The organism is Microbacterium sp. BH-3-3-3 (assembly GCF_001792815.1).
Classification (GTDB): domain Bacteria; phylum Actinomycetota; class Actinomycetes; order Actinomycetales; family Microbacteriaceae; genus Microbacterium.
The window spans coordinates 113,714-171,384 of sequence record NZ_CP017674.1 but is presented as its reverse complement, the minus strand read 5'-3'; the positions used below and the strand labels follow the sequence as shown (position 1 = coordinate 171,384).

The window sequence follows — 57,671 nt, the reverse complement described above, 5'->3', positions numbered from 1 at the left end:
AGAGACGTATCCGCGCGGGCGATCCTGGAACCTCGCGGTGCGGCCGTCGCCCAGCAGCCCGAGCGGAAGGATGCCGTCGGCGTCGAGCAGCTTCGCGTCGCTGGTCGTGCGCAGGTACGCCGTCACGGCATCGGCGAGGCGCGTGCGCCCGCTCTCGCTGAGGTCGGCCTCGATGTCGATGTCGTCGACGCGCAGGCGCAGGGTTCGAGCCTCGTCGTCGTAGGCGAGGTCGACGCGCGCCAACGTGGGGAAGGTCATCAGCGCCAAGCCGCGACTCTTCGGGAACGTCGCGTCTTCGGGCTCGAGCGCGTCGGCGAAGCGGAAGACGAGGGCGCGGTCGCCCTGCACCCGTCCGTCGTCCTGGATGACGAGCTGCGCCCGGCGTTCGGGCGTGAAGCCTTTGACGGGATAGCGGTACAGGGCATCGACGCGGATCACCTTCTCATCCTCGCACCGCCCGCCGACCGTGCACGCGCCCTCGCACTGCCCTCCGGCCCCGCCGTGTCGGCCGGGGCCGGAGAGGCCCTGTCACCCCCGGGCGAGCACCTCGCCGTGCGGCAGCAGGATCCACCCGTCGGGGTGCGCCGCCCACTCGCGCCACGCATCGGAGATGCGCTGCAGCGCGGCGTCGTCGGCGAGTCCGAGCCGGCGGGCGTGCCCCGCGAAGGCCGACGCGACGACGCGGTCAGCCCACATGCCGCCCCACCACGCGCGCTTCTCGGCCGTGTCGAAGACCCACACGCTGGCGCTGGCCTCGACACGGGCGAATCCGGCTTCGCGCGCCCAGGCCTTGAGCCGCCTGCCCGCGTCGGGCTCGCCCGACACCCCGCGGTGCACCCCGTGGTAGATCTCGAGCCACTCGTCGAGGGCGGGGATCCGTGGATGCCAGATCACCCCGCCGTAGTCGACGTCACGCACCGCGACCAGGCCCTCGGGGCCCGCCACGCGGCGGAACTCGCGCAGGGCGTCGACGGGCCGGGCCAGGTGCTGAAGGACCTGATGCGCATGCACGATGTCGAATGACCCATCGGGGGCATCGAGGTCGTACGCGTCATCGGTGCGGAACTCGACGTTCGTGCGCTCCCCCGCGGTGGCGCGGGCGACCTCGACGACGTCGGGCGCGGCATCCACTCCCACGACCCGCCCCGGGAAGACCCGGTCGGCGAGGTCGACGGTGATGGTGCCGGGGCCGGCGCCCACATCGAGGATGCGGGCGCCGGCGAACAGTGAAGACACCAGGTACGCCGCCGAGTCGGCGACGGTGCGTGCGGCGTGGGAACGCAGCACGCTCTCGTGGTGTCCGTGGGTGTAGGCCACGGCCGTGGTCTTCGGCGTCGAGGTCAGACGCCGGCGAGGGCGTCGGCCGACTGACGGGTGCGGATCGCGCGGTTCACGCCCGAGACGATCGCCTTCAGCGACGCCGTCGAGATGTCACCGTCGATGCCGACGCCCCACAGGCGCTGGTCGTCGACCTGCAGTTCGACGTACGCCGCGGCCTGGGCGTCGCCGCCCGAGCTCAGGGCGTGCTCGACGTAGTCGTAGAGCGTGACGTCGAAGCCCTGCGCGCGCACGATCTCGAGGAACGCGGCCACGGGGCCGTTTCCGACGGCCGAGGCGGGGTGGGTCTCGTCGCCGTCGCGCAGGGCGACGTCGAGGTGCACGTCGCCCGACATGTCACTCGACGAGCGCGTCGACAGCAGCTCGAAACGGCCCCAGCGCTGGTCGTGGTCTTCGGCGGGCAGGTACTCGTCGGTGAAGATGTCCCAGATCTGGGCGCTCGATACCTCGCCGCCCTCGGCGTCGGTGCGGGTCTGCACGACGCCCGAGAACTCGATCTGCAGCTTGCGCGGCAGGTCGATCGCGTGGTCGGCCTTCAGCAGGTAGGCGACGCCGCCCTTGCCCGACTGGGAGTTGACGCGGATGACCGCCTCGTACGAGCGGCCCAGGTCTTTCGGGTCGATCGGCAGGTAGGGAACCGCCCACTCGATGTCGTCGATGCTCTTGCCCTCGGATGCCGCGCGGGCCTCCATCGCCTCGAAGCCCTTCTTGATGGCATCCTGATGCGAACCGCTGAAGGCGGTGAAGACCAGGTCGCCGGCCCAGGGGCTGCGCTCGGGCACCGGCAGCTGGTTGCAGTACTCGACCGTGCGCTTGACCTGGTCGATGTCGCTGAAGTCGATCTGCGGGTCGATGCCCTGTGTCAGCAGGTTGACGCCCAGGGCGACGAGGTCGACGTTTCCGGTGCGCTCCCCGTTGCCGAACAGGCAGCCCTCGATGCGGTCGGCGCCGGCCATGTACCCGAGCTCCGCCGCCGCGACGGCCGTGCCGCGGTCGTTGTGCGGGTGCAGCGAGAGGATGACGTTCTCGCGGTGGTTCAGGTGACGCGACATCCACTCGATCGAGTCGGCGTAGACGTTCGGGGTGGCCATCTCGACCGTGGCGGGCAGGTTCAGGATGACCTTGCGCTCGGGCGTCGGCTGGAAGACCTCCAGCACCTCATTGCAGATGCGCAGGGCGAACTCGAGCTCGGTACCGGTGTAGCTCTCGGGCGAGTACTCGTAGTAGACCTCGGTCTGGGGAATGGTCGCCTCGTACTGCTTGCACAGACGGGCGCCCTCGAGCGCGATGTCGACGATCCCCTGCTGGTCGGTGCGGAACACGACCTCGCGCTGCAGCACGCTCGTGGAGTTGTACAGGTGAACGATGGCCTGCTTAGCGCCGGCGATCGACTCGTACGTGCGGGCGATCAGGTGCTCGCGCGCCTGGGTCAGCACCTGGATCGTGACGTCGTCGGGGATCAGGTTCTCTTCGATCAGCTGGCGCACGAAGTCGAAGTCGGTCTGGCTGGCGCTGGGGAAGCCGACCTCGATCTCCTTGTAGCCCATCTTCACGAGCAGGTCGAACATCACGCGCTTGCGCTCGGGGCTCATCGGATCGATGAGGGCCTGGTTTCCGTCGCGCAGATCGACGGCGCACCAGCGCGGGGCGACTTCGATGCGCTTCGACGGCCACGTGCGATCGGGCATGTCGACCCGGATCTGCTCGTGGAACGGACGGTACTTGTGCACCGGAGCGGACGTGGGCTTCTGGGTGTTCTTCATGATGTGTCGCTTCTTTAGATTCGTTCGGTGGGGCCGACGACGATCTCCGCGACGAGGAAGGCCCTTAGAACGAGGACTCGTCGCGGCAACTAAGAAGAAGAAGGCCACCGAAGCGCATGGAGCGATCTTAGCAGCCCCGTGAGCGGGGCCTTTGCGTCTTCGGTGTGGGTGCGGGCGACCGGGCGTGGTCGACTCGATCTGCCGGGTGACGGTGACCTGAGGGGCGATGTGTCGGGTGAACCGCTGCGCGGTGTGGCTCGAATTCACGCTCGCACTGGGGAAGGCGGAAATCGGGCCAGACTCCGGGATGCCATGGTGTCGAGCAGAAGTGGCTGGCGCTGTCGCGCCCTACCTGGAGGTTGTTCATGAAATCTCGTACCGTGACCAAGGAGTCGATGGCTCCTGCGGGTGTGTCGCGTCGCACAGTGGTGGGGGCGGCGGCGTGGGGGGTTCCCGCGATGAGCCTGGTGACCGCGGCTCCCGCGTGGGCGGCGACATCGGATGCCACTCAGGTGTCGCTGTCGGTGCCGAACAACCAGCTGCCGGCCAGTGGTGCGACGCCGGTGGTCGTGACGGTACGCGATCACCTCGGGAGCCCGCTCGCGGGCCAGGTGGTGAGCCTGCTGGGTCCGGATGGGAGCGTGTTCGCCGCTGCGACGGGGACGACGAACGGTGCGGGGCAGTTCTCCACAACGATCGATCTCGCTACTCCCTGGATGACGCCGGGCAAGACGGTCGCCGTCACCGCTGTGTCGGGGGGTACGTCGGCGTCGGCGTCGGCGACGGTGTTGGGGTCGAACCTTCTGGTGGGGTTGTCGCAGACTCCTCGGGTGTTCCCCTCTCCGGTGGTGGATTACTCAGCACTGTGGGGTTTGGCGGTGTTGGCGGACGGGTCGGTGTGGAAGAACGACCCCAATTGGGTGGTCATGCCGGAGATCACGAATGCGACCCGACTGTCTGCCTCCACCTCCGTCTATGTGTTGAAGAAGGACGGCACGGTTGTGGGGTGGGGAGTGAACGGCGATGGGCAGTTGGGGGATGGCACCACGACGGATCGAACGTCGCCGGTGGTGTTCCAAGGACTGAGCAACGTCACCCAGATTCAGGCGGGTAACTTCGGGCTGCACGCGCTGAAGAGTGACGGCACTGTCTGGTATCAGGGCCGAAACCTTGGCGGAATTGGTGGCGTGGGCTTGTGGAATAGTCCGGTTCCGTTGACCAAGGTGCCCTTGTCTGCTCGTGCGGTTCAGGTCGTGAACTGGGTCGGGTGGACGGCGGGTGTCGTGCTCGAGGACGGCACTGTGTGGACTTGGGGTATCAACGATGAAGGTCAGCTGGGCGATGGGACGTCGACGCAGCCAAACGCCCCGGTGAAGGTCCTCGGACTGTCGGGCATCATCGCGTTGGCGGGGTCGACCACCTTCCAGGATTACAGCGGAGCCAACTATCTGGCTTTGAAGAATGACGGAACCGTGTGGTCGTGGGGTCGCAACGAGTCCGGTCAGCTGGGGTACGGCGGCACGACGTTGTCGTCGGTTGCGACTCAGGTTCCCTGGGCCTTCAAGGTCGCTCAGATCGCGATGTCGCCGTCCGGCGCCTACGCACTGACGACCGACGGCGTCTTGCTGGCCTGGGGGCGCACGGGATTCAGCAGCGTCGGGACGGTGTCGAGACCAACCATCGTGTCGGTATCCCGCCCGATCTCGACACTCATCGGTAACCACGGCGAGGCTTACCCGGACGGATGTGCCCTCCTCACCGCGGAGACCACGACGAGCGTGGACGTGGTGGAGACGACCCTCACGGCGGGTGTGGCGGGGACGGTGAACGCGAAGGTCGCCGCGGGCTCTGTGGGGCTCTCGGGAGCTGCCGTCTCGCTCTCGGCAACCGGTAATGCGACCTTAGGTGCAGCATCGGGTGCGACGGGTCAGAACGGGGTGTTCAGCACGAGCATCACCGCACCGCAATGGAGCACACCGGGTACCCAGGTGCGGGTTTCCGCCACCAGTAGCGACGGTTCGGCGTCCGAGACGGTGCCGGTGTTGGGGTCGAACCTCATGTCGGACTTGGCGCAGACTCCGCGGGTGTTCCCCTCTCCGGTGGTGGATTACTCACCGCTGTGGGGACTTGCGGTGTTGGCGGATGGGTCGGTGTGGAAGAACGGCCCCAATTGGGTGCTCATGCCGGAGATCACCAATGCGGCGCGATTGTCGACCTCCAACGGCGGCCCGAACTCCGCGTATGTCCTGAAAAAGGACGGCACGATCGTGGGGTGGGGAGTGAACGGTGATGGGCAGTTGGGTGATGGCACGACCACGGATCGAACGTCGCCGGTGGTGTTCCAGGGCCTGAGCAATGTCACGCAAATTCAGGCGGGTCTCTACGGGCTACATGCGCTGAAGAGTGACGGCACTCTGTGGTTTCAGGGCCAGAACACTGGGGGGATAGCTGGCGTGGGCTTGTCAACGAGCCCCGTTCCATTGACCCAAGTGCCCTTGCCTGCTCGTGCGGTTCAGGTCGTGAACTGGGCCGGATTCACGGGGGGTGCCGTGCTGGAGGACGGCACGGTGTGGACCTGGGGTTACAACGAACAAGGCCAGCTGGGCGATGGGACGACGCATCGGCGGACCTCCCCTTCACAGGTCGTCGGGCTGTCGGGCATCGTCGCATTGGCGGGGTCGAGCACATCCGCCGACTACAGCGGAGCGAACTGGATGGCGTTGAAGAACGACGGCACCGTGTGGTCGTGGGGTCGTAACGGGTCTGGTCAGCTGGGGTACGGCGGAACGACGAACTCGTCGGTCGCGACACAGGTTCCCGGGGTGTCCAACGTCGCGCAGATCGCGATGGCACCGTCCGGGGCGTACGCGCTGAAGAAGGACGGCACCTTCCTCGCCTGGGGACGCACGGGGCTCAGCAGTATCGGGACGGTGTCGACACCGACCGTCGTGCCGGTGTCCCGCCCGATCGCGAAAGTCGTCGGCATCCACGGTCACTCCTATGGCGACGGGTGCCCTCTCATCACCTCGGAGACCACCACAACCGTGGATGTGGTGGAGGCGACCCTCACGGCGGGTGTGGCGGGGACGGTGAATGCGAAGGTCGCCGCGGGATCTGTGGGATTCGCGGGAGCCGCCGTCTCGCTCTCGGCAACCGGTGGTGCGACCTTCGGGGCGGCGTCGGGGACGACGGGTCAGAACGGCGTGTTCAGTACCAGCGTCACCGCATCGCAGTGGAGCACACCGGGGGCTAGGCTGCGGGTCTCCGCCAACGGCGGTGACAGTTCGGCGTCCGAGACGGTGCCGGTGGTCGGTTCGAACCTGCTGGTGGGTCTGGCGCAGACATCGCCGGTGTTCCCGTCGCCGGTCGTGGACTATTCGCCCCAGTGGGGGCTTGCGGTGTTGGCGGATGGGTCGGTGTGGCGCAACGGGGTTGTCATGCCCGAGATCACCAACGCTGCGCGAGTGTCGACGTCCACTCAACTCCCGAACACCGCTTATGTCCTGAAGAAGGACGGCACGATCGTCGGCTGGGGAGAGAACACGGACGGGCAGTTGGGTGATGGCACCACGACGACTCAATCGTTGCCGGTGGTGTTCCAGGGGCTGAGTGGCGTTACGCAGATTCAGGCGGGTCAGTTCGGTCTGCACGCGCTGAAGAGTGACGGCACTCTGTGGTTCCAAGGCAGGAACACGGAGGGTCGAGGTGGCGTGGGGTCGACGACGAGCCCCGTTGCATTGAGTCAGGTGGTGTTGCCGGCTCGTGCGGTTCAGGTGGTGAACTGGGTCGGGTTCTCGGCGGGTGCCGTGCTGGAGGACGGCACGGTATGGACCTGGGGTCGCAACACGGAGGGTCAGCTGGCCGACGGCACGACGACGCAGCGAAACACACCGGTGAAGGTTCTCGGACTGTCCGGCATCACCGCGTTGGCGGGTTCAACCGTGTTCGGAGATTACAACGGAGCGAACTACCTGGCGTTGAAGAATGACGGCACCGTGTGGTCGTGGGGTCGCAACGCGGCCGGTCAACTGGGACGCAACGGCACGACGAATTCCTTTGTCGCGACGCAGATTCCCGGACTGACCAATGTCACGCAGGTCGCCATGACGCCGTCCGGTGCCTATGCGCTGAAGAGCGACGGCACCTTCCTCGCCTGGGGACGCACCGGATTCAGCAGCATCGGGACGGTGTCGACACCGACCGCCGTATCGGTGGCCCGCCCGATCTCGAGGCTCCTCAGCATCCGCAGCAACTCCTACGCCGACGGCTGCGCCCTCCTCGTCTCGACCATCTGAGCGAGAGTCCCTTCCCCGGCCTGATCGTCGTCATTCCGTCCAGCGTGACCGAATGACGGTGGCCAGGCCGGGGAAGATGTCGGGCCCCCGGCCTCCGGCGGGGTTCCCGAGATCTCATGATCGAGTAGGCGCACGTGGCCGTCGCGACCGTGTCGAGACCTCAGCAACCACAGCTATCGGTGCGGCCCGCTCGTTCCTCACCGTCAGGGAGTTCGACGACGGCCATGTGGATACCCCGCCTCCCCCACCGAACCGTAAGCGCTGGTTACGCCAGCAACGCCACCTTGCCGCCCGGGTGGCCGTCCATGACGAAGCCCACGGCTTCGATCGCGTCGGCGAGCGGGTAGGTACGCGCGACCGGCACCTCGAGAGCCCCCGATGCCGCGAGCTCCAGAACGCGGGCACGGGCGATGTCGCGGAACCGGGCGCTCTCGGGCCGCGAACCTGCGATCCACAGGAACCCGTCGGCCTCGGCGCGGTCGGGGCGAACGATCGTGACGATGCGGTCGCGCTCCGACACCAGCCCAAGCGAGACGTCGATCGCCTCGTCGGTGCCCGCCGCATCCCACGCGGCGACGACGGGAGCTCCCTCGGCGGCGGTCGCGACGCGCTCGGCGAGGCCGTCGCCGTAGGCCACCGGGATACCGCCGTAGTGGCGGACGCGTGCCGCCGACTCGTCGGCATCCGGTCCCACCGTGCCGATCACGCGCACACCGAGCTCGCGCGCCTGCTGCAGCAGGCTCACGCCGACGGCGCCCGAGGCGGCGTGGAGCAGCACCGTGTCACCCGCGGTCACCCGCGTGACCTGAACCATCTCGGCCGCCGTCGTTCCCGCCAGAAGCAGATTGGCCGCCTCGGCGTGCGAGAGCCGTGCGGGCTTGGCGAAGACGTCGCGGGCGGGCACCGTGAGCTCGGTCGCGTATGCGCCCTGCACGCGGAACGCCACGACCTCGTCGCCGACGTGCAGCGCGCCGGAGCCGCCGACCGCGTCGGGACCGACGGCCGATACCTCGCCGGAGAGCTCGTAGCCGATGGCGACGGGGAACTCGGCCCCCGGGCGCGCCTGGGCGACGTGCTTGGCATCGGCGGGGTTGATGCCCGCGGCGTGCACGCGCACCGTGACCTCCCCGGCGCCGGGCGGAGCCACCTCGACCTCGTCGAAGACCCACGTCTCGATCGGTCCTGCGGCCGGAGCCGTCCACCTCATCGCCATGGCTGCACCTTTCGTCGTGTCGTTCGTCTCATGTGCGCCCGGAAACGCGGCGCGGGTGCGGCGCGGCCGGGTGGGGGTCAGAAGCCGAGGCGTCCGAGCTGCTTGGGGTCGCGCTGCCATTCCTTGGCCACGCGGACGTGCAGCGAGAGATACACCCGGCTGCCCACGAGGGGCTCGATGCCCGCGCGCGCGCGCGCACCGACGTCGGCCAGGCGAGAGCCCTTGTGGCCGATGATGATCGCCTTCTGGCTGTCGCGTTCGACGACGATGTTGGCCCACACGTCGGTGAGGTCGCTGTTCTCGCGCGCGGCGACGTCATCGACCGTGACCGCGATGGAGTGCGGGAGCTCGTCGCGCACGCCGTGCAGCGCCGCTTCGCGGATGATCTCGGCGATGCGATCTTCGAGCGTCTCGTCGGTGACGATGTCGGCGTCGTACAGCGCGGGCCCCTGGGGCATGAGCGCGAGGAGCTCGTCGCTGAGCACGTCGAGCTGGTCGTGGGTGATGGCCGAGAGCGGGATGACCGCGGCCCAGTCCTCGCGCAGCGCGTCGACCTCGACGAGACGCTGCGTGATCTGATCGCGCGAGGCGGCGTCGGTCTTGGTGACCAGCGCGACCTTCTTGGCGCGGGGGTACCCCGACAGCGACTCGGCGATACGACGGTCGCCCGGGCCGACCTTCTCGGTCGCCGGAACGCAGAAGGCGATGACGTCGACGTCGCCCAGCACCTGTTCGACCAGGTCGTTCAGACGTTGTCCGAGCAGGGTGCGCGGGCGGTGGATGCCGGGGGTGTCGACGAGCACGAGCTGACCGCCGGGGCGGTTCACGATGCCGCGGATGGCGCGACGCGTGGTCTGCGGCTTCTCGCTGGTGATCGCGACCTTCTCGCCCACGAGGGCGTTGGTCAGGGTGGACTTGCCGACGTTCGGCCTGCCCACGAAGGTCACGAAACCGGATCGGGTGTCGGTCATCTGTCGTTCCTCTCACGCGCGGGGCCATCGGCCTCGGCGTTGTCGTCGTTCGGAGTCTCGGCGCGCTCCACGATCACCGTGGCGATGCCGCGGTTACGGCCGCGCGATGCCCCGCCGGTCATGACGAGACCGGAGTGTTCCGCCGTGGCCCCCGGTTGGGGGATGCGGCCGAGGGCCTTGCCCAGCAGTCCGCCGATCGAGTCCACGTCTTCGTCGTCGAGCTCGAGACCGAAGAGGTCGCCGACCTCGTCGAGGCCCAAGCGCGCGTTCACGCGGTACCGGTTGTCGTCGAGCTCGACGATCTCGCTGGTGGGCGCGTCGTACTCGTCGGCGATCTCGCCCACGAGCTCCTCGATCAGGTCTTCGAGGGTCACGAGGCCGGCGACGCCGCCGTACTCGTCGACGACCAGGCACACGTGCACGGCGTCTTTCTTCATCTGCTGCAGCAGGGTCTCGGCCTTCATCGACTCGGGCACGAACACCGCCGGACGGGCGATGCGGCGGATCGGCGCGTCGCGCCACCCCGCCTCGTCGCGGAAGCCGAACTGCACGAGGTCTTTGAGGTACAGCATCCCCACGACGTCGTCGGCCTCGTCGTCGGCGAGGGGAACGCGCGAGACGCCCTTCTCGAGGAAGAGAGCGAGGGCCTCACGCGAGGTGGCGCCGGCCCCGACGGTCACCATGTCGGTGCGCGGGACCATGACCTCGCGGACGTAGCGGTCGGTGAAGTCGAACACCGAGTGGATGAGCTCGCGGTCGTCCTGCTCGATGAGCTCGTTCTCGGCGGCCTCGTCGATGATGCTGAGCAGCTGTTCCTCTGACGCGAACGACGTCGAGTGCGGTACTCCGGGGGTCACGCGGTTTCCGACGGCGACGAGGCCGTGCGCGAGAGGCCCGAGCAGAATGCGCATGCCCCGGATGACGGGTGCCCCGCCGCGCAGCAGACCGCGGGCGTGCTGGCGACCGACCGAGCGGGGGCTCGCCCCGACGGCGACGAACGAGATGCCCGTCATGAGCACGGCGGCGGCCGCGACGGCCAACCAGATGTCGTCGAAGAGCAGCATGAACGCCGCGGTCACGAGCACCGCGGCGGTGGTCTCGGCGAGTACGCGGATGAACACGACCGCGGTCACGTGCGCACTGGTGTCGTCGGCGATGCGACGCAGCGACGTGGCGTTGCGCCCCGAGGCGCCCAGCTCGAGCAGGTCGGTGCGCGAGGTGACCCCGAGCGCGGCCTCGGACGCCGCCATCAGCCCGCCGAAGGCGACGAGCAGCACGGCGGCGACGAGCAGGAGCGCTTCGGTCATGCGCGGCGCTGGCGCTCGACGGCCTGGAAGCCGGCGATGAGCTCGCGCTGAAGACCGAACATCTCGCGCTCCTCATCGGGCTCGGCGTGATCGAAGCCGAGGAGGTGCAGCAGTCCGTGGGTGGTGAGCAGGATCAGTTCGTCTTGCGTGGAGTGCTTCGCCGCGACCGCCTGGGTCTCGGCGACGGCAGGACACAGCACGATGTCGCCGAGCAGACCCGCCGGGGTGGGCGCGTCTTCCGAGCCGGGGCGCAGCTCGTCCATCGGGAAGCTGAGCACGTCGGTCGGGCCGGGTTCGTCCATCCACTGCACGTGCAAGGACTCCATGGCGCCCTCGTCGACGAGCACGATGGCCACGTCGGCGTCGCCGCTGACGTGCAGCTCGGCGAGGTTGTACTCCATCAGGCGCAGCAGCACCTGCTCGTCGATCTGGTGGTCGGATTCGTTGTTGATCTCGATCGTCATGAGCGGTTTCGTCTCGGGAGGTGATCGCGGGGACCGGCGGCACTCGAGCCGCGTCGCTCCGCACGGGTGGCGAACTCGGAGGCCTCGTCACGCTCGCGGCGGGCGACGAGACGCTTCTCGTCGTACTCGCTGTACGCGTCGACGATGCGACCGACGAGGTTGTGACGCACCACGTCTTCGCTGGTGAGGCGCGAGAAGTGGATGTCGTCGATGTCGTCGAGCACGCGGGTGACCAGACGCAGACCCGACGCGCCCTGGGGCAGATCGACCTGGGTGATGTCGCCGGTGACGACCATGCGCGTGCCGAAGCCGAGGCGCGTGAGGAACATCTTCATCTGCTCGGGCGTGGTGTTCTGCGCCTCGTCGAGCACGACGAACGAGTCGTTCAGCGTACGTCCGCGCATGTACGCGAGAGGAGCGACCTCGATCGTGCCCGTCGCCATGAGCTTCGGCACGATGTCGGGGTCCATCATCTCGTTGAGCGCGTCGTACAGCGGCCGCAGGTACGGATCGATCTTGTCGGTGAGCGTGCCGGGCAGGAAGCCCAGACGCTCGCCGGCTTCGACGGCGGGCCGGGTGAGGATGATGCGGGCGACCTCTTTGCGCTGCAGCGCCTGCACGGCCTTGGCCATGGCGAGGTAGGTCTTGCCGGTACCGGCGGGGCCGATGCCGAACACGATGGTGTTCTCGTCGATCGCGTCGACGTAGGCCTTCTGCCCGGCGGTCTTGGGGCGGATGACCTTGCCGCGCGATGACAGGATCGCTTCGCCCATGACCTCGGACGGACGGGGACCGCCGTCGGAGAGCATGCGGTTCGAGCTCTTCACGTCGGAGGGGTCGAGGCCGTGGCCCGAGCGGGTCATCGCGAGCAGCTCGTCGACGAGGCCCCGCGCCGCGGCGACGGCGGAAGCGGTGCCCGACAGCGTGATCTCGTTGCCGCGGACGTGCACGTCGACCTCGGGGTGCTCTTTCTCGACCACGCGCAGCAGGCGATCCTGCGGTCCGAGGAGCTGCACCATGGCCACGCCGTCGACCTCGATGCGGTCGACGACGGATTCTTCGGCGGAGTCAGACACCCACGCTCTTTTCGTTCAGGCCACCCGCGAGGACGTGGGCGTGCACATGGAAGACGGTTTGGCCGGCGCCCTCGCCGGTGTTGAAGATCAGCCGGAAGTCGCCGTCGGCATGCTCGGCGGCGACGCTGTTCGCGAGCCCCACGACCTCGGTGAGCAGGTCGGGGTCGCCCGCCGCCAGCTCGACGACGTTGCGGTACTGCTGCGTCTTGGGGATGACGAGCAGGTGCACCGGCGCTTGCGGGGCGATGTCGCGGATCGCGAAGGCGTTCTCGGTCTCGGCGACGATCTCGGCGGGGATCTCGCCCTGCAGGATGCGCGTGAAGATCGACGGTTCGCTCATGGCATCCAGTCTAGTGAGGGGCTCCGACACGCAGGTCGGGAGGTGCGGGCTCGACGGGCGAGATGGCGCGTCGAGCCGTACGACTCGTGGCCGGGGCGTGAACCGTGCATCGGGGCGGTTGTTGTGCGCCCCGATACACATTCCGCGCCCCGGACGGGCGGATCGGGACGTTTCTCGCCCCGGACGGGCGGATCGGAACGCGGCGGGGGCTCACCAGCGCCCGTGCGCCGCCGACAGCACCGAGATCGCCGCGGCCCCCGCGGTCGAGGTGCGCAGCACCGTGTCGCCGAGGCGCACGAGTCGAGCGCCGCCCGCCACCAGTGCGTCGAGCTCGTCGGAGGCGATCCCGCCCTCGGGCCCGACCACGAGCACCACGTCGCGACCGTCTGAGGCTTCGACGGCGACCGCGGTGAGGCGATCGGATGCCGACGGCTCGAGCACCAGCACCAGGTCGGTGCCGGCGCGGCGCACGAGGTCGGCCGTGCGGGCGACGCCCTCGACGTCGGGGATCCACGCGCGGTGCGCCTGCTTCGCCGCCTCGCGCACGATGGTGCGCCAGCGGGCCAGACCCTTGTCGGCCTTGGCATCCCAGCGCGAGACGCTCCGCGCCGCCTGCCACGGAACGATCGCGTCGACGCCGAGTTCGGTCGCCGCCTGCACCGCGAGTTCGTCACGGTCGCCCTTCGCGAGCGCCTGCACGAGCACGAAGCGCGGCGACGGGGCCGGATGCTCCTCGCGGCCCGTCACCCGCACGTCGACCTGCTTGGGCGTCGCGGCCGTGACGAGGCCCGACAGCCACGCCCCATGACCGTCGCCGAGGGTGACCGCCTCGTCGACCCGCACCCGGCGGACCGCTGCGGCGTGGTGCGCCTCTGCTCCGGTGAGCGTGACGGTGTCCCCCGGCTGAGCGGATGCCGCCTCGTCGGTGACGAAGTGCAGCGCCACGGTCAGTGCCGGAAGCGGTCGCGGAACTTCGAGAACATGCCCTGCTGGTGCTCGGCCAGGCGCGGCTGGGGGGCCTTCGTGCGCTTGGCGAACTCCTCGATGAGGGCGCGTTCCTTGTGGTCGAGGCGCGTGGGCGTCACGACGTGCACGCCGACCTTCAGGTCCCCGCGCTGGCTTCCGCGCAGCGGCGTGATGCCGCGGCCCTTGATGGTGAGCACGTCGCCCGACTGCACGCCCGGGCGCACCTCGAGCTCGACGGCACCATCGAGGGCGTCGATCGTCGTGGTGGTGCCGAGGATGGCATCCGGCATCGACACCTCGAGGGTGGCGAGCAGGTCGTCGCCCTCGCGGCTGAAAGCCTCGTGCGCGTCGACGGTGATCTCGAGGTACAGGTCGCCGTTGGGGCCGCCGGCGGGGCCGACCTCACCCGAACCGGGAAGCTGCAGGCGCAGGCCCGACTCGACGCCGGCGGGGATGTCGACCGACACGGTACGACGGGCGCGCACGCGTCCCTGTCCCTGGCAGGTGCCGCAGGGGTAGGGGATGGTCGTGCCGTGTCCGTGGCACACGTTGCAGGGCTGGCTGGTGACGACGTTGCCGAGCAGGCTGCGCACCGTGCGCTGCACGTGACCCGAGCCGTGGCAGATGTCGCAGGTGACTTCGCTCGTGCCGGGCTGCGTGCACGCTCCCTGGCAGGTCTCGCAGAGCACGGCGGTGTCGACGTCGAGGTCGCGGTGGGTACCGAAGACGACGTCGCCGAGATCGAGCGTGACGCGCACGAGGGCGTCCTGCCCGCGCTCGCGACGCGAACGCGGACGCGGTCCCCGCCCGCCTCCGCCGCCCTGGGCCCCACCGAAGAACGTCTCGAAGATGTCGCTGAACCCGCCGAAGCCGGCCGCTCCCCCGCCCCCGCCGAAGGGGTTCTGGTCGCCGCCCATGTCGTAGCGCCGACGCTGCTCGGGGTCGCTGAGCACGTCGTACGCGTGCGTGACCAGCTTGAAGCGTTCGGACGCGTCGTCACCGGGGTTCACGTCGGGGTGCAACTGACGAGCGAGACGGCGGTACGCCTTCTTGATCTCGTCGGCGCTGGCGTCTCGTTCGACGCCGAGGACCTCGTAGTGGTCAGCCACAATCGCCTTCCTGCCCGCGGGTGCGGGGTCGTTCTCGGTGGGGTGCTCGTCAGCGCGCGCTGTCGTCGTCTTCGAGCATCCGGGTCAGATAGTGCGCGACGGCGCGAACCGCCGCGAGGTTGGAGGAGTAGTCCATGCGGGTGGGGCCGAGCAGGCCCACGCGGGCACCGCCCGTCGAGCCGTCGTACCGGCTCGCGAGCACCGAGGCCTCGATGAGCCCGAAGGGTTCGTTCTCGCGGCCGATGCTGGCCGACAAGCCCTTCTCGTCGGCGACCATCTCGGTCATGAGCCGCAGCAGGGTCACCTGCTCCTCGATGGCTTCGAGGAGCGGGTAGATGCTGCCGCGGAAGTCGGATTCGCGCTTGGCGAGGGTCGCCGCCCCAGCCATGACGAGGCGATCCTGACGGAACTCCTCGAGCTCCTCGCCGACGACGCGGAACACGGCGTCGGCGACGGCGTCGAGGGCGATGCCGGGGCGGGGGCCGTCGGCGACGACCGCGGCGACCTGCTGCGCGCAGTCGGCGACGGAGCGCCCGACCAGCACCGCGCCCACACGCGCGCGCAGCTGCACGATGTCGGCCTCGGCCGGCTCGGCCGGGACGAGCGCGATCCGCTGCGAGACGCGGCCGGTGTCGGTGACGAGGATGACGAGCACGCGGGGACCGCCGAGAGCCACGAGCTCCACGTGCGAGAGGTTGGCGCGCGCGAACGACGGGTACTGCACGATCGCGACCTGGCCGGTCAGCTGCGTCAGGGCACGCACCGTGCGGGCGAGCAGGTCGTCGAGATCGCCCGCCTCGTCGAGGAACGAGGTGATCGCGCTGCGCTGCGCTCCCGAGAGCGGGCGCAGTTCGGCGAGGTGATCGACGAACACGCGGTAGCCCTTGTCGGTGGGCACGCGGCCCGACGAGGTGTGGGGTGCGACGATGAGGTCTTCGTCTTCGAGCAGCGCCATGTCGTTGCGGATGGTCGCCGCCGACACACCGAATGCGTGCCGGTCGACGATCGCTTTGCTGCCGACGGGTTCACGCGTGTCGACGTAGTCCTGCACGATCGCGCGGAGCACTTGGAGGCCGCGTTCCGACACCATGCGCTGCTCCTCCCCGTCTGGCACTCGACTTGACTGAGTGCCAATTCTACGCCGATCGACGACCTGCCCCGTCGGGGGCTCGCGGATGCCGGATCCTCCGCGCCTGCGTGCGGTCCCGCCGCGGGATGCGACGGCGCGGATCAGACCGTGAGGGCTCGCACCACGGCATCCGCCAGCAGGCGTCCGCGGCGGGTCAGCACGATGCGGCCCCGGATGGCATCCGCCCCCTCGATGAGCCCGTCGGCGATGAGCGACGCCACGGCCTTGCGGCCCTCGCCGTGCAGCTCGCCGACGGCGAGACCCTCGCGAATGCGGCTGCGCAGCAGCACCGACTCGAGTCGTCGGGCCGTCTCGTCGGGGCGCTCGCGCGCGGCGGCCGGTGACTCGTTCGCCGCGAGGCGCTGGGCATAGGCGGCCGGGTGTTTGACGTTCCACCAGCGCAGCCCCGCGACGTGGCTGTGGGCGCCCGGTCCGAACCCCCACCAGTCCGTGCCGCGCCAATAGGCGAGGTTGTGCCGCGAACGGTGGGCGACGCCGCGCGACCAGTTCGACACCTCGTACCAGTCGTACCCGGCATCGGCGAGCAGCTCGTCGGCCAGTTCGTACATGTCGGCCTGCAGGTCGTCGGAGGGCTCCGCGACCGCGCCCGAGCGGATCTGGCGGGCGAGCTTCGTGCCGTCTTCGACGATGAGCGCGTAGGCCGAGATGTGATCGGGAGCGAGGGAGACGGCGGTCTCGAGAGACGACCGCCAGTCGTCGAGCGACTCCCCCGGTGCGCCGTAGATGAGGTCGAGCGATACGTCGAGCCCGGCGCGGCGGGCCGCGGCGACGGCGGTCGCGACGTTCGCGGGGTCGTGGGTGCGGTCGAGGGCGGCGAGCACGTGCGGGCGGGCCGACTGCATGCCGATCGACACGCGCGTGACGCCCGCGGCGGCCAGCGTCTCGACTACGGCGTCGTCGACCGTGTCGGGGTTGGCTTCGACGGTGACCTCGGCCCCCTCGGCGATGCCGAACTCCGCGCGCACCGCGTCGAGCATGCGCGCCAGATCGCCGGGAGGCAGGAGTGTCGGCGTACCCCCGCCGAAGAACACCGTGGATGCCGTGCGGCGGCCGCCCGTGGCATCCATCACCCCGCCCGCCAGGCGCACCTCGGCGGCGAGCGTGTCGGCGAAGTCGTCTTGCCGGGCGCCGCGCAGCTCGCTGGCGGTGTAGGTGTTGAAGTCGCAGTAGCCGCAGCGCACACGGCAGAACGGCACGTGCAGGTAGACACCGAAGTCGACCGACGGGTCGATGGTCAGGTCGTCGGGCAGACGACCGTCGGTGGGCGCGGGGTCTCCGAGGGGAAGCGGTCCGCCCATCAGGACGTGTACAGCGGCGAGATCGCGCGCAGGTACCGCGTGAACAGCGCCTTGCGGCGACGGCGCACGCGGCTCGTGAGGAGCTTGTAGGACGGCGCGGTGGGGCGGTCGAACGCGCGCACGACGAACCAGACCTCGTCGTTGTCGCGCCACTCGAGCGAGAACAGCTCTTCGCCGCTCACGATGGAGTGTCCGACCGTCCCGAGGATGAATCCGACGCGGCGCGGCTCCTCGAACACCGAGATGACCCGCAGCTCGGCATCGGCGCGGTGTCCGTCGACCTTGCCGTGCAGGCGCACGCCCGTTCCGGGGCTGACGAACGGGGTGCCGTCGGCGGCGAAGCGCTGCTCGGCCTCGAGGCGGCTGGGGGCGACGGGAGCGCCCTCGGCGTCGAAGCCGACGCCCGCGTAGCCGGCGCCCGACGCGGGACGCACGTCGGTGATGCTCAGCTCTTCGCTGCGCAGCGGCGCCCACGCGAGCAGCAACTCGCCCGCGGCGACGAAGCGCTCTTCGCCGCTGCCGATACGCCACGCATCTTCGGCGGGGACGGAACGCTCGGGCGGATACTGCATGAGGTCGGGGGCCTGGGTGGCGCCCACCGCCGCGTAATCGACCGTGTCGTCGGTGAAGTTCTGCCGGCGCATGATCTTCCTCTCGAATCGGTCGTTACTTCTTGGCCTCGACGTCGCCCGAGAGGGCGGCGATGAAGGCTTCCTGCGGCACCTCGACGCGGCCCACCATCTTCATGCGCTTCTTGCCCTCTTTCTGCTTCTCGAGCAGCTTGCGCTTTCGGGTGATGTCACCGCCGTAGCACTTCGCGAGGACGTCCTTGCGGATGGCGCGGATCGTCTCGCGCGCGATGATGCGGGCACCGATCGCGGCCTGGATGGGCACCTCGAACTGCTGGCGCGGAATGAGTTTGCGCAGGCGCTCGGCCATGAGCGTGCCGTAGGCGTATGCCTTCTCGCGGTGCACGATCGAGCTGAACGCGTCGACCTTGTCGCCCTGCAGCAGGATGTCGACCTTCACGAGGTCGGCGCTCTGCTGACCGGCGGGTTCGTAGTCGAGGCTCGCGTAGCCCTGCGTGCGCGACTTGAGGTGGTCGAAGAAGTCGAACACGATCTCGCCGAGGGGCATGTGGTACCGCAGCTCGACGCGGTCCTCGCTGAGGTAGTCCATGCCCAGGAGCGTTCCGCGGCGCGACTGGCAGAGTTCCATCACGGTGCCGACGTAGTCCTTGGGCAGCAGGATGCCGACCTTGACGATCGGCTCCGAGACCGAGGCGACGCGACCGTCGGGGTACTCGCTGGGGTTGGTGACCGAGACGGTGTCGCCCGTGTCGGTGGTGACCTCGTAGGTCACCGACGGGGCGGTGGTGATGAGGTCGAGACCGAACTCCCGCGAGAGGCGCTCGGTGATGATCTCGAGGTGCAGCAGGCCGAGGAACCCGGCGCGGAAGCCGAAGCCCAGCGCGACCGAGGTCTCGGGCTCGTACTGCAGCGACGCATCGGACAGCTTGAGTTTGTCGAGGGCTTCGCGCAGCTCGGCGTAGTCGCTGCCGTCGATGGGGTAGATACCCGAGAAGACCATGGGCTTCGGATCGGTGTACCCGGGCAGCGCCTGGGTGGCGGGCTTGCGGTGCGTCGTGATCGTGTCGCCGACCTTCGACTGGCGCACGTCTTTCACACCGGTGATGAGGTAGCCGACCTCGCCGACGCCGAGACCGCGCGTGGGCACGGGCTCGGGGCTCGACACACCGATCTCGAGCAGCTCGTGCGTCGCGGTGGTCGACATCATCTGGATGCGCTCGCGCGGCTGCAGCGAGCCGTCGATCATGCGCACGTACGTGACCACGCCGCGGTAGGCGTCGTAGACCGAGTCGAAGATCATGGCGCGTGCCGGGGCGTCGGGCTTGCCGACCGGGGCGGGGATCTGGTCGACGATGAGGTCGAGCAGCTCTTCGACGCCCATGCCGGTCTTGCCGCTCACGCGCAGCACGTCTTCGGGCTTGCCGCCGATGAGGCCGGCGAGCTCGGCCGCGTACTTCTCGGGGTCGGCGGCCGGCAGGTCGATCTTGTTCAGCACGGGGATGATCGTCAGATCGTTCTCGAGTGCGAGATAGAGGTTCGCCAGCGTCTGCGCCTCGATGCCCTGCGCCGCATCCACGAGCAGGATCGCTCCCTCGCACGCGGCGAGCGAGCGGCTGACCTCGTACGTGAAGTCGACGTGGCCGGGCGTGTCGATCATGTTGAGGGCGAACGTGCCGTCGGCGGTGGCCCACGGCATCCGCACCGCCTGCGACTTGATCGTGATGCCGCGCTCACGCTCGATGTCCATGCGGTCGAGGTACTGCGCCCGCATATCGCGGTCGCTGACGACGCCGGTGATCTGCAGCATGCGGTCGGCCAACGTCGACTTGCCGTGGTCGATGTGAGCGATGATGCAGAAGTTGCGGATCTGCTCCGGCGGAGTGGCAGACGGCTCGAGGGGCTTCAGGGCGCGCGGTGACATGTTCCGTCGATTCTACGGTGGCGCGCCGACATCGCCGTCCGCGGATGCCCGGGGTACGGCATCCGGATGTCCCCCGCGGGTCGTGAACACCCGTTCCATGCGCGGGAGCGTGCCGCGCGGCGCCTGGGGGACGCGGACGCACAGCCGGTCGGTAGCGAACGGCTTCTACCCTGGATGCCATGACGGTCCAGGTCGTGTTCGTGCACGGTATCCGCACCTCGGCGACGATGTGGCGCGCGCAGCTCGCCCACCTCGAGGAGCGCGGCAACCCGGCCGTCGCCGTCGACCTGCCCGGACACGGCACCCGCCGCGGCGAGGAGTTCACTCTCGACGAGGCGTTCGCCACCATCGACCGGGCGGTGCAGGATGCCGCGACCCGCGGCCCCGTGCTGCTCGTGGGCCATTCGATGGGCGGGTTGCTGTGCATCGAGTACGTCGGGCGCGAAGACCCGCCGCCGGTTGCGGCGTTCATCGCCGCATCGTGCACCTCGATCCCGCGGGGTGTGGGCCTCGCGGCCTACCGCTTCCTCGCGCGGCGGTTCGACAGCCTGCCCGACCGCGGCCTGGGGCTCACCAACCGCGTGCTCGACCGCACACTCCCACCCGAGACGCGGCCCGACTTCGGCGCGGGCGGATACGCCTTCGAGGCGCAGGACACCGCCCTGGCGAGCCTGTCGGTGCTCGACCTTCTGGCGTCGCTGCGCCGCATCGAGGTTCCGCTGTGGTTCATCAACGGGCAGTGGGATCAACTGCGCGCCAACGAGAAGCTGTTCGTGTCGGTGGCGCGCGAGGCCGAGTTGATCGTCGTCCCCCGCACCACGCACCTGGTGACGGCGATGCGGCCCCGCGTGTTCAACGCGCTGGTCGACGTGGCGCTCACCACCGTCGAGGCGGCGACCTGATACAGTTGGTCCTTGGCTTGCGTGTGGGGTTTTTCCCGACCTCCACGATGCCGGTGCAGCGTCCCTCTACCGCTCGCCCGGCTCTTCCATATTCACTTCAAACGAAAGACCGTCGACGTGGCGAATATCAAGTCGCAGATCAAGCGCAACAAGACCAACGACAAGGCGCACGAGCGCAACAAGGCCGTCAAGAGCGAGCTGAAGACGCACGTGCGTCGCACCAAGCAGGCTGTGCTGGCCGGTGACAAGGAAGGCGCTCTCAAGGCGCTCGCCACCGCGACCAAGAAGCTCGACAAGGCCGTGAGCAAGGGTGTCATCCACCAGAACCAGGCCGCGAACCGCAAGTCGGCCATCGCGAAGTCGGTCGCCGCTCTCTGAGTCGCACCTTTTCGACAGCCCGTCCCGCATCACGCGGGGCGGGCTTCGTCGTTTTCGGGGTGGGGGCGCGAGAGCGTAGGGGGCGTCGGGGGTGCGTGCTGCAGATTGCGCGGGGGGCGATGAGGCGTGGCGAGCGGAGGGATGGGGGCGAGCGGAGGACGCGCGGCCTCGATCCGGTCCTCCGTTGAGCCCGGGCCCTCCCCTGGTCACAGACCTGCACCGCGAACCTGCGCATGGCGCCGCGCTCGCGGGGCCGACGAACGTGGCGAGCGGAGGTGCAGGGACGAGCGGAGGACACGCGGCCTCGATCCGGTCCTCCGCTCAGCCCACGCCCTCCCCTGCTCACGGAGCTGCCCCGCGAGCCCATAGCCCGCGAGCCGACCGTGCGCGGTCAGCCGCCGTACGGCGCGCGGGTGGCGATGATCGTGATCATTCGCTCGAGCGCGAAGACCGCGTCGCGCGACGCGCCCTTCACCTCGGCGTCGGCGCGGGCCGTGGCGTGGATGGCCATGCCGAGGGTGTTGCCGGTCCACCCGACCAGGTCGCGCCGCGCACGGTCGACCTGCCAATCCTTCATGCCGAGGCGTTGGGCGGCCGCCGACGAGGATTCGCGGGTTCCGGCGACCCGGGCCATGGTGCGGAGCTTCATCGCGACCGCGGCCACGAGGGGTACGGGGTCGGCTCCGGATGCCAGCGCGTGCCGCAGCGCCAACATGGCGGGGCCGTAGTGCCCGGCGATGGCGGTGTCGGCGACCGTGAAGGCCGAGGTCTCGACCCGCCCGCCGTAGTACCGCTCGACGATGCGCTCGTCGATGTCGCCGGGGACGTCGGCGATGAGCTGCTGGCACGCGGCGGCGAGCTCGGTGAGGTCGTCGGCGAACGCCGAGACCAGGGAGCGGAGGGCGACGGGGGCGATGCGCTTGTGCGCGGCCTTGAACTCGCCCACGGCGAAGTCGAAGCGGTCGGAGTCGCGCTTCACCGCCGCACACGGGATCTCGATGCCGGCGCCCTGCCCGGCACGGATGGCGTCGAGGAGCTTCTTACCGCGCACGCTCGCCCCGGTGTGGCGCAGGATGACGGTGGCGCCCTCTTGCGTCTGCGAGAGGTACGACACGGCTTCACTGAGGAAGGTGTCGCTGCACTTCTCGACGCCGCTCACGCGGACCAGGCGGGGCTCGCCGAACAGCGAGGGCGAGGTGACGCCGAGCAAGGTGCCGGCGGCGTAATCGTCGGCGCGGATGTCGGTGACCTCGAGGCTCGGGTCTTCGCTCTTGAGAAGCGCGCGGATGCCGGCGGTCGCGCGCTCCGCGCACACTTCTTCGGGACCGGAGATCAGCACGACGGGCGCGGGCTGAGGAGTGCGCCAGGACACCTGGGGAATCGCCGACTTGGTCTTCGCGGGGGCGGAGCGTCGGGGTGCCGGGGTCACTCCCCCAGCCTACCGACCGGGTCCGACATCAGAGCCGCGGCACGGAGGCGCGGAAGCCCGACGACGACGCGGCAACGGGCGTCGCCCCGCGTGGTTCGTCACGAGGCTCCTTTCCCGGTGCGGCGAGCCACCGACGCCACCTGAACCGGAGCATGCACGGCTATCGAGGCGAAGACGATGTCGGGCTCCGAACGCTGTCGACGGCGGGACCGTTCTCGCGCCAGAGCGACAGGCGGCCCTGCTCGTCCATCCACACGGCGAGAGCCCCGTCTCGATCCGTGCGGCCCACGGTCGTGCCCGTGCTCTCGAGGATCGACAGGAGGGATGCCGTGGGATGGCCGTAGCGGTTGTCGGCACCGACGCCGATCAGTCCGATCGCCGCGTGGAGTCGCCGGTAGAGGTCGGCGTCCTGGTCGGCGCTGCCGTGGTGCGCGACTTTGACGACCTGCACCGGCGTCACGTCGGCGCGTCGGAGCAGGGATTCCTGCGCGTCCTCGCCCAGATCGCCGAGCATCTCCGTGCGGGGGAAGCCGGGGCCGGCGATGTCGAGGGCGACGCTGGCGTCATTGCCCGGCTCCGCTCGCGGCGGCGGGTGCAGAGCCTGCCAACGCGTGGCGCCCAGCGTGCCGGTCATCCCGGCCGTCGTCTGCGTGAGCGAGGCGCCGGTGGCGGCGAAGCGCTCCAGCAGCCGCTGATCGGCGCCCTCGTCGGTCGGGCCGTGGAGCACGAGGTCGGTGCGCCCGAGCACCGCCGCCGCGCCGCCGACGTGGTCGAGGTCGAAGTGGGTCAGCACGACGAGGTCGAGGTGCTCCACCCCGAACTTCTCGAGGCAGCCGGTGAGCGCCGCCGGGTCGGGCCCGGTGTCGACGAGCGCGATGGCCGCTCCGGATCGCCAGAGCGTGGCATCGCCCTGCCCCACGTCGCACATGACCACCTGCCACGGCGCGGGGACGGTGAGCGGTCCCGCGACCGTGCGGACGGCCGATTGACCGAGCATCAGGCCGAGACTGACGGCGGAAGCCGCGGCGGCGAGGGCTGCGGTGCGGGGCAGACGGCGGGGGCGGACGACCGCGACGAACACGGCGGCGCCGACAAGCCCGAGCAGCCCGGCGCCGAGCAGGCTGTCGGGCCACGGAATGTTCTGCGCCGAGATCCCCGCGGTCGTGTGCGCGACAGCGGCGATCCACGAGGCGGGGATCCAGGCCAGGGCGGTGAGCCCGTCTTGCAGCCAGGGGAACGGGGCAATGGCGGCGAGAGCGCCCGCGATGGTGGCGGGGGCGGCCGCCGGATCGGCGAGGAGGTTCGCGACGATGCCCAGGAGCGGCACGTGCGGATCGATCAGCACGATCAGCGGGCCGCAGACGAGCTGCGCCGAGGCCGGCACGGCGATCGCGAGCGCCAGAGCCCGCGGCATCCAGCGCTCGAGGCCGGCGGCGAGGGGCCGCGCGAGGACGAGCAGGGCGGCGGTGGCCGCGGCCGAGAGCGCGAAGCCCACGGACCTCGAGAGCCAGGGGTCGACGATCAGCAGCACCGTCGTCGCCAGCGACAGCACGGCGATCCCGACCGCCGGTCTGCCCAGGGCCAGGGCGAGGAGTGCCACCGATGCCATGGCCGCGGCACGCACGACGCTGGGTTCGGGGGTGACCAACGCGACGAAGCCGGCGAGCACGAGCAGCGCCCCGACGATACGTGCTCCCCGTGGTGCGCGGCAGAGGGCGAGCAGGGCGAAGGCCGCCCCGACCACGATGACGCAGTTGGCGCCCGACACGGCCGTGAGGTGCGAAAGAGACGAGACCGTCATCGCGGTCTCGGTCGCCGCGTCGAGGCTCGAGGTGTCGCCCACCGCGAGGCCCGGCACGAGGCCGGCACCGGGCTGCGGGAGTCCGTCGGTCGATGCGACGAGGCGGCTGCGGAGCCCTTCCAACCACCCCCAGACCCCGCCCGGCGGTGCCGCTCTCGCGACCTCCTCGGCCCGGACGACGAGCACCGCCCGCTCTCCCGGCTCGGCGGGCAGAGCGCGACCGACGACCTCTACCTCGCTGCCCATCGCGGCCTCGGCGAGAGCCCGGCGCCCCTCGGCATCCACTCCGATGCGGGCCGGGATGTCTCCCGAGAGCTGCACGCTCCCGGCGCGGACCTCCGTGGCGACGGCGTCGAACCACGCCCCGCCGTCCGGGGTGCCGTCGATACGTCCGGTCACCGTGAGCTCGAGCACGAGCTGCCGGCCGCCCTCCACCCGCAGGGCGTCGACCTGCTCGCGTACGGCGTCCACGAAAGCCACGCTCGATACGGATGCCGCGGCGCAGGCGACGGCGATGGTGGCGACGGCGAGGACCGCGTGCCGTCTGCCCAGAAAGGCGAGGGCGGCGAGACCGGCCCCCGCGGCGAGGACGAGAGCCAGGACGCGGGCGTCGGGGAGCCCGGTGGCGAGCCCCGCGAAGCCCCAGGTGGTGACGGCCACCGAGATCGGCCGGAGTGCCCGTCGCCGCAGCGCACGCCGCTCGCTCACACCCGCACCAGATCGCGCAGGGCCTCGACCATCTTGTCGCCGAACCCCGGTATCGACGACAGGTCGTCGACGCTGGTGAAGCGGCCGTTCTCGTCGCGCCACGCGATGATGCGGTCGGCCAGAGCGGGGCCGATCCGCGGGAGCGTGTCGAGCTGCTCGCGCGTCGCCGTGTTCAGATCGACGAGGCCGTCGGAGGCTCCCGCGGTCGGAGCGGCTCCCCCGGACGCGACCTCCGCTCCCGCCACCGGGACGACGATCTGCTCGCCGTCCGCGACGGGCCGCGCGAGGTTCACCCCGTCTCGCGCGGCGTCCTCGGCGAAGCCGCCGGCGCGCGCGACCGCATCGGCGACGCGGTCGCCGACCTCGAGCCGGTAGAGCCCGGCCTCACGCACCGCGCCCGCCACGTGCACGTAGACACCGACCTGCGGGACGGCGGCCGAGGGGGGCGACGCCGACACGGCGGGCTCGACAACCTCCGTCCCGGTAGCACCCCGCACCATACCGATCCCGATGGTGACGGCGAACGCCAGCAGCACCAGCACCACGACCGCCCCGATCCCCAGCCGCGCCCGCGCCCGCAGAGGCTCCCCCGCGTGGGGAGGCCGGGCCTCGGCGGGGAGGACGACGTTCTCGGTCACACCGCGACAGTAGGCAGCACCCCCACCCGCCCGTGCCGCGCCGACGGCGATCGGTGAACGCTCGCGCGAAAAGCCTCCCTGGGGAGGAGCGGCGTCTCCTATGCCCTGAGGAACGAGACCGGCGGTCCGAGGTCGCCGCCGGCGGACGAACGGTCGGATCAGAACGACGGATGCCACGCCCCCGCGCTCCGTGGAGCGCCGGGGACGTGGCATCCGGAACGAGAAGCTACTTCGTCGAGAAGCTGACCACCTTCGGCGGACGCACGACCGCGCGCACGATCTCGCGCTCACCGAGCGCGCGGAGCACGCGCTCGTCGCCGCGGGCGAGGGCTTCGAGCTCGTCGCCGCCGATCTTGGCCGACACCTCGAGGGTGGCGCGCACCTTGCCGTCGATCTGCACGACGGCGGTGACGGTGTCTTCGACCAGCAGCGTCGGGTCGGCCTGGCGCCAGGTCGCGAGCCCCACGAAGCCGGTGTAGCCGAGCGTCTGCCACATCTCTTCGGCGGTGTGCGGGGCGAACAGGTCGAGGGTCATCGCGATGACCTCGGCCGCCTCGCGCACGGCGGGGTCGCTCGCGCCGGCCTTTCCGTCGATCGCCTTGCGGGTGGCGTTGACCAGCTCCATCAGGCGGGCGACGACGACGTTGAACTTCGTCTGCTCGACGAGGTTCGGCGCCTCGGCCAGCAGGCGGTGCGTGACGCGGCGGAGCGAGGGGTCGCCCTCGGCCCACACCACGTCGGTCTCGCTGTCGACGTCGTGCGCGATGCGCAGGGCGCGGGCGAGGAACTTCGCCGCCCCCGTGGTCGAGACGTCGTTCCAGTCCTTGTCGTCTTCTACCGGGCCGGCGAAGGCCAGCGCCACGCGCAGGGCGTCGGCACCGTGGGCGTCGAGCTCTTCCTGGAACAGCACCAGGTTGCCCTTGCTCTTCGACATCTTGGTGCCGTCGAGAATGACCATGCCCTGGTTGATGAGGCTCGAGAACGGCTCGGTGAACTCCACCAGGCCCATGTCGAACAGCGCCTTGGTGATGAACCGCGCGTACAGCAGGTGCAGGATGGCGTGCTCGACGCCGCCGATGTAGAAGTCGACGGGGCCCCACTTGTTGGCCTCGCGAGCCGAGAACGCCTCGGTCGAGCTGTCCGGCGACAGGAAGCGCAGGTAGTACCACGAGCTGTCGACGAAGGTGTCCATCGTGTCGGGGTCGCGCAGCAGCGTCTGGCCGGTCTCGGGGTCGGTGACCTCGACCCATTCGGTCGCGGCCCCCAGCGGCGAGGTGCCCTTGGGCTTCAGGTCGAGGCCCTCCACCGACGGCAGGGTGACCGGCAGCTGGTCGGCGGGGACCGGCGTGATCGAGCCGTCTTCGCCGTGCAGCATGGGGATGGGCGTGCCCCAGTAGCGCTGGCGCGAGATGAGCCAGTCGCGCAGGCGGTACGTCTTGGCGGCACGGCCGACGCCCTTCGCCTCGAGCTCCTCGATCATGCGGGCGATCGCGTGGCGCTTGGACAAGCCGTTCAGCGAACCCGAGTTGACCATGCGGCCATCTCCGGTGAGCGCGACGCCGGTCTTCACCGGGTCGGTCTCGTCGAGGTCGCCCAGCGGGTCGATCGGCACGCCGTCATCGTCGAGCTCGATGACGGGGATCGCCCCGGTGACGGGTGCGAGGGTGTCGACGACGACCCGCACGGGCAGGTCGAAGGCGCGGGCGAAGTCGAGGTCGCGCTGGTCGTGCGCGGGCACGGCCATGACGGCACCGTGACCGTAGTCGGCGAGCACGTAGTCGGCGGCCCAGATCGGAAGTTTCTCGCCGTTGACGGGGTTGATCGCGTGATGCCCGAGGAACACGCCGGTCTTCGGCCGGTCGGTGGCCTGGCGCTCGATGTCGGTCGCACGCTGCACCTGGGCGAGGTACGCCTCGAAGCTCTCGCGCACGCCCTGATCCGCGGATGCCGCGAGCTCGGCCGCGAGGTCGGACTCGGGCGCCACGACGAAGAACGTCGCACCGTGCAGCGTGTCGGGGCGGGTCGAGAAGACGGTGATCTTCTCGGCGCGGCCCTCGATCTCGAACTCGATGTCGGCGCCGATCGAGCGTCCGATCCAGTTGCGCTGCATCTGGATGACCTTGCTCGGCCAGAAGCCCTCGAGCTGGTTCAGGTCGTCGAGCAGGCGGTCGGCGTAGTCGGTGATGCGCAGGAACCACTGCGTCAGCTTCTTCTTGACCACGACGGCGCCGCTGCGCTCGCTCGTGCCGTCGGGCAGCACCTGCTCGTTGGCGAGCACGGTCTGATCCACCGGGTCCCAGTTGACGAGGGCGTCCTTGCGGTACGCGAGGCCCTTGTCGTACAGCTTCTGGAACAGCCACTGGTTCCACCGGTAGTACTCGGGGTCGCTGGTGTGCAGCACCCGGCTCCAGTCGAACGAGACGCCGTAGTCCTTCAGGCTCTCCTTTTGCTGCGCGATGTTCGCGTAGGTCCACTCGACCGGGTCGGCGCCGCGCTTGATGGCGGCGTTCTCGGCCGGCAGGCCGAACGAGTCCCACCCGATGGGGTTGAGTACGTTGTAGCCGCGGTGGCGCCAGAAGCGCGCGACGATGTCGGAGTACAGGTAGTTCTCGGCGTGACCCATGTGCAGGTCGCCCGAGGGGTACGGGAACATCGCCAGCACGTACTTGCGGGGGCGCGTGTCATCGTCGCCGCCGGCACGGAAGGGATCTTTGTCGGCCCACGCTCGCTGCCACTTCGCCTGGATGGCGTGGGTGTCGAAGCCACCCTCGCGGGGGTCGGGTGCGGAATTCTGAGACACGGGTGAAGCCAATCGTGAAGGTCGGGGAGGCCGCGGGGGCCAGCGTCCAGGTTATCGGACCCGGACGTCACCACCCGGGCGGTACCTCGGCGCCGAGGGCGGCGAGGGGCGCTCGCGCCTTGATCCCCACCTCCGCGACTTCGGATGCCGCGACAGAACGCCAGGTGATCCCCCCGCCGGCGCCGACCCAGGCGGCATCCGCGTCGACGACGACGCTGCGGATCACCATGGCGAGATCGGCCGCGCCGTCGTCGCCGATCCACCCGAAGGCGCCGGAGTAGACGCCGCGCGGGGCTTCTTCGAGGCCGGCGAGGATCTGCATCGCCGACTGCTTGGGGGCGCCCGTCATGCTGCCGGCCGGAAAGGTCGCCTCGAGCAACGCACCGACGCGCGTGCCGGGGAGCAGGCGCCCCGACACCTCGCTGACGAGCTGGTGCACGTGCGGGTAGCTCTCGACCTCGAGCAGACGGTCGACGCCCACGCTCGACGGCTCGCACACCCGCGACAGGTCGTTGCGCATGAGGTCGACGATCATGACGTTCTCGGCGCGCTCCTTGGCATCCGTCCGCAGGGCGTCGGCCAGGGCGGCGTCGCGCACCGGGTCGGCGGATCGCGGACGCGTGCCCTTGATCGGGTGGGTGTGCACGGCCCCGCCGCGCACCTCGAGGAAGCGCTCGGGCGATGCGCTCGCCAGCGCCGTGTCGCCGGAGCGCACGAAGCCGGCGTGGTGCGAGGTCGAGGCGCGGCGGAGGCGCCGGAACACCGCCACGGGGTCGACGGCTCCGGGCACGGTGAATCGCGTGGTGAGGCACAGCTGATACGCGTCGCCCTCGCGGATGCGCGCGCGGCAGGCCTCGATGAGTTCCGCGTAGCGGGTGGGTGTCACGCGACCGGATGCCGCACCCCGGCGCTCCGCGACGGGCACCGGCGGCGGCACGGGGGCCTCGGCCGCGCGCCGGGCGATCTCGGCGTCGCCGAAGGCCCACACGCGGCGTGCGGCGTGGTCGAACGCGAGGAACGTCTCCACCCGCAGCCAGACCGGGTCACCCTCGTACGTGAGCCAGCCGACCCATCCCCCGCGGAACGCCCCGGCTTCCTCTCCGGGTGATCCGGGTGCGAGGCCGGGTGAAGTGGCATCCTGATCCATCGGCGCCGACGACGGGTCGGGAACGCCCGTTCCCATCCAGCTCCACCCGGTCGACGCGTCGACCCCGGCATCGAGCCAGAACGCGTGATCGGCGTCGGCGAGAAGGTGCAGGAACACCGCCTCGGGGTCGACCCACGCGGGGAGGGCGACCGGGGCGGTGGAGTGCGGCACGCTCCCAGGCTAGGCGTGGCCGACGGCCATAGGGTGACGGGGTGAACGAGATCCTCACGTGGCTGCTCGACGTCGTTCAAAACGTCGACCCCGTGCTGCGCACGATCGTCGCCGGTGTCGCGATGGTGCTCGAGACGAGCGTGCTGGTCGGTCTGATCGTTCCCGGCGACACCATGGTCATCGTGGCGGGCACCGCGATCGCGTCTCCGCTCGAAGGAGTGCTGCTGGGCGCAGCCGTCGTCCTGGGCGCGTTGATCGGCGAGAGCCTCGGCTTCTGGCTGGGCCGGTACTTCGGTCCCCGCATCCGTGCTTCGCGGCTGGGCCAGAAGCTCGGCGAACGCAACTGGGATCGCGCCGACCGGTACCTCCGCCGACGCGGCGGACCGGCGATCTTCCTCTCGCGCTTCCTTCCCGTACTGCACTCGCTCGTGCCGTTGACGGTGGGGATGAGCGGGTACAGCTACCGCCGGTTCCTCGCCTGGACGACCCCCGCGTGCCTGATCTGGGCCGGGCTGTACATCACCGTCGCGGCCACCGCCGCGGGCACCTACCGCGAGCTCGCCGACCAACTGCACTACGCCGGCTACCTCTTCGTCGGCATCCTCGTGGCGTTCCTCGTGCTGGTCTTCGTCGCCAAGAAGCTGATCGAACGCGCGGAACGTCGCCATCTGGCCGAAGAGACGACTTCCCTCGGACCAGCGGACGGCGACGTGAAAGACTGAGCGGAATGTCTCGCTCTTCTCGCGCCAAAGTGCTCTGGTTCGCCCGACTCGAGCGCCGGTTCCACCGCTGGCGCGAGCGTCGGGCGCGCGCCCGCCACCTGCGTCCCGTGGTCACCGGCTTTCCGGGCTACGGAACCGAGGAGTGGGTGCGCGTGCTCGGTCGCGTGCTGATCGCCCCGCCGATCAAGCGCACCTCGACCGGAGAGTCCGCGAGCCTGCGCGGCTGGCGTGCGTTCGCCGCCGTTCCGGTGGGGATGGCGCGCGTCGACATCGTCATCGACGGGGTGACGCACGAGGTCACCGCCGACCGTGGCGGAGTGATCGACGCCAAGCTCCCCGCGACGCTCGCGCCCGGCTGGCAGGAAATCACCATGTCGGTCGAGGGCAGCGAGCCCACCGAGACCCGCGTGTTCATCGTCGGCTCCGACGTGCGCTTCGGCGTCGTGAGCGACATCGACGACACCGTCATGGTCACCGCCCTTCCGCGTCCGCTTCTCGCGGCCTGGAACTCCTTCGTGCTCGACGAACACGCCCGCCAGCCCGTTCCGGGGATGGCGGTCATGCTCGAGCGGCTGACGCGGGAGAACCCCGGTACGCCGGTGATCTACCTGTCGACCGGTGCCTGGAACGTCGCCCCCACTCTGACCCGCTTCATGCGTCGGCACCTGTTCCCGGCGGGCTCGTTCCTGCTCACCGACTGGGGCCCCACGCACGACCGCTGGTTCCGCAGCGGTCGCGACCACAAGGAGCAGAACCTCCGCCGTCTCGCGCGGGAGTTCCCCCAGGTGAAGTGGCTGCTCGTCGGTGACGACGGTCAGCACGACGACGCCATCTACACCGGCTTCGCCATCGAGAATCCGCGGAGCGTCGCCGCCGTCGCCATCCGCCGGCTGCTGCCCGCCGAGGCCGTGCTGGCCGGTGGGCGCACCGTGGTCGACGATCACTCGGCCGCCGAGGTGCCGTGGGTGAGCGAGTCCGACGGCGCGGGCCTGCTCGAGCGACTGCAGGATGCCGGGGTCATCTCGCGAGAGGGCTGAGCGCGGGCGGGGCGACGCTGGTCGTAGCCTCCGCGATGCGGACAACCTCCGTGGCATCCGGGCCGTTGGGGCTGAGGATGCGCGCATCGCTGTCCACACGCACGCACGCGGGGCGAAGGCCGTCGGCTCCGGACGCCGCACACGGCTCGATGTCGGAGGGGGCGCGTACGGTGGAAGCATGTGCGGTCGTTTCGTCGTAGCCAACGTGGCCTCCCAGCTCGTGGGGGTGCTGCGCGTCGACGTCGAGGCCGACGAGCTGCCCCCGCCGTCGTACAACATCGCTCCCACGTCGCGCGTGGGCATCGTGCTCGACTCGATCAAGAGCGAACCCCCGGTCCGGCGCCTCGAGGTCGCGCGCTGGGGGCTCGTGCCCGGGTGGGCGAAAGACGTCAAGATCGGCGCCCGGGCGTTCAACGCCCGCGCCGAAGAGGTCGAAGACAAGCCGATGTTCCGCACCGCGCTCATCAAGCGGCGCGCGGTGATCCCGGCATCCGGGTACTACGAGTGGAAGACCACCGACGAGGGCAAGACCCCCCACTACATCCACCCGTCCGACGGCTCGCCGCTGTTCTTCGCCGGGCTGTACGAGTGGTGGAAAGACCCCTCGCTCGCCGACGACGACCCCGCCCGGTGGGTGCTCAGCTGCACGATCCTCACCCGCGACGCCATCGGCCGCCTGGGATCGATCCACGACCGCATGCCGCTGTTCCTCGACCCCGATTTCGCCGACGCCTGGCTCGACCCGACCACCGAGAACGTCGGCGACGTGCTCGACGCCGCGATCGACGCGGCCCCCGACGTCGCCGAGACGCTCGACGACCACGTCGTGTCGTCCGACGTCGGCAATGTGCGCAACGACTCCCCCGCGCTGATCGACGCCGTCGAGTGAGCACCGTCCTCGACACGACGACGCTCTCGCGCGCCGAGTGGAGCGTCCTCGCCGATGCGCACGCCGCACGCGCCGACGCACTGACCGCCGACCACCGCGCGCGGGCCAGTCGGGCCGAGAAGCACCCGGTCGAGGACTTCCTCTTCACCTACTACTCGTACAAGCCGGCGATCCTGCGGCGCTGGCACCCCGGCATCGACGTCGTACTCGGCGACGCCGACGAGCGCGCCGCCTGGCGCTGGTACCGCAGCGACCGTGACGGCGTGCGAGTGGATGCCGAGAGCTTCCGCACCGAGCGCGGATCCCTGTATCGCGGCATCGTCTCGCTGCTGCGGGCCACCGCCGACCGACCGGCGCAGTTCGGCTGCTTCGGGCTGCACGAGTGGGCCATGGCCTACCGCGCCGACGAGGTGCGGCACGCAGTGCCGCTGCGGCTCGGCCGCGACGGGACCGACGCGGTGGTCGACGCCCACGACCTGCGCTGCACGCACTTCGACGCGTTCCGGTTCTTCACGCCCGACGCGGTGCCGCTGAACCGTACGCCCCTCTCACGCGACGACCAGGCCGAGCGCGAGCAGCCCGGTTGTCTGCACGCAGGCATGGACGTGTACAAGTGGGCCGTGAAGCTCGGTCCTCTCGTTCCCGGCCCCCTGCTGCTCGCGACGTTCGAGCTCGCCCGCGACATCCGCACCCTCGACATGCAGGCCTCGCCCTACGACCTGCGCGACTGGGGCTACCTGCCCGTCCCCATCGAAACGGCCGAGGGCAAGGCCGAATACGTGGCCCGTCAGAGGAGCCTGAGCGAGCGCGGTCAGGCTCTGCGGCGCGCCGTCATCCGCGCGGTCACGGGCACCGACGACACGCCCGGCCGCGCCGATTTCTTACGCCCGCGATCTGTGTTGTAAGCTCATGGAGTTGCCTCGAAGGGGGCGGAAAACAAAATATCCGGGCCTGTGGCGCAGCTGGTAGCGCACCTGCATGGCATGCAGGGGGTCAGGGGTTCGAGTCCCCTCAGGTCCACCCAGAGAGAAAGCCTCCGCTTCGGCGGGGGCTTTCGTCGTTCCGGTCGGTGGCGGATCCCGGTCGCGTCGGCGGGCTCACGGCATCCGTTCCCGGCCCTCCAATCGCGGAGGTGACCTGCCAGCCCCCGGCCCAGAGGGCCTCGTCGTCGAGGGTGAGCACCAGGACGAGCAGGGTCGTCTGGGCGAGCACGTGATCCCCCAGAACATGACGTCGCAAGACGACGACGGGAAGCCACGATCACCGGGCATGGCGGCCTCGGACATGTACGTCGCGCTCACGCCGCACTCGCCACCGGGGGCGAAGCCCTGCATCAGCGGGCGAAGACCAAGGTGACGACGGCTCCGGCGCCCTCGGGATGCGGTACCTCACTCCGGCGCATCTCATCGACGCCTCCCGCGTTTCATCGCACCCCCGCCGAGGCCCGTCTATCGCAGCGAGAAGGCCCGTGCCGCGGCCGCGACGGGTTGCCGTGCAATCCGCCGACCTCGCACATGTCGCCACTCCATCGGCGTCGTAATCCGTCCCCCACGCGTCATCCTCCACGTCGGGTTGCAGGCCGTCGTGGCGAGACATCTCCGCGGCCGAAGCGAGGAGGGCTCCGCACGAATGCGGGAACTGCGCGCTTCGCGGCGTCGGCAGCCGCCCATTCGGCGGGCCGGGGTCGTCCTCGACCCGCCACGTACGGCGATTTGAGCCGTCGCAACCACGCTCATTACCGTGCTGGTACGCCCGAACACGTCCCTTTCACCCCGCGCGATAAGGCAACGCGCAAGACCTCGAGCTAAGGCGGGAGGACCTGAATTGAGATCCGACACGTGCACTTCTTGGTCTGCAAAGTGGACGTACCCTCTCTCCCATCTCCTCCGACGGGTACGACCCCGAAACGAGGCCGTCGTCACCGTACCGAGGCTCGGCGGACTGCTGGTCGTTCCGGAGGAGCGCGTCCATTTCGTGGCCTACGGCACCGTCGCCGGCGCGGAGGAGGGCGAAACGATCACCTTCGTCGTGGTGATCAAGAACGAAACCGATGTCGATCTGTACGACGCAACGGTCATTGCTCGACGACTCACGAATGGGCATATGGACGATCTGACCTACGACACGGATCTCACCGTCACTCAGGGGAGACTGACTTGCTTGGAGGCGGGGACCGGATGTGCGGTTCTCGCTGCGACTTATCGAATCCGTGCTCGCGACCTTTCGAGCGCAGACAGCGTGATCGCGTCGTTCGCCTTCGTCGCACAAGACGGCGAGGGCCGACTCTACCGAGACGAGAACGACGCGATCGTCGTTTCGCCCCGCCGGAGGAACTTCCCCCACCGCGCAGCGTCGGTCTAGCGGTCGCGGGTGTTCGAACGCACACGGACTGAACACGCCAGGTCCGCCCTCCCGGTCGTGGGCGTGCGCCACGACTCCGGGAACGCTGTCCCGGTGGATGCGACCCTGCGGCACACGTTCCTCCTGGTCCAGTCGGGGAGCGTGACGATCGTCGGACGATTCCCCGATGTCCGCGCCGGCACCGGCGATCTCATCGTGATCCGCCCCTCGACCCCCTTCGGGGCCCGTCCTGACCCGCACGCAGAATTCGTCGCTCTCCTGCTGCACGAGCGATTCGTGAGCGAGGTGCTCTACTGGCGATACCCGATCGTCGGCGGGCAACGGGCGCTCGCGCGTGATGTCCGTGCACACTCCCCCGCGGTCCAACGCATCCGCTTTCCCAGCCGCGCGCGCGCGAAGATCGGCTCCCTCATCGAGCAAGTGGCCACCCTTCCGGCAGACACCCCCATCTTCACGAGCATGCGTCTCGCCCTCGGCGTCATCGACGCCGTGCACCCCTACATCCTCGCCACAGATCGGGTGGTCTTGGAGGCGTCGGGCGAGGGGCCCGTCACGGGGCTCATTCCCCGGCGCGAGGTCGAGCGCATGCGCCGTCTCCTGCACGCGCGGTATACGGAGAGGTGGACGATGGACCGCCTCGCCGGGGAGGCGAACATGTCGGTATCCGCCCTCCGGCGGGCTTTCCGCAGCGACCTCGGAGTGACGCCGATGCAGTACCTGCGGCGCCTCCGGATCAGCCGATTCGAACAGCTCGTCACAGACAGCAACATGACCTTCACGGCCGCAGCCCACGCGGTCGGACTCGAGTCGACCGGGCACCTCCGCGAGCACATGAGCCGCATCCACGCGAATCCCGCCAGCGTCGTTCGCTCCCAATCGAGACGGTTGTGACATCACCGTCATACGGGGGCTCGTGGGTCGCCCGGCTTCCACCGCCCGCGCTGCTCGGCCGCTTCGGCCACGGTGAGCTGCCCCGCGACGATCTTTCCAGACCACAACCGCACCCGCACCGTGACCTCTGTCGATACGCGAGCGACACCTCACCTCCGACAAAGAGAGCCCCCGCTCCGGTCGGTGGCGGGTTCCGGCCGCGTCGGCGGGCCCACGGCATCCGTTCCCGGCCCTCCGCCACACGGCGGATGCCCCTCCCGCGCGGGAAGGGGCATCCGGTGAGACGACTCAGCGCGACGAGACCGGTACGCGCGTCTTGGCCTGCTGGGCCTCGCGCATGAGGAGTTCATCGTCGAGCCAGTTCGGGGCCTTGTTGCGCAGGGCGAAGATGTACACCGCGAGCGAGGCCGCGATGATGACCGTGACGTAGACGATGAACACGGGCACCTGCTCGGCGCTCTGCGCCCCGGCGTACAGCAGGGGGGCCGTGCCGCCGAACAGCGAGTTCGCCAGCGCGTAGCCGAGGCCCACGCCGAGCGCCCGCACATGGGTCGGGAACAGCTGGGCCTTCACCAGCGCGTTGATCGAGGTGTATCCGGTGAGGATGATGAAGCCTCCGAGCAGGATCGCGAACGCCGCGAACTCGTTCGTCTGCTGCGGGAGCATCGTGATCAGGAACCACGTGTAGAGCACGCCGCCGACGCCGAAGAACACCAGGAGCGACTTGCGGCCGACCTTGTCGGAGAGCCAGCCGCCGATGGGCTGCATGAGCATGAGTACGGTCAGGGCGACCAGGTTGATGATCGTGCCGGCCACGACGTCGCCGCCCGAGAAGGCGGTCTTGACGATGTTCGGTCCGGTGACCGAGTAGGTGTAGAACGCGACGGTCCCGCCCGCGGTGACGGCGAAGCAGAGCAGCAGCGGACGCCAGTTGTTGACGAGCAGGTCGCGCATCGAGCCCGACTCCTTCGAGCGGCCCGACTTGTTGTCGGTGATGACGCTCTGCTCGAGCGACTCGTCCATCGTGCGGCGCATCCAGAACACCGCCACCGCGGCGACCCCGCCGATGGCGAAGGCAACGCGCCAGCCCCACGCCGAGATGGCCTCGTCGTCGAGGGTGAGGACCATGACGAGCAGGGTCGTCTGGGCGAGCACGTGCCCACCGACGAGCGTGACGTAGTGGAACGACGACAGGAAGCCACGACGACCGGGCATGGCGGCCTCGGACATGTACGTCGCGCTCGTGCCGTACTCGCCGCCGGTGGCGAAGCCCTGCACCAGGCGGGCGAAGACCAGGATGACGACGGCTCCGGCGCCGATCGCCTCGGCCGTGGGGGCGAGGGCGATGACGAGCGAGCAGAACGCCATCAGCGACACCGACACGGTGAGAGACAGCCGGCGTCCGTGGCGGTCGGCGAAGCGGCCGAAGAACCACGATCCGATCGGACGCATGAGGAAAGTGACGGCGAAGATCGCCCACACGTAGAGGGAGGAGTTCTTGTCGTCGGAGTCGAAGAACTGCGACTCGAAGTACACCGCGAACACCGAGTAGACGTAGACGTCGTACCACTCGACAAGGTTGCCGGCCGAGCCCTTCAGCGTGTTCGATATGGAGCGTCGCAGGCTCGTAGGGATCGTCGTCGTCGTTGACATGGGTAATCCGATCGGTCGATGGACGGTTCTCGTCTCGTACGCCGTCGAAGACGGGGCCCGGCGGCGGCGACGAGTCGTATCCCGTTATCGTGGCGGCGCGCGGGGGCCCGTCCCGAGATCCTTACATACGCCTTACATTGACCCCGGCCCGCCGCCGGGGGCGACCCCGGCGCGTGAGCCTACGATGGGGCCATGCACGTACTCGTAGCCGAGGACGACGGCTCGGTCGCCGCGGCGCTCGTCTCGGCGCTCACGCGCGCCGGGCACGCGTGCACCCGTGTCGCGCGGGGCAGCGACGTGTTGCTGCGCCATCGCGACGCCCAGGTCGTGCTGCTCGATCTCGGGCTGGAAGACATGGACGGGCTCGACGTACTGCGCCAGCTGCGCGAGGTGAGCTCGCTCCCCGTCATCGTCGTCACGGCCCGCGGCGACGAGCGCTCCGCCGTGCGAGCACTGTCGCTCGGCGCCGACGACTACCTCGTCAAGCCGGTGCGCCTCCACGAGCTGTTGGCGCGGCTCCTGGCCGTCACCCGTCGCTACAGCCCGCCCGACGAGCCCCTGCGCGTGCGGGTCGGGTCGGTCGAGATCGACATCGACGCCCACCGCGTGCACGCCGCCGACCGCGAGGTCGCGCTGACGCCCAACGAGTTCGGCATCCTGTACGCCCTCGCCCGACGCGCGGGGCAGGCGGTGAGCCGTCGGCAGATCCTCGACGAGGTCTGGGGAGACGCGTACGTGGCATCGTCGCGATCGTTCGACGTGCACCTGGGGCAGGTGCGCCAGAAGCTCCCCGAGGTGACCATCACGACCATCCGCGGCCTGGGCTACCGCCTCGAGGATGCCGCGTGAAGCTGCGGGTGCTGCTCCCCCTGCTCGTCTTCGGTCTCATCGCCGTGATCGCCGTGCTCATCCCCGTGGCGCAGTCGCTCGCCGACTCCCGCACGCAGCAGCTCGCCCTGCAGCGCACCGCGGCGCTCGACCAGGTCGTGCAGCGCGCCCGGACGGCGCTGGTGCAGTCCGACGTCGAGGGACTGCAGTCGTACCTCGAGCGCTTCCACGCGGTCTACGCGGAGTCGGTACTCGTCCTCGACGAGAGCGGGGAACCGGTCGCCTCGGCGGGCGAGCTGCACCGCGATGCCGACGTCGATCAGCTCGTCACCGCGGCTTCGCGGGCCATTCCCCAGCTGTCGCTCCCCCGAGTCACCCCCTGGGGACCCCGCAGCGCCCTCGTCGCGGTGCCCGTGATCGCGGCCGGTGACCTGTCGGCCGGCGTCGTGGTGCTCGCGGTCGACCTGCGGGGCGCGCAAGCCGACGTCTCGCGCGCGTGGGCCGTGATCGCCGCGATCGGGGTGCTGCTGCTCAGCGCCCTCATGGTCGCCTCGCTGCTGTGGACCCGCTGGATCCTGCGCCCGGTGCGCGCGCTCGATTCCGCGGTCGCCGACCTCACCGCCCATCGCGGTCCCGCGCCGCTGCGCCCCTCGGGGCCGCCCGAGCTGCGCCGCCTCAGCCGGGCGTTCGCGACGATGGCCGATGAGGTCGAGAACAGCCTCGAGCAGCAGCGCGGCTTCGTCGCCGATGCCTCGCACCAATTGCGGACGCCCCTCGCCGCCATCCGACTGCGCGTGGACGGCCTCGCCCGCGACGGTGACGCGGCCGACGACCTCTCGGCCGTCGACGACGACCTCGATCGCCTCGAGCACACCGTGGAGCGCATGCTGACCCTCGCCAACGCGGAGCACCGCGCTGCCGCGCGAACCCAGGGTCACGACGACGCCCGAGACGAGGGCGCCACGCGTGAATGCTCGGTGACCGCGGCCGACCTGGTGGAACGGCACCGTGCGCGCCTGCACGCCGCGGGACTGACGCTCAGCATCGACGACTCCCCGGCGGTCGTGGTCCCCTGCGGCCGCGCCGACCTCGACGAGATGCTCGATGTGCTGCTCGACAACGCGGCGAAGTACGCCGGTGCGGGCGCGCGGGTGCGGGTGAGCGTGGAACAGGATGCCGGACGCCTCGAGGTGCGCGTGGAGGACTCGGGCACTCAGCTCGACGACGCGCACCTTCCGCGCCTGGGCACGCGTTTCTGGCGCGCCGGTCTCGACGGCGGCACTACCGGCACCGGCCTCGGGCTCGCCATCGTCGCGCAGCTCATGCGGGCCGCCGGCGGACGGCTGGAGCTGGGGCGCTCGCAGGAGGGCGGACTCGCGGCGCACCTGATCTGGGACAGAACGTGACGGGGGTCTCGCGGCGCAGCTTCCTGTGGGCGGGCGCCGCGGCGGGCACCGTCGTACTGGCGGGGTGCGTGCCCACCGCGCCGACCGTGCTGACGCTGGGCTGCGGCGAACCCGGTGGCAGCTACCTGCAGTTCGGCCAGCTGCTGAGCGACGTCGCCCGAGGGTCCGGGGCGTTCGAGATCACCGCCCTGCAGACCGAGGGCAGCGTCGACAACCTCGCCCTGCTGTCGCAGGGCCGCGTGGAGCTCGCCCTCTCGCTCGCGGATTCGGCGGCGGCGACGAGCGGTGAGGTGGTCGCGATCGGGCGGGTCTACCAGAACTACCTGCAGTGCCTCGTCCGCGCACCCGACGGCCAGCGCTCGCTCGCGGAGCTCGCCGGAACGCGCGTCTCGCTGGGTGCCCCCGGCTCGGGGGCGGCCGCGACCGCGCGCCGCGTGATGGAAGCCGCGGGACTCTCGCCCGCGTCGGCGACAGAGCGGCCGCTTCGCGATGCCGTCGTCGATCTGGAGCGGGGCCGCATCGATGCGCTGTTCTGGTCGGGAGGCGTGCCGACGCCCCAGATCGCGGAGCTCGCCGCCCGCACCCCCATCGCGGTGCTCGACACGACGCCCGTGCTGCCGACGCTCCTGCAGCGCTACCCGGACGCGTACGTGGCCACGACCATCCCCGCCGGCGTGTACGGCGCGGACTCCCCGGTTCCCGCCATCGGCGTCGCCAACCTGCTGCTCGCCCGCCCCGACCTCGACGACACGCTCGTGGAGCGCGTCGTCGACGTGCTCATCGACGACGCGGCGCGCCTCGTGGCGCCCGGGGCCCTCGGCATCCAGTACCTGACTCCGGCGAGCCTCATCGACACCCTGCCGATCGCCCTGCACGCGGCGGCCGAGCGGCGGTATCGCGAACGCTACGGGTGAGTGATCGGGCGGGCACGGCGCGAACAGGCCGGCGCGAACACGGCCCACGCACAGAGAACGCCCCCGGCCGTGAGGGCCGAGGGCGTTGTCGTGGGGGTCGTTACTCGGGCGCGCCCGCGGGCGTCGGCAGCTCGATCGGAACGACGGGGCAGTCCTTCCAGAGGCGCTCCAGGCCGTAGTAGACGCGCTCTTCTTCGTGGAAGACGTGGACCACGAGGTCGCCGAAGTCGAGCAGCACCCAGCGGGACTCCTGACGCCCCTCGCGGCGCAGACGCTTGTGGCCGTGCTCAAGCAGCTTGTCTTCGATCTCGTCGGCGATCGCGGCGACGTTGCGCTCATTGCGACCGGTGACGAGCAGGAAGATGTCGACGAGCGGAAGGGGCTCGGAGACGTCGAGGGCGACGATGTCGTCGCCGCTCTTGGCGTCGGCGGCGAGAGCGGCGATCTGCGCCATCTCCCGTCCGTTGGCGGTGGCGGTCATCGGAAGACTCCTGTCGTGAAGGCGAGCACGAGGGTGACGGCCACCGCCAGCGCCAGCGCGCCGGTCGTGATGATGAGGCCGATGAGGAGCTTGCTCCCCTTCTCGGGCGCCGGGGGGCGAATGATCTCGCCGGGCTGTTTGACGGTGCTGATGGCGGCACTGGCCGCGATCGGGGTGGGAGACGAGGCGGGCGGGAGCTCGCCGTCGAGAAGAACGGCATCGGCGTCGCGACCGTCGGTCGTGCCCGGGGCGTGACCGACGGAGCCGAGGCCCTCGGGTAGCTCGAACGTGCCGGTGATCATGACCTCGCCCGTCGCGGTGACGGGGCCGACCAGCGGCACGCCCGAGGGCGTCTGCGAGAGGATCAGCGCGTTCGGCGTCGACACCGCGCCGCTCGCCGAGGCGTTGCGCGCGATGAGCTGGTCGAACGAGTCGGGCAGGGTGACGTCGGGCTTGGCGCCGTCGAGCAGCTCGGAACCGAGCGCCGGGTTCACGACCGACGCGCCGGGGGCGTCCTCGGCCGCGGCGGGCGTCTCGGCGGTGTCGGGCGCCGACGGGCGGAAGATCGCCGGACCCGTCGGCTCGGCCTGGGGCAGCGGAGCGAACGGGGAGTTCTGACGCGGCAGGGCGGGCTCGAGGTCGGGCGTGATGACCGGCACCGCCGCAGTGCGGATCTTCTCCTGCGCGCGCGCCTGGCGGCGAGTGAGTCCCGGAACGCCGAAGTCGGCGCCATGGTCGCCGAACGGAGGCTCGAAGGCCGAGGGGCGCGCGGCGGCCGGAGTGTCTTCGCGCGCGGTGTCTTCGCGTGCGCTGTCTTCACGTGCGGTTTCGTCGGCACCGGATGCCGCGGGCGCGGGCTCGTCGGTGGACTTCGCCGCGGGGAACAACGCGGTCGGGGCCGCGTCGTCGACCGCCGGGGCCTCGGCAGCAGGTACGTCGGCAGCAGGTACGTCGGCAGCCGCGACGTCGGCAGAGGCATCGTCCACCGGGGCGTCGGACGCGGCGGCATCGTCGACGACCGGTGCACTCGACGCCGTGGTCTCGGCGGGCGCCGCCGTCTCGGCGGTGCTGTCGGTCGCGGGCGCCGAGGACTCGGCATCCGTCTCGGGCGCGATGATCGGCGTCGCGCCGGTGTGGCGGAGCTCGCGCAGCTGACGGCGGGTCAGCGCGGGGGTCTCGGGGTTCTCGGAAGTGCTCATGCATTGCTCCGGTAGAGGTGGTGCTTCGCGATGTACTGCACGACGCCGTCGGGCACGAGGTACCACACGGGGTGTCCTCGGCGCACACGGGCGCGGCAGTCTGTGGACGAGATCGACAGCGCCGGGATCTCCAGCTGGCTCACGTTTTCGGTGGGCAGGCCTTCGGTGGTGAGCACGTGTCCGGGCCGCGAGACGGCCACGAAATGCGCGAGATCCCACAGCTGCTGATGGTTTCGCCACCCCAGGATCTGCGCCACGGCGTCGGCACCGGTGATGAAGAACAGCTCGGCTCCCGGACGCTGCTCCTGCAGATCGCGCAGCGTGTCGATCGTGTAAGTGGGGCCTTCCCGATCGATGTCGACGCGGCTCACCGTGAACTGGGGGTTCGAGGCCGTCGCGATCACCGTCATGAGGTAGCGGTGCTCGCTCTCGGTGACGTCGTCCTTCTGCCACGGGCGACCCGTGGGCACGAAGACGACCTCGTCGAGGTCGAACGACTGCGCCACCTCGCTGGCCGCGACGAGGTGACCATGATGGATGGGATCGAACGTCCCACCCATGACCCCGATCCGAGGGGCGCGCGTCACCGACATACGGTGGGCCTCAGTGGCCGTGCGCCTCGGGGGTGGGCGTCCCGTGCTTCTTCGTGTAGGCATCGGCCTTGTGCGCGTGGCGGTTGGCGACGTTGCGGTACGACAGCGTGACCAGGCTCAGCGACACGAACACGACGAACGCGACGGCGCCGAACCAGAAGGTCTGGGCCTGCACGTTGCCGCCGTGGTGGGCGCCTTCTTCTGCAGCGTGGGCGAGAAGTGAGACGAAAGTCATCTGTGCTCCGTTCGAGAGGTCTGCGCGGGGCGCGCAGCCCATTTTAGGCGGTCAGGCGCGGACCTGGCCGTCGCCGCGCCCGAGCCACTTGGTGCTCGTGAGTTCGGCGAGGCCCATGGGACCGCGGGCGTGCAGCTTCTGAGTCGATATGCCGACTTCGGCGCCGAAGCCGAACTCTCCCCCGTCGGTGAAGCGGGTGGAGGCGTTGACCATGACGACGGCCGAGTCGACCTCGGCGAGGAACCGGTCGGCCGAGGCCTGATCGGCCGTGATGATCGACTCGGTGTGGTGGGTCGAGTAACGGCGGATGTGGGCGAGGGCGTCGTCGAGGTCGTCGACGACACGCACGGCCAGGTCGAGCGTCCCGTACTCACGCGCCCAGTCGTCTTCGGTCGCGGTGACGACGCGCGCGTCGTGTGCCCGCGTGACGTCGTCGCCGTGCACGGTCACCCCGGCATCGGACAGTGACGCCAGCAGCTCGGGCAGCAGGCGATCGGCCGCGTCGCGGTGGACGAGCACCGTCTCGACGGCGTTGCACACGCTCGGCCGCTGGGTCTTGGCGTTGAGCACGATGTCGCGCGCCCAGTCGTCACGGGCCGTGGCGTCGAGGAAGACGTGGACCACGCCGGCCCCGGTCTCGATGACCGGAACGGTCGACTCGGTCACGACCGTCTCGATCAGCGACGCGCTTCCGCGTGGCACGAGCACGTCGACCAGTCCGCGCGCGTTCATGAGCGCACGCGCGCCGTCGCGGCCGAAGTCGTCGACGCTCTGCACGGCCTCGGGGCTGACGCCCTGGGCCTGCAGCGCCGCGCGCATGACCGAGACGAGGGTCGCGTTGGTGCTCTGCGCCGCGGAACCGCCGCGCAGCACGACCGCATTTCCGGAGCGCAAAGCGAGAGAGGCGATGTCGACCGTGACGTTCGGGCGCGCCTCGTAGATCGACCCGACGACCCCGAACGGTACCGCCACCTTCTCGAGGGCGAGTCCGTTGGCGAGCGTCCGCCTGTCGAGCACGCGGCCGACGGGGTCGGGCAGGCCGGCGACATCGCGCACCGCCGCCGCCAGGGCTGCGACGCGTCCGGCATCGAGGCGCAGGCGGTCGAGGAGGGCGTCGCCGATGGCATCCGCTCGTCCGCGTTCGAGGTCGTCGGCGTTGGCCGCGACGATCTCGGCGGACGCCGCCTCGATCGCGTCGGCGACCGCGTTCAGCAGAGCGGTCTTGCGCTCGGAATCGAGCAGACCGATCTCGCGCGCGGCGTCTTTGGCCAGACGCAAGCGCTCATCGACGGAGGCGGCGATCGTGGTCATGCGCTCAGTGTACCGGCGCGCCCACGGCGCCCACCGGGCCGGTGGCGAGGGTGACGGGGTCGGGATTCGGGGCGAACCAGGTGCCCACCGCATCGCCCGCGAGAGCGGACGAGACGAGGTCGGCGCTGGTGACGAGCACCCCGACGCCGGCGGTGGAGGCCAGCTTCGCGGCCGAGGCCTTGGTCGCCGCTCCCCCGGTCCCCACGCCGTTGACGACGCCGGCGCCGAACTCGAACTGCGACAGGTCGTCGCCCCACGCCACATCGACGATCGGGCGCGCTCCGGGCTCGCTCGGCGGCAGCGTGTACAGGCACTCGATGTCGCTCAACAGCACGAGTGCGTCGGCACCGATCAGCTGCGCCACGAGAGCGGCGAGCCGGTCGTTGTCGCCGAAACGGATCTCGTGGGTCGCGACGGTGTCGTTCTCGTTGACGATGGGCAGGATGCCGAGACCCAGCAGCCGTTCCATCGCCCGGCGCGCGTTCGAACGGTGCGTGGCGTTCTCGAGGTCGCCCGCGGTGAGCAGGACCTGCCCGGCGAGCAGTCCGAAGCGGTCGAGCGAGGTCTGGTAGCGCCACATGAGCACGTTCTGACCGACGGCGGCCGCGGCCTGCTGCGTCGCCAGGTCGTTGGGTCGGCCGCCGAGGTCGAGCAACGGCAGGGCCGTCGCGATCGCCCCGGACGAGACGAGCACCACCTCGGTCCCCGCGCCGCGCGCGTGGGCGAGAGCCTCGACGATCGTGTCGATCCGGTGCGCCCCGTCGCCGCTGATCGACGACGAGCCCACCTTCACCACGACGCGGCCGGCTCCCGGGATCGCGGAGCGCGAGGTCGCGCTCACCGCTCCTCGTCCTCGGCGGACGACAGCGAGGGATCCCCGTCGGCACCGATGCCCACGGCCCGGGCGGCACGCCGCTCGGTCTCGAGCTCGGCGCGGGCCTCGGCCTTGGCATCCATGCGCTCGTGGTACCGCTCGCGGCGCTCCGACGAGGTGCGGCGCGGGTTCTGCACGAGACGGGGGTCGGTGCCGCGGGGGGCCGTCATGAGCTCGGCCGCCGAGGTGAGCGTGGGCTCCCAGTCGAAGACGATCCCGTCGCCGGGGCCGATGACGACGGTCGCACCGGCGACCGCACCGGCGCGGAACAGGCCCTCTTCGATGCCCAGGCGCGCGAGACGGTCGGCGAGGTAGCCCACGGCCTCTTCGTTCTGGAAGTCGGTCTGCTGCACCCACTTGACCGGCTTGTCGCCGAGCACGCGGTAGACGGGACCGTAGGTGCCGCCCTCGACATTGATCTCGAAGTCTTTCCGAGTGCCCTGCGGGCGGATGACGATGCGCTCCACCGGAGCCTCGTCGATCGACGCCAGGCGGTGCTGCTCGACCACGTCGGCCAGCGCGAAGGTGAGTTCGCGCAGGCCCGTGCGGCTGACCGTGGAGATCTCGAACACGCGGAAACCGCGGGCCTCGAGGTCGGGACGCACGAAGTCGGCGAGCTCGCGGGCCTCGGGCACGTCGATCTTGTTCAGCGCGATGATCTGCGGGCGCTCGAGGAGCGGGGTCTGCCCCTCGGGCACGGGGTAGGCGCCGAGCTCGGCGAGGATGACGTCGAGGTCGGTGAGCGGGTCGCGACCGGGGTCGAGCGTCGCGCAGTCGAGCACGTGCACGAGAGCCGTGCAGCGTTCGACGTGGCGGAGGAACTCCAGGCCCAGGCCCTTGCCCTCGCTCGCGCCCTCGATGAGACCCGGGACGTCGGCGATGGTGAAGCGGATGTCACCCGACTGCACGACGCCCAGGTTGGGGTGCAGCGTGGTGAAGGGGTAGTCGGCGATCTTCGGTCGCGCCGCCGAGACGGCCGCGATGAGGCTCGACTTTCCCGCCGACGGGAAGCCGACGAGGGCGATGTCGGCGACGGTCTTGAGCTCGAGGACGACGTCGCCCTCCCAGCCGGGCGTTCCGAGCAGCGCGAAGCCGGGGGCCTTGCGCTTGGGCGACGACAGCGAGGCGTTGCCGAGGCCGCCGAGACCACCGGGGGCGACGATGAAGCGCATGCCCGGGGTGAGCATGTCGACGAGCACGGTGCCGTCGGGGTCCTTCACGACCGTGCCGAGCGGCACCGGGAGCTCCTGGTCTTCGCCCATCGCGCCCGAGCGGTGGTCGCCCATGCCGAAACCACCGTTGCCGGCGGTGCGGTGCGGCGAGTGGTGGTACGACAGCAGCGTGGTGACCTGGGGGTCGGCGACGAGCACGACGTCGCCGCCGCTGCCGCCGTTGCCGCCGTCGGGGCCGGCCAGAGGCTTGAACTTCTCGCGGCGCACCGAGACGCAGCCGTTGCCGCCCTTGCCCGCACGGAGGTGCAGGGTGACGCGGTCGACGAAGGTGACCATGAGTGTCCTTTCAGGACGGACCGGCGGGTGCCGGGAAGAAAAGAAGAGGGGGCGGGCTGTGTGCCCACCCCCTCTGAAGCGCTGAGCGCTCGGTATTACTCCGCTGCTGCGGTGACGATGTTGACGACCTTGCGGCCGCCCTTGGCGCCGAACTGAACCGCACCGGGGGCCAGGGCGAACAGGGTGTCGTCGCCACCGCGGCCGACGTTGGCGCCGGGGTGGAAGTGCGTGCCGCGCTGGCGGACGATGATCTCGCCGGCGAGGACGACCTGACCGCCGAAGCGCTTCACGCCGAGGCGCTGTGCGTTGGAGTCACGACCGTTACGGGTGGAGCTTGCGCCCTTTTTGTGTGCCATCTCTGCGTCTCCTGGCTCTTACTTGATGCCGGTGATCTTGACGCGCGTGAGGTCCTGGCGGTGGCCCTGGCGCTTCTTGTAGCCGGTCTTGTTCTTGAACTTCTGGATCACGATCTTCGGACCGCGCTCCTCGCCGAGGACCTCGGCCGTGACCGAGACCTTCGCGAGCTTGTCGGCGTCGGTCGTGACCGCGTCGCCGTCGACGAACAGGACGGCGGGCAGCTGGATGCTCTCGCCGATCTTCGCCTTCTGGCGGTCGAGCACGACGACCGTGCCGACCTGGACCTTCTCCTGGCGGCCGCCGGCGCGCACAACTGCGTAAACCACTTCACACCTGTTTTCGTTCGGGAGCGCGGAGCTCCGGTTGTCTGATGACGTCGGGAGGGTCTGGCGACCCAAGTCTCGGTGCGATCCGGCGAGCAAAGCCCGCGGGGTCACGCTCCAGTAAGGGCGGACGCGACGCACCAAGGGTCAAGTTTAGCTCACCGGGCGGCATCCGGCAAAAGCATTCGGACCGCGTGTCGACCTAGGATCGCGGGATGGTGATTCTGATCGACGATCCACAGTGGCCCGCGCACGGACGACTGTGGGCGCACCTGGTCAGCGACAGCGACCTCGACGAACTGCACGCCTTCGCCGCCGCGGCCGGAATCCCCCGCCGCGCGTTCGATCTCGACCACTACGACGTCCCCGATGAGCGGCACGCCGACCTGGTCGCCGCCGGAGCCCAGCACGTCGGCGGCAAAGAGCTCGTTCGACGCCTGCGGGCCTCGGGCCTGCGGATCACGGCGCGCGAACGCCGCTGACACGCGTGTGGGGCCGCGACCCGTCGCCCGACCGAAGTCGGGAACGACGGGTCGCGGCCCCACACGCACCAGGGAGCGGACTCAGGCCTCGCTGGAGGGCTGGGCGTTGACGGGGGTGCCGGTGAGCGCCGCGGTCGTCACACGGCGCCGTGAGCGGCCCTGTCCGGGCGCCTTGGGCTCGGGGAGGGCCTCGAGCACCGACTCGAGAAGGGCGTCCTTCTCGGTACGGGGCGCCTTGGGCTCGCGCTTCTTGCGCGGACGCTTCTCGCGGACCGGTGCGGGTGCCTCGGCCTGGGCCTCGACGACGGCCTCCACCGACGCGACCACGGCCGCCTCGACCACGGCGGGGTCATCGAGGGTCGGCTTCACGGTGGATGCCGCGATCTGAGCGAGAGCGGACTTCACGCCCTCGGTGATCACGTGGGTGCCGCCGGTCGGCGCCGCTCCCCCGTTGCCGGTGGAGGAAGCTCCGGCCGACGCGCCACCGCCGTGTGCGGCGTGGCCGTTCGATCCGTTGCCGTTCGCGGGAGTGTTGCCCCCGCGACCGCGGCGGTTCGACGAGCCGGTGTTGCCGCCGCCGTTGCTGCTGCCGTTCCCGGCCGGGCGGTGCTTGACGACGGGGTCGTGGTGCACGACCACGCCGCGACCGGCGCACACGTCGCACGCCTCGCTGAAGGTCTCGAGCAGGCCGAGTCCGAGCTTCTTGCGGGTCATCTGCACGAGGCCGAGCGAGGTGACTTCGGCGACCTGGTGCTTCGTGCGGTCGCGGCTGAGGCATTCGATCAGGCGACGCAGCACGAGATCGCGGTTGGATTCGAGCACCATGTCGATGAAGTCGACGACGATGATGCCGCCGATGTCGCGCAGGCGCAGCTGGCGCACGATCTCTTCGGCCGCCTCGAGGTTGTTCTTGGTGACGGTCTCTTCGAGGTTGCCGCCCGAGCCGACGAACTTGCCGGTGTTGACGTCGACGACCGTCATGGCCTCGGTGCGGTCGATCACGAGCGAGCCGCCCGAGGGCAGCCAGACCTTACGGTCGAGAGCCTTCTCGATCTGCTCGGTGACGCGGAACGCGTCGAACGGGTCCTGCTCGCCCTCGTACTTCTCGACGCGCTCGAGCAGGTCGGGGGCGACGCCTTGGAGGTAGCTCGAGATGGTCTGCAGCGCCTCGTCGCCCTGGATGAGCATGCGCGTGAAGTCCTCGTTGAAGACGTCGCGCACGATCTTGACCAGCAGGTCGGGCTCGGAGTGCAGCAGAGCGGGGGCCTGGATGGTCTTGATCTGGCTCGAGACGTGCTCCCACTGCGAGGTGAGGCGCTGCACGTCGAGCGTGAGCTGCTCTTCGGTGGCGCCCTCGGCGGCCGTGCGGACGATGACGCCCGACGATTCGGGGAGCACCTCCTTGAGGATCTTCTTCAGGCGCGCGCGCTCGGTGTCGGGGAGCTTGCGCGAGATGCCGTTCATCGTGCCGTTGGGCACGTAGACGAGGTAACGGCCGGGCAGCGAGATCTGGCTCGTCAGGCGGGCGCCCTTGTGTCCCACGGGGTCTTTGGTGACCTGCACCAGGACGCGGTCGCCCGACTTGAGCGCGAGCTCGATGCGACGCGGCTGATTGTTGGTCTCGACGCCGTCCCAGTCGACTTCACCGGAGTACAGCACGGCGTTGCGGCCGCGGCCGATGTCGACGAACGCCGCCTCCATGCTGGGAAGCACGTTCTGCACGCGACCCAGGTAGACGTTGCCGATGAGCGAGGCGTCCTGGTTGCGGGCGACGTAGTGCTCGACGAGCACGTTGTCTTCGAGCACGGCGATCTGGATGCGGCCGGCCTTGGACCGCACGACCATCACGCGGTCGACGGCCTCGCGACGGGCGAGGAACTCGGCTTCGGTGACGACGGGGCGGCGACGGCCGGCCTCGCGGCCATCGCGGCGACGCTGCTTCTTCGCCTCGAGGCGCGTGGAGCCCTTGATGCGCTGCGGCTCGGTGATGAGCTCGACCGCGCGCTGACGCACCGGGGCTGCGGGGGCCTCGTGCTGCTCGGCGGGGGCGACGTCGACACCGCCGCGTCGGCGGTTGCGGCGACGGGCGTTGGCGGAGCCGCGCTCGAGGGGGCCGTCGTCGTCGCGGTCGTCGCGCTCGTCACGGTCGTCGCGGTCATCGACGTCGTCGCGCACCGGGAAGGCCGGCAGCGCGGGGGCGTAGAAGTGCAGCGCCGTCGACACGGCCGAGACGAAGACCTCGGGCAGCAGTCCGAGCGAGACGGCCGTGGGACGCGCGGCAGCCTCGGACTCGGTGGCGGCCTCGGGCTGTGCGGAGACCTCCGGCTGAGCGGGAGCCTCGGGCTGAGCGGCGACCTCGGGCTGAGCCGGAGCCTCCGGCTCAGCGACGTCGGGGGCGGCGAGCTCGGCAGCGGATGCCGTGGCGTCGGCGCCCTGGTCCGCCGCGGACGCGTCGGCGACAGGCTCCTCGACGCTCGCGACGTTCGCTTCGGCAACGTCGTCACCAGCAGCGTCGTCACCGGCAGCGGCCTGAGCCGGTGCGTCGCCGGATCCCTCGTCGAGCACGGCGGGGGGTGCCACATCGTCGGCGGCGGCCTGCTCGGCATCCTGCACCGCGGCCTCTTCGTCGTCGACGGGGGGCACGAATCCTGCGGCGGCCTCCGTCTCGGACGCGAGGGTCTCGGATTCCGGAGCCTCCGTCTCGGGCGTCACCTGGTCAGCGGGGGTCTGATCGTCGGTCTTGTCGGCCATATCGGGGATACTCCCTAGCGGGCGACACCGCGCGTCACCCGGCGAAATCTCATGCGGCGCCGCACCCGGCGGGGCCGCGAACTCACTCGGTCTGCAGCAGGCCTGTGGCGCTTGCTGCGATGGGCGGTCATCGCCCGAAGTCTTCTGGGTGATGTTCCTGCGGCGCGGCCGCGGTCACATCAGCTTTCATTATCGCACGGACCACGCGTTTCGCCCGCAGAAGGTCGACGACGAGCCGTCTTCAGCCGGCGGAGAAGTCAGCGGTGGCAGAATCGCGGCATGAGCGAAACCGTCACGACCCGTCGTCCGATCGTCACGGCGGTCTGGCTCATCTTCGCCGGGATCGTCGGCTGGTGGGCGGCGTTCTCGCTGACGATGGAGCGCTTCCATCAGCTCATGGATCCCACGGCCGCCGCGTCGTGCGACTTCAGCGTCCTCGTGCAGTGCTCGGCCAATCTGCAGTCGTCGCAGGGAAGCGTGTTCGGCTTCCCCAACCCGATCATCGGACTGTCGGCGTGGATCGCTCCCATCGTGGTCGGGGTCGCGCTGCTGGCCGGCGCCCGATTCGCACGCTGGTTCTGGGCCCTCTTCTGGCTGGGCTTCGCTCTGGCCCTGACCTTCGTCATCTGGCTGATCGCGCAGAGCCTGTTCGTTCTGGCCACTCTCTGCCCGTGGTGCATGGTGACGTGGTCGGTCGTCATCCCCTCGTTCTTCGTCGTGACCCTGCACGTTCTGCGCGAGGGCGTCCTTCCGGGCGCGCGGGTGCGCGAGGTCGCCGACCGTCTCATGGTGTGGGTGCCGTTGATGAGCATCGTGGCCTTCGCCGTCATCGCGGTGATCGCGCAGCTGCGGCTCGATGTGCTCGCGCAGCTGTGAGGTCACGGCGGCCCTGACCCGCCGGCCCGGCGATGGGCATCCGAGTCGCGCGGCTCGCCTCGCGGGCCCTATCCTCCAGGAATGGATGCGATGAACCCGCTGGTGCCGGCCGCCTACGACGTCGTGTGGGCGGTCGTCGCACTGGTCGCGTTCGCTCTCGCCGTCTGGGCGATCGTCGGCCTGTCCCGTGGAGCGGCCCGGCTGTCGTCCCTGACGGTGGGGCTGTGGGCCGTGGTCATTCTGCTCGTCCCCGTTCTCGGGCCGGTCGCCTGGCTCGCCGCCGGTCGTCGTGCGGGGCGCGGGGTCGCGCGCAGCTGAGCGACGCGCCGCCGCACGGGTCCGATTCGACAGACCGTGCGGCCACACGGGCCGATCGGACGACGATGGCCGCCACCCCCTCGGGGGCGGCGGCCATCTCGGCATCCGGGATCAGGCGAACCAGATCGCCAGTTCGCGTTCGGCGGACTCGGTGCTGTCGCTGCCGTGCACGAGGTTCTGCTGCACCTTGAGGCCCCAGTCGCGGCCGAAGTCGCCGCGAATGGTGCCGGGGGCGGCCGTGGTCGGGTCGGTGGTGCCGGCCAGCGAGCGGAAGCCCTCGATCACGCGGTTTCCGGCGAGGCGGATCGCGACCGACGGGCCCGAGAGCATGAACTCCAGCAGCGGCTCGTAGAAGGGCTTGCCCTCGTGCTCGGCGTAGTGCTGGGCGAGGCGCTCACGGTCGGGCTCGACGAGGCGGATGTCGACGAGCGCGTAGCCCTTCGCCTCGATGCGGGCGAGGATGGCGCCGGTCAGTCCGCGGGCGACGCCGTCGGGCTTGACCAGGACGAGGGTCTCTTCGGTAGCCATGGGTCATTCTCCGTTCGAGAGGTCGGGATGAGCGGCGCGTCGGGCGTTCTGCCGATCCAGTGCCGCTCCCTTGATGGTGGCATACGCCCACATGCCGCCGAAAATGAGGGCGACCACCGCGAGGGCGGGAACGAGGAATCCGCCGAGCAGCAACAGGATCTGCAGGCCCCAGCCGACGACGATCGCCGCGCGGTGCTGCAGGAGCCCCGCCACGGCGACCATGGCGACCGCCATGACGACGCCGCCGACGATGCCCCACCAGGGTTCGATGCCGAAGGGCAGCACCTTGAGGCCGTAGACGACCAGGCCGCCGAGGAACACCACGATCGACTCGAAGCCGAGCACGACGGCGCCGAGCGACTCGAGCGCACCGCGCCGTCGCCGCACGCGCGGGGTCCGGGGGGTGCGCGGGCTCACGCCTGCCACCCCGACTTCCAGTCCTCGAGCTCCGACAGGCGCAGCGCCTCGCCCGCGAGCACGACGGAACCGGCGATGATGACCGCGCGCCGGTCGGATTCCGCGGCCCACGCGCGCGCCGCGTCGGCGGCGTCTTCGAGCGTCGGGTGCACGGTGACGGGCAGGTCGGCCGCCTCGGCGACGTCGGCGATCACGTCGGGGTCGCTGGCACGGTCGCTCGCGGGGGCCGTGGCGAACACGCGCGCGACGGCGGGCACGAGCGCCGACATGATGCCCCGGGCGTCTTTGCCGTCCAGGATGCCGACGACGGCACCCCACTCGTCGATGTCGAACGCCTCGTCGAGGGCGGCGACGAGCGCGCGGGCGCCGTGCGGGTTGTGCGCCGCGTCGACGAAGACGGTCGGCGCCGTCCCGACGAGCTGAAGGCGCCCGGGCGAGGTGGCGTTCGCGAGGCCGTCGGCCACGACCTCGGCGGCCAGGGGCTGCGTGCCCCCGCCGATGAGCGACTCCACGGCCGCGACCGCCAGGGCGGCGTTGGTGCCCTGGTGGGCGCCGTACAGCGGCAGGTACAGCTCGGGGTACGACCCCGCGACCCCGCGGATCGTCAGCATCTGCCCGCCGACGGCCAGCGCCTGGGCCTCGAGCGCGAAGCCGTCGCCGGCCACCGACACGGTCGCGCCCTCTTTCTCGGCGCGTGCGCGGATGACGCGGAGCGCCGTGTCGGGCTGCGCGGCCGAGACGACGGCGGCGCCGGGCTTGATGATGCCCGCCTTGACCGTCGCGATCTCGGTGATCGTGGAGCCCAGGCGGTCGGTGTGGTCGATGTCGATGGGCGTGAAGACGGCGACGTCGCCGTCGGCGGTGTTGGTGGAATCCCACTCCCCGCCCATACCGACCTCGAGCACCAGCACGTCGATCGGCGCGTCGGCGCAGACCACGAAGGCCAGCACCGTCAGCAGCTCGAAGAACGTCAGCGGCGCATCGTCGGCGGCGGTGAGCTCGGCGTCGACCATGTCGACGAACGGCGTGATCTCGTCCCACGCGTCGGCGATCGCGGCATCCGCCACCGGTTCGCCGTCGATGAGGATCCGCTCGGTGAAGCGCTCGAGGTGCGGACTCGTGAACAGGCCCGTGCGCAGCCCCAGGCCGCGCAACAGGCTCTCGATCATGCGGCTGGTCGAGGTCTTGCCGTTCGTGCCCGTGACGTGGATGACGCGGTAGGTGCGCTGCGGGTCGGCGAGCAGCTCGAGCACTCGGCGCGTGCGCTCGACGCGCGGCTGCACCCACTGCTCCCCCTGGCGTTCCAGCAGGGCGCTGTACACGGCGTCGGCTCGGGTGCGGTCGCTCATGCGGTGGCTCCGATGCGTGCGACGGCGACGGTGACCGCGCCGACGTTCGCGTAGGTCTTCGCGGCGATCTGGGTCTCGTACTCGGCGGGGGCGATGGCCCCGCGTTCGATGAGCCTTCCCTCGGGGCCGGCGAGCACGACGGCTTCGGCGAGGGTCTCGGATGCCACGCCGGCGACGTCGAACGCCTGGGCGACCGCCCGCGCGTCGGCGTCGTCGACGAAGGTGAGCGACACGAAGATCCGGTCGCTCACGTCGAAGCCGGCGGCCTTGCGCGTGTCCTGGATGCCGCGGATCATGTCGCGCGCCAGGCCCTCGGCTTCGAGCTCGGGGGTGGTGACGGTGTCGAGCAGCACGAAGCCGCCCGTCGCCAGCACGGCCAGAGCCTCGCCCTCGGGGCGACCCGCGGTCTCGACGACCAGGTCGTACTCGGCGGGCTCCAGCGCGATGCCGCCGGCGACGACCTGTCCGTCGACCTCGTTCCAGTCGCCCTCGCGGGCGGCCTTGATCGCCTGCTGCACCTGCTTGCCCAGGCGAGGACCCGCCGCGCGGGCGTTGACCGACAGGCGGTGCGTGATGCCGTACTCGGCGGCGGTGCCGGCCTGCAGGGTGACCTGCTCGACGTTCTTCACGTTGAGCTCCTCGCGCAGGATGTCGTCGAACTGCGCCAAGCCGGTGGCATCCGGAGTCACCACCGTCAGGCGCGGCAGCGGCAGGCGCACGCGCTTGCCCTCGCGCTTGCGGAGCGCGTTGGCGACGCTCGAGACGTCGCGGACGGTGTCCATCGCCGTGCGGATGTCGGCGGCCGCGGGGAACGCGTCGGCGTCGGGCCAGTCGGTCAGGTGCACGCTGCGCCCACCCGTCAGGCCCTGCCACACGCGCTCGGTCACCAGCGGCAGCAGCGGGGCGGCGACGCGGGTGAGCGTTTCGAGCACCGTGTAGAGCGTGTCGAAGGCCTCACGGCTGGTCGGGTCGTCGGTCACGCCCACCCAGAAACGGTCGCGCGAGCGACGGATGTACCAGTTGGTCAGCACCTCGGCGAAGTCGCGCAGGCGCTCGGCCGCGGTCGTGGAGTCGAGCCCCTCGAGGTCGGCGGCGACGCCCTTCACCAGATCACCGGTGAGGGCGAGGATGTAGCGGTCGAGCACGTCGGTGGAGTCGGTGCGCCACTCGGCCGTGTAGCCCTCCCCCGACGCGTTCGCGTAGGTGGCGAAGAAGTACCACGCGTTCCACATCGGCAGCAGGAACTCGCGCACCCCCGAGCGGATGCCCTCCTCGGTCACGACGAGGTTGCCGCCGCGCAGCACGCTCGACGACATGAGGAACCACCGCATGGCGTCCGAGCCGTCGCGGTCGAAGACCTCGCGCACGTCGGGGTAGTTGCGCAGCGACTTCGACATCTTCTGCCCGTCGTTGCCCAGCACGATGCCGTGGCACGACACGCCCGTGAAGGCCGGGCGGTCGAAGAGCGCGGTCGAGAGCACGTGCATGACGTAGAACCAGCCGCGCGTCTGCCCGATGTACTCGACGATGAAGTCGGCGGGGGCGTGCTCGTCGAACCACTCGTGGTTCTCGAACGGGTAGTGCACCTGCGCGAACGGCATGGAGCCCGAGTCGAACCAGACGTCGAGCACGTCTTCGATGCGGCGCATCGTCGAGCGTCCCGTCGGGTCGTCGGGGTTCGGACGCGTGAGGTCGTCGATGTAGGGGCGGTGCAGGTCGACCTCACCGTCGCCGTTCACCGGCAGGCGGCCGAAGTCGGCCTCGATGTCGGCGAGAGAGCCGTACACGTCGACGCGCGGGTAGTTCGCGTCGTCGCTCTTCCACACCGGGATCGGCGAGCCCCAGTAGCGGTTGCGGCTGATCGACCAGTCGCGTGCGCCCTCGAGCCACTTGCCGAACTGACCTTCCTTGACGTTCTCGGGCACCCAGGTGATCTGCTGGTTGTTCGCCAGCAGGTCGTCCTTGATCTCGGTCACCCGCACGAACCAGCTCGACACGGCCTTGTAGATCAGGGGGTTCCGGCAGCGCCAGCAGTGCGGGTACGAGTGCTCGTACGACGCCTCGCGAAGCAGACGGCCCTGCTGCGTGAGCAGGCGGATGAGGGGCCGGTTGGCCTCCATCCACAGCTCGCCGGCCACGTCGGTCACGGCCGAGAGGAACCGGCCGCCGTCGTCGAGCGAGATGATCGTCGGCAGGCCCGCGGCGTCGGCGAGGCGCTTGTCGTCCTCACCGTACGCGGGCGCCTGGTGCACGATGCCCGTGCCGTCGCTGACGGTGACGTAGTCGTCGACGAGGATCTTCCAGGCGTTCCCGGTCCCCCACGTCTCGGCGTCGGCGTAGTAGTCGAAGAGGCGGTCGTACGACACGCCCTCGAGCTCGGCGCCGGTGAGCGTGGTCTGCACGGCCTGGCGGGCGGCATCCGGGGTCTCGTACCCCAGGTCCTTCGCGTAGCCCGGCAGCAGGTCCTCGGCGAGCAGATAGCGGTGGGCGGTGGCCTCGATCGCTTCATCGGGGGTGCCGTCGGGGGCGCGGTGCACGTCGGCGGCACCGTGGGGACCGCCCTCGATGACCGCGTACCGGATGCCGGGACCCACCGCGAGAGCGAGGTTCGTCGGCAGTGTCCACGGCGTCGTCGTCCACGCCAGCGCCCGCACGCCGGTGAGCCCGAGCGCCTCGGCCTTCGCGCCGACGAGCGGGAAGGTCACGGTGACCGAGGGGTCCTGGCGCATCTTGTAGACGTCGTCGTCCATGCGCAGTTCGTGCGTCGACAGGGGGGTCTCATCGCGCCAGCAGTAGGGCAGCACGCGGTAGCCCTCGTACGCGAGGCCCTTGTCGTGGAGCGTCTTGAAGGCCCAGAGCACGCTCTCCATGTAGGTCGTGTCGAGCGTCTTGTACCCGCGGTCGAAGTCGACCCAGCGGGCCTGGCGGGTGACGTAGTCCTGCCAGTCGCGCGTGTACTCCAGCACCGACTCGCGGGCCTTGGCGTTGAAGGTCGCGACCCCCATGCGCTCGATCTCGTCCTTCTCGGTGATCCCGAGCTGCTTCATGGCCTCGAGCTCGGCCGGGAGACCGTGGGTGTCCCACCCGAAGACGCGGTCGACCTTCTTGCCGCGCATGGTCTGGAAGCGCGGGAACACGTCTTTGGCGTAGCCGGTGAGCAGGTGCCCGTAGTGCGGCAGGCCGTTGGCGAAGGGCGGGCCGTCGTAGAACACCCACTCCTCGCCGCCGTCGCGGTTCGCGATCGACGCGCGGAAGGTGTCGTCGGCCTCCCAGAACGCGAGGGTGTCGTTCTCGATCGCCGGGAAGCGAGGGCTCGGGACGACGGATGCCGCGGACGCCGGGGTGGTGGCATCCGGGCTCGCGGACGCGTCGGCGGCGGGGCCGAAGGATGAGGGGCGTGGGTAGGTCATGTCACTCCGCGGGTCGAGGTTCACTCGCCGGGACGACCCTTGCGGACCGCGGTACCACCCTGCGTTGCGCCCTCTCGCGAGGACGCCTCTCTCACTGCGGCGATGACGGGCCTGCCCCGCTCGGTTCTACCGCGGGCCGTGACCCGTTTCTTCCGAGAGCTCCCCGGTGATGGCCGGATCGGT

Annotated in this window: 50 protein-coding genes and 1 tRNA gene (1 of these 51 cut by a window edge); 16 read left to right on the top strand and 35 right to left on the bottom strand. The window is 70.3% G+C overall.

All coding sequences use genetic code 11. The annotated features are described in order from the left end of the window. The 3 genes from BJP65_RS00860 to leuA form a co-directional block, all read right to left on the bottom strand. Positions 1 to 438, bottom strand: partial view of an MOSC domain-containing protein gene (locus BJP65_RS00860; RefSeq protein WP_070407937.1) — the 5' portion only. 345 nt of this gene lie to the left of the window's left edge; only the first 438 of its 783 coding nucleotides appear in the window; the start codon lies at positions 436 to 438; its stop codon lies beyond the left edge, outside the window. 90 nt (positions 439 to 528) lie between these two features. Then, a complete protein-coding gene (locus BJP65_RS00855) occupies positions 529 to 1,317 on the bottom strand; it encodes a methyltransferase domain-containing protein (protein WP_070407936.1) in 789 nt (262 codons plus the stop codon). A gap of 23 nt (positions 1,318 to 1,340) precedes the next feature. Beyond that, positions 1,341 to 3,101 (bottom strand): 2-isopropylmalate synthase, encoded by a 1,761-nt coding sequence (gene leuA, locus BJP65_RS00850; RefSeq protein WP_070407935.1) that lies wholly within the window; start codon positions 3,099 to 3,101, stop codon positions 1,341 to 1,343. 380 nt (positions 3,102 to 3,481) lie between these two features. On the opposite strand from leuA, the gene BJP65_RS00845 reads away from it, so the two are divergent. Next, positions 3,482 to 7,396, top strand: coding sequence for a hypothetical protein (locus tag BJP65_RS00845; RefSeq protein ID WP_181015957.1), 3,915 nt, complete (start codon positions 3,482 to 3,484; stop codon positions 7,394 to 7,396). Positions 7,397 to 7,661: 265 nt separating this feature from the next. Here the strand turns inward: BJP65_RS00845 and BJP65_RS00840 are convergent, their stop codons facing one another. The 12 genes from BJP65_RS00840 to lepA form a co-directional block, all read right to left on the bottom strand. Continuing rightward, the gene (locus tag BJP65_RS00840; RefSeq protein ID WP_070407933.1) at positions 7,662 to 8,609 is read right to left on the bottom strand and encodes an NADP-dependent oxidoreductase; all 948 of its coding nucleotides are present in this window, start codon (positions 8,607 to 8,609) and stop codon (positions 7,662 to 7,664) included. A 77-nt stretch (positions 8,610 to 8,686) separates the two neighbouring features. Continuing rightward, positions 8,687 to 9,580 (bottom strand): GTPase Era, encoded by an 894-nt coding sequence (gene era, locus BJP65_RS00835; RefSeq protein ID WP_055837036.1) that lies wholly within the window; start codon positions 9,578 to 9,580, stop codon positions 8,687 to 8,689. Further along, positions 9,577 to 10,887 carry a hemolysin family protein gene (locus BJP65_RS00830; protein ID WP_070407932.1) on the bottom strand — a complete coding sequence of 437 codons (1,311 nt, stop codon included), beginning with the start codon at positions 10,885 to 10,887 and terminating at the stop codon, positions 9,577 to 9,579. The genes era and BJP65_RS00830 overlap by 4 nt, the downstream gene beginning before the upstream one ends. Then, on the bottom strand, positions 10,884 to 11,351 hold the full coding sequence (gene ybeY / locus BJP65_RS00825) for an rRNA maturation RNase YbeY (RefSeq protein ID WP_055939972.1): 468 nt from the start codon (positions 11,349 to 11,351) through the stop codon (positions 10,884 to 10,886). Before ybeY ends, BJP65_RS00830 begins: the two co-directional genes overlap by 4 nt. Further along, on the bottom strand, positions 11,348 to 12,370 hold the full coding sequence (locus BJP65_RS00820; RefSeq protein WP_199858648.1) for a PhoH family protein: 1,023 nt from the start codon (positions 12,368 to 12,370) through the stop codon (positions 11,348 to 11,350). The genes ybeY and BJP65_RS00820 overlap by 4 nt, the downstream gene beginning before the upstream one ends. A 49-nt stretch (positions 12,371 to 12,419) precedes the next feature. Then, positions 12,420 to 12,767, bottom strand: a complete 348-nt coding sequence (locus tag BJP65_RS00815; RefSeq protein WP_070407930.1) for an HIT domain-containing protein — start codon at positions 12,765 to 12,767, stop codon at positions 12,420 to 12,422. A gap of 210 nt (positions 12,768 to 12,977) precedes the next feature. Then, on the bottom strand, positions 12,978 to 13,712 hold the full coding sequence (locus tag BJP65_RS00810; RefSeq protein ID WP_070407929.1) for a 16S rRNA (uracil(1498)-N(3))-methyltransferase: 735 nt from the start codon (positions 13,710 to 13,712) through the stop codon (positions 12,978 to 12,980). A 2-nt stretch (positions 13,713 to 13,714) separates the two neighbouring features. Continuing rightward, positions 13,715 to 14,842, bottom strand: coding sequence for a molecular chaperone DnaJ (gene dnaJ, locus BJP65_RS00805; protein ID WP_055939967.1), 1,128 nt, complete (start codon positions 14,840 to 14,842; stop codon positions 13,715 to 13,717). Positions 14,843 to 14,891: 49 nt separating this feature from the next. Beyond that, entirely contained in the window at positions 14,892 to 15,932 is a 1,041-nt protein-coding gene (hrcA, locus tag BJP65_RS00800; RefSeq protein WP_070407928.1) for a heat-inducible transcriptional repressor HrcA, read from the bottom strand. Between the two features lie 140 nt (positions 15,933 to 16,072). Then, positions 16,073 to 17,290, bottom strand: a complete 1,218-nt coding sequence (gene hemW / locus BJP65_RS00795) for a radical SAM family heme chaperone HemW (RefSeq protein WP_070407927.1) — start codon at positions 17,288 to 17,290, stop codon at positions 16,073 to 16,075. Further along, complete coding sequence (locus BJP65_RS00790; RefSeq protein ID WP_055939964.1) at positions 17,290 to 17,934, bottom strand: DUF1990 family protein; 645 nt, start codon at positions 17,932 to 17,934, stop codon at positions 17,290 to 17,292. The genes hemW and BJP65_RS00790 overlap by 1 nt, the downstream gene beginning before the upstream one ends. Before the next feature lie 22 nt (positions 17,935 to 17,956). After that, positions 17,957 to 19,801, bottom strand: coding sequence for a translation elongation factor 4 (lepA, locus tag BJP65_RS00785; protein ID WP_070407926.1), 1,845 nt, complete (start codon positions 19,799 to 19,801; stop codon positions 17,957 to 17,959). A 179-nt stretch (positions 19,802 to 19,980) separates the two neighbouring features. Here lepA and BJP65_RS00780 point away from each other — a divergent pair, with 179 nt between their 5' ends. Next, positions 19,981 to 20,703, top strand: a complete 723-nt coding sequence (locus tag BJP65_RS00780; RefSeq protein WP_070407925.1) for an alpha/beta fold hydrolase — start codon at positions 19,981 to 19,983, stop codon at positions 20,701 to 20,703. 117 nt (positions 20,704 to 20,820) lie between these two features. Next, entirely contained in the window at positions 20,821 to 21,081 is a 261-nt protein-coding gene (rpsT, locus tag BJP65_RS00775; protein ID WP_055836993.1) for a 30S ribosomal protein S20, read from the top strand. 391 nt (positions 21,082 to 21,472) lie between these two features. Here the strand turns inward: rpsT and holA are convergent, their stop codons facing one another. The 5 genes from holA to BJP65_RS00750 form a co-directional block, all read right to left on the bottom strand. Further along, positions 21,473 to 22,510, bottom strand: a complete 1,038-nt coding sequence (gene holA / locus BJP65_RS00770) for a DNA polymerase III subunit delta (RefSeq protein WP_055836989.1) — start codon at positions 22,508 to 22,510, stop codon at positions 21,473 to 21,475. A gap of 160 nt (positions 22,511 to 22,670) precedes the next feature. Continuing rightward, on the bottom strand, positions 22,671 to 25,019 hold the full coding sequence (locus tag BJP65_RS00765) for a ComEC/Rec2 family competence protein (RefSeq protein ID WP_070407924.1): 2,349 nt from the start codon (positions 25,017 to 25,019) through the stop codon (positions 22,671 to 22,673). Continuing rightward, complete coding sequence (locus tag BJP65_RS16410) at positions 25,016 to 25,657, bottom strand: helix-hairpin-helix domain-containing protein (protein ID WP_258027509.1); 642 nt, start codon at positions 25,655 to 25,657, stop codon at positions 25,016 to 25,018. The genes BJP65_RS00765 and BJP65_RS16410 overlap by 4 nt, the downstream gene beginning before the upstream one ends. Before the next feature lie 226 nt (positions 25,658 to 25,883). Beyond that, positions 25,884 to 28,457 (bottom strand): leucine--tRNA ligase, encoded by a 2,574-nt coding sequence (leuS, locus tag BJP65_RS00755; protein WP_156784780.1) that lies wholly within the window; start codon positions 28,455 to 28,457, stop codon positions 25,884 to 25,886. 67 nt (positions 28,458 to 28,524) lie between these two features. Then, positions 28,525 to 29,775 (bottom strand): anthranilate synthase component I family protein, encoded by a 1,251-nt coding sequence (locus BJP65_RS00750; RefSeq protein WP_070407922.1) that lies wholly within the window; start codon positions 29,773 to 29,775, stop codon positions 28,525 to 28,527. Between the two features lie 41 nt (positions 29,776 to 29,816). Here BJP65_RS00750 and BJP65_RS00745 point away from each other — a divergent pair, with 41 nt between their 5' ends. From BJP65_RS00745 to BJP65_RS00710, 7 genes are all read left to right on the top strand, one after another. Beyond that, positions 29,817 to 30,497, top strand: a complete 681-nt coding sequence (locus BJP65_RS00745) for a DedA family protein (RefSeq protein WP_070407921.1) — start codon at positions 29,817 to 29,819, stop codon at positions 30,495 to 30,497. Between the two features lie 5 nt (positions 30,498 to 30,502). Beyond that, entirely contained in the window at positions 30,503 to 31,534 is a 1,032-nt protein-coding gene (locus tag BJP65_RS00740; protein WP_070407920.1) for an App1 family protein, read from the top strand. Between the two features lie 178 nt (positions 31,535 to 31,712). After that, the gene (locus tag BJP65_RS00735) at positions 31,713 to 32,423 is read left to right on the top strand and encodes an SOS response-associated peptidase (protein ID WP_055836970.1); all 711 of its coding nucleotides are present in this window, start codon (positions 31,713 to 31,715) and stop codon (positions 32,421 to 32,423) included. Beyond that, positions 32,420 to 33,328, top strand: a complete 909-nt coding sequence (locus BJP65_RS00730) for a 3-methyladenine DNA glycosylase (RefSeq protein WP_070407919.1) — start codon at positions 32,420 to 32,422, stop codon at positions 33,326 to 33,328. Before BJP65_RS00735 ends, BJP65_RS00730 begins: the two co-directional genes overlap by 4 nt. A gap of 42 nt (positions 33,329 to 33,370) precedes the next feature. After that, positions 33,371 to 33,443, top strand: a tRNA-Ala gene (locus BJP65_RS00725). 954 nt (positions 33,444 to 34,397) lie between these two features. Further along, on the top strand, positions 34,398 to 34,784 hold the full coding sequence (locus BJP65_RS00715; protein WP_070407917.1) for a hypothetical protein: 387 nt from the start codon (positions 34,398 to 34,400) through the stop codon (positions 34,782 to 34,784). A 93-nt stretch (positions 34,785 to 34,877) separates the two neighbouring features. Then, a complete protein-coding gene (locus BJP65_RS00710) occupies positions 34,878 to 35,675 on the top strand; it encodes an AraC family transcriptional regulator (RefSeq protein WP_070407916.1) in 798 nt (265 codons plus the stop codon). A 288-nt stretch (positions 35,676 to 35,963) separates the two neighbouring features. On the opposite strand, the gene BJP65_RS00705 is transcribed toward BJP65_RS00710, so the two are convergent. Next, positions 35,964 to 37,328, bottom strand: coding sequence for an MFS transporter (locus BJP65_RS00705; RefSeq protein ID WP_070407915.1), 1,365 nt, complete (start codon positions 37,326 to 37,328; stop codon positions 35,964 to 35,966). 192 nt (positions 37,329 to 37,520) lie between these two features. Between BJP65_RS00705 and BJP65_RS00700 the strand changes: the two genes are divergently transcribed. Genes BJP65_RS00700 through BJP65_RS00690 form a run of 3 tightly spaced genes read left to right on the top strand, consistent with a single transcriptional unit; the run spans position 37,521 to position 40,476 of the window. Further along, a complete protein-coding gene (locus tag BJP65_RS00700) occupies positions 37,521 to 38,177 on the top strand; it encodes a response regulator transcription factor (protein ID WP_070407914.1) in 657 nt (218 codons plus the stop codon). Then, entirely contained in the window at positions 38,174 to 39,562 is a 1,389-nt protein-coding gene (locus BJP65_RS00695; RefSeq protein ID WP_070407913.1) for a HAMP domain-containing sensor histidine kinase, read from the top strand. The genes BJP65_RS00700 and BJP65_RS00695 overlap by 4 nt, the downstream gene beginning before the upstream one ends. Next, a complete protein-coding gene (locus BJP65_RS00690; protein WP_181015956.1) occupies positions 39,559 to 40,476 on the top strand; it encodes a TAXI family TRAP transporter solute-binding subunit in 918 nt (305 codons plus the stop codon). Before BJP65_RS00695 ends, BJP65_RS00690 begins: the two co-directional genes overlap by 4 nt. Positions 40,477 to 40,576: 100 nt before the next feature. Here the strand turns inward: BJP65_RS00690 and rsfS are convergent, their stop codons facing one another. The 9 genes from rsfS to rplU all read right to left on the bottom strand — a co-directional run bounded on the left by rsfS (position 40,577) and on the right by rplU (position 47,360). Next, positions 40,577 to 40,957: a ribosome silencing factor gene (gene rsfS, locus BJP65_RS00685; protein ID WP_055836953.1), complete on the bottom strand. Its 381-nt coding sequence runs from the start codon at positions 40,955 to 40,957 to the stop codon at positions 40,577 to 40,579. Beyond that, a complete protein-coding gene (locus BJP65_RS00680) occupies positions 40,954 to 42,156 on the bottom strand; it encodes a hypothetical protein (RefSeq protein ID WP_070407912.1) in 1,203 nt (400 codons plus the stop codon). Before BJP65_RS00680 ends, rsfS begins: the two co-directional genes overlap by 4 nt. Beyond that, positions 42,153 to 42,749: a nicotinate-nucleotide adenylyltransferase gene (nadD, locus tag BJP65_RS00675; protein ID WP_055836947.1), complete on the bottom strand. Its 597-nt coding sequence runs from the start codon at positions 42,747 to 42,749 to the stop codon at positions 42,153 to 42,155. The genes BJP65_RS00680 and nadD overlap by 4 nt, the downstream gene beginning before the upstream one ends. A gap of 10 nt (positions 42,750 to 42,759) precedes the next feature. Further along, on the bottom strand, positions 42,760 to 42,984 hold the full coding sequence (locus BJP65_RS00670; protein WP_055836944.1) for a hypothetical protein: 225 nt from the start codon (positions 42,982 to 42,984) through the stop codon (positions 42,760 to 42,762). A gap of 51 nt (positions 42,985 to 43,035) precedes the next feature. Beyond that, on the bottom strand, positions 43,036 to 44,295 hold the full coding sequence (locus tag BJP65_RS00665; protein WP_070407911.1) for a glutamate-5-semialdehyde dehydrogenase: 1,260 nt from the start codon (positions 44,293 to 44,295) through the stop codon (positions 43,036 to 43,038). Positions 44,296 to 44,299: 4 nt separating this feature from the next. Then, positions 44,300 to 45,136, bottom strand: coding sequence for a glutamate 5-kinase (gene proB, locus BJP65_RS00660; protein WP_055836938.1), 837 nt, complete (start codon positions 45,134 to 45,136; stop codon positions 44,300 to 44,302). After that, positions 45,133 to 46,677: a GTPase ObgE gene (obgE, locus tag BJP65_RS00655; RefSeq protein ID WP_070407910.1), complete on the bottom strand. Its 1,545-nt coding sequence runs from the start codon at positions 46,675 to 46,677 to the stop codon at positions 45,133 to 45,135. Before obgE ends, proB begins: the two co-directional genes overlap by 4 nt. A 95-nt stretch (positions 46,678 to 46,772) precedes the next feature. Beyond that, positions 46,773 to 47,033 carry a 50S ribosomal protein L27 gene (gene rpmA, locus BJP65_RS00650; RefSeq protein WP_055836932.1) on the bottom strand — a complete coding sequence of 87 codons (261 nt, stop codon included), beginning with the start codon at positions 47,031 to 47,033 and terminating at the stop codon, positions 46,773 to 46,775. Positions 47,034 to 47,051: 18 nt separating this feature from the next. Further along, positions 47,052 to 47,360 (bottom strand): 50S ribosomal protein L21, encoded by a 309-nt coding sequence (gene rplU, locus BJP65_RS00645; protein WP_055836929.1) that lies wholly within the window; start codon positions 47,358 to 47,360, stop codon positions 47,052 to 47,054. A gap of 212 nt (positions 47,361 to 47,572) precedes the next feature. Between rplU and BJP65_RS00640 the strand changes: the two genes are divergently transcribed. After that, complete coding sequence (locus BJP65_RS00640) at positions 47,573 to 47,839, top strand: DUF4031 domain-containing protein (protein WP_055939938.1); 267 nt, start codon at positions 47,573 to 47,575, stop codon at positions 47,837 to 47,839. Positions 47,840 to 47,920: 81 nt separating this feature from the next. Here BJP65_RS00640 and BJP65_RS00635 read toward each other — a convergent pair whose 3' ends face one another. Then, the gene (locus tag BJP65_RS00635) at positions 47,921 to 50,590 is read right to left on the bottom strand and encodes an Rne/Rng family ribonuclease (RefSeq protein WP_070407909.1); all 2,670 of its coding nucleotides are present in this window, start codon (positions 50,588 to 50,590) and stop codon (positions 47,921 to 47,923) included. A 279-nt stretch (positions 50,591 to 50,869) separates the two neighbouring features. Here BJP65_RS00635 and BJP65_RS00630 point away from each other — a divergent pair, with 279 nt between their 5' ends. Next, positions 50,870 to 51,466 (top strand): vitamin K epoxide reductase family protein, encoded by a 597-nt coding sequence (locus BJP65_RS00630; protein ID WP_070407908.1) that lies wholly within the window; start codon positions 50,870 to 50,872, stop codon positions 51,464 to 51,466. An 81-nt stretch (positions 51,467 to 51,547) separates the two neighbouring features. Continuing rightward, the gene (locus BJP65_RS00625; RefSeq protein WP_070407907.1) at positions 51,548 to 51,784 is read left to right on the top strand and encodes a PLDc N-terminal domain-containing protein; all 237 of its coding nucleotides are present in this window, start codon (positions 51,548 to 51,550) and stop codon (positions 51,782 to 51,784) included. 111 nt (positions 51,785 to 51,895) lie between these two features. On the opposite strand, the gene ndk is transcribed toward BJP65_RS00625, so the two are convergent. From ndk to ileS, 4 genes are read right to left on the bottom strand one after another with little or no spacing between them, the layout of a single operon-like run. Continuing rightward, positions 51,896 to 52,312, bottom strand: coding sequence for a nucleoside-diphosphate kinase (gene ndk, locus BJP65_RS00620; protein WP_055836910.1), 417 nt, complete (start codon positions 52,310 to 52,312; stop codon positions 51,896 to 51,898). Positions 52,313 to 52,315: 3 nt separating this feature from the next. Continuing rightward, positions 52,316 to 52,729, bottom strand: a complete 414-nt coding sequence (locus BJP65_RS00615; RefSeq protein WP_308447287.1) for a DUF4233 domain-containing protein — start codon at positions 52,727 to 52,729, stop codon at positions 52,316 to 52,318. Further along, positions 52,726 to 54,078, bottom strand: coding sequence for a folylpolyglutamate synthase/dihydrofolate synthase family protein (locus BJP65_RS00610; RefSeq protein WP_070407906.1), 1,353 nt, complete (start codon positions 54,076 to 54,078; stop codon positions 52,726 to 52,728). The genes BJP65_RS00615 and BJP65_RS00610 overlap by 4 nt, the downstream gene beginning before the upstream one ends. Next, positions 54,075 to 57,488, bottom strand: coding sequence for an isoleucine--tRNA ligase (gene ileS / locus BJP65_RS00605; RefSeq protein WP_070407905.1), 3,414 nt, complete (start codon positions 57,486 to 57,488; stop codon positions 54,075 to 54,077). Before ileS ends, BJP65_RS00610 begins: the two co-directional genes overlap by 4 nt. Positions 57,489 to 57,671: the final 183 nt, after the last annotated feature.

What these genes read in the sequence shown, in the direction of transcription:
- leuA (WP_070407935.1), bottom strand. Translation starts at nt 3,101, where the DNA reads ATGAAGAACACCCAGAAGCCCACGTCCGCTCCGGTGCACAAGTACCGT.
- BJP65_RS00840 (WP_070407933.1), bottom strand. Translation starts at nt 8,609, where the DNA reads ATGGCGATGAGGTGGACGGCTCCGGCCGCAGGACCGATCGAGACGTGG.
- era (WP_055837036.1), bottom strand. Translation starts at nt 9,580, where the DNA reads ATGACCGACACCCGATCCGGTTTCGTGACCTTCGTGGGCAGGCCGAAC.
- BJP65_RS00830 (WP_070407932.1), bottom strand. Translation starts at nt 10,887, where the DNA reads ATGACCGAAGCGCTCCTGCTCGTCGCCGCCGTGCTGCTCGTCGCCTTC.
- ybeY (WP_055939972.1), bottom strand. Translation starts at nt 11,351, where the DNA reads ATGACGATCGAGATCAACAACGAATCCGACCACCAGATCGACGAGCAG.
- BJP65_RS00820 (WP_199858648.1), bottom strand. Translation starts at nt 12,370, where the DNA reads ATGGTGCAGCTCCTCGGACCGCAGGATCGCCTGCTGCGCGTGGTCGAG.
- BJP65_RS00815 (WP_070407930.1), bottom strand. Translation starts at nt 12,767, where the DNA reads ATGAGCGAACCGTCGATCTTCACGCGCATCCTGCAGGGCGAGATCCCC.
- hrcA (WP_070407928.1), bottom strand. Translation starts at nt 15,932, where the DNA reads ATGGTGTCGGAACGCGGCCTCCAAGTGCTCCGCGCGATCGTGCAGGAC.
- hemW (WP_070407927.1), bottom strand. Translation starts at nt 17,290, where the DNA reads ATGGGCGGACCGCTTCCCCTCGGAGACCCCGCGCCCACCGACGGTCGT.
- BJP65_RS00790 (WP_055939964.1), bottom strand. Translation starts at nt 17,934, where the DNA reads ATGCGCCGGCAGAACTTCACCGACGACACGGTCGATTACGCGGCGGTG.
- lepA (WP_070407926.1), bottom strand. Translation starts at nt 19,801, where the DNA reads ATGTCACCGCGCGCCCTGAAGCCCCTCGAGCCGTCTGCCACTCCGCCG.
- BJP65_RS00780 (WP_070407925.1), top strand. Translation starts at nt 19,981, where the DNA reads ATGACGGTCCAGGTCGTGTTCGTGCACGGTATCCGCACCTCGGCGACG.
- BJP65_RS00740 (WP_070407920.1), top strand. Translation starts at nt 30,503, where the DNA reads ATGTCTCGCTCTTCTCGCGCCAAAGTGCTCTGGTTCGCCCGACTCGAG.
- BJP65_RS00735 (WP_055836970.1), top strand. Translation starts at nt 31,713, where the DNA reads ATGTGCGGTCGTTTCGTCGTAGCCAACGTGGCCTCCCAGCTCGTGGGG.
- BJP65_RS00705 (WP_070407915.1), bottom strand. Translation starts at nt 37,328, where the DNA reads ATGTCAACGACGACGACGATCCCTACGAGCCTGCGACGCTCCATATCG.
- BJP65_RS00700 (WP_070407914.1), top strand. Translation starts at nt 37,521, where the DNA reads ATGCACGTACTCGTAGCCGAGGACGACGGCTCGGTCGCCGCGGCGCTC.
- rsfS (WP_055836953.1), bottom strand. Translation starts at nt 40,957, where the DNA reads ATGACCGCCACCGCCAACGGACGGGAGATGGCGCAGATCGCCGCTCTC.
- BJP65_RS00680 (WP_070407912.1), bottom strand. Translation starts at nt 42,156, where the DNA reads ATGAGCACTTCCGAGAACCCCGAGACCCCCGCGCTGACCCGCCGTCAG.
- nadD (WP_055836947.1), bottom strand. Translation starts at nt 42,749, where the DNA reads ATGTCGGTGACGCGCGCCCCTCGGATCGGGGTCATGGGTGGGACGTTC.
- BJP65_RS00670 (WP_055836944.1), bottom strand. Translation starts at nt 42,984, where the DNA reads ATGACTTTCGTCTCACTTCTCGCCCACGCTGCAGAAGAAGGCGCCCAC.
- BJP65_RS00665 (WP_070407911.1), bottom strand. Translation starts at nt 44,295, where the DNA reads ATGACCACGATCGCCGCCTCCGTCGATGAGCGCTTGCGTCTGGCCAAA.
- obgE (WP_070407910.1), bottom strand. Translation starts at nt 46,677, where the DNA reads ATGGTCACCTTCGTCGACCGCGTCACCCTGCACCTCCGTGCGGGCAAG.
- rpmA (WP_055836932.1), bottom strand. Translation starts at nt 47,033, where the DNA reads ATGGCACACAAAAAGGGCGCAAGCTCCACCCGTAACGGTCGTGACTCC.
- BJP65_RS00640 (WP_055939938.1), top strand. Translation starts at nt 47,573, where the DNA reads ATGGTGATTCTGATCGACGATCCACAGTGGCCCGCGCACGGACGACTG.
- BJP65_RS00635 (WP_070407909.1), bottom strand. Translation starts at nt 50,590, where the DNA reads ATGGCCGACAAGACCGACGATCAGACCCCCGCTGACCAGGTGACGCCC.
- BJP65_RS00630 (WP_070407908.1), top strand. Translation starts at nt 50,870, where the DNA reads ATGAGCGAAACCGTCACGACCCGTCGTCCGATCGTCACGGCGGTCTGG.
- BJP65_RS00625 (WP_070407907.1), top strand. Translation starts at nt 51,548, where the DNA reads ATGGATGCGATGAACCCGCTGGTGCCGGCCGCCTACGACGTCGTGTGG.
- ndk (WP_055836910.1), bottom strand. Translation starts at nt 52,312, where the DNA reads ATGGCTACCGAAGAGACCCTCGTCCTGGTCAAGCCCGACGGCGTCGCC.
- BJP65_RS00610 (WP_070407906.1), bottom strand. Translation starts at nt 54,078, where the DNA reads ATGAGCGACCGCACCCGAGCCGACGCCGTGTACAGCGCCCTGCTGGAA.
- ileS (WP_070407905.1), bottom strand. Translation starts at nt 57,488, where the DNA reads ATGACCTACCCACGCCCCTCATCCTTCGGCCCCGCCGCCGACGCGTCC.